Here is a 57,187-nt window from a genome sequence, read left to right on the forward strand (position 1 = left end):
TCTCGCGCATGTGCTGCTGGGTCTCGGGATCCTCTTGCTCATGCGCAAGGTGTCACAGCCGCCCGCTTCGACGCAACACCTGCTTCTGATCGAGAGTGGCGGCCTTTTCTGGCATCTGGTCGACCTTCTCTGGATCGTGCTCTTCGCTCTGTTCTACGTGTTGGGAGGCTAGCATGGATAAGACGGAACGACGGCTAGTCCTCTGGTGGGTCGCGCTCGTTTTGGCCACTTTGGCATCCTGGGAGACCGGGCATGCCGGAGCGGTATTTTCGACTGCCTCCCCGATCATTATCGTTGCACTAGCATTTGCCAAGGTCGCAGCGGTGATGATGCAGTACATGGACGCACGCACCGCTCCGTGGCAATTGAAAATCGGCCTCGGCGCCTGGATCGTGGCCGTTGGCATCGCAATCGTCGTGCTCTGGCTCTCCGGAGGCCAAGGGCCATTTGAAAAATGAGCTGAAGGAAACACACATGCGTACAATCATGATCACGGGCGCAGGAAGTGGCATGGGACAAGAACTGGCCCGCCGCGCGCTCGCTCGCGGAGACCGGGTAATCGCAACCGTTCGGAACCGTCGCGACGCAAGCGCGCTGGGTGAGCATCACGACAAGCTGATCGTCGTCGAGATGAACGTCGGGTCCAGTGCCTCCGTAGAAGCGGCATTCATCCAGGTTGACCGCGAACTCGCAGGTAAGCCGCTCGATCTCGTCATGCATTGCGCGGCGATCGCCCCGTCAGGCGCCCTCGAAGTCGAAGGAGTCGAGCAGCTCGAGCAGACCCTGAACGTGAATGCCGTGGGCGTTGCTCGTATGCTTTGTCACGCCCTTCCACGCCTGCGCGGGCATCGTGGCCGAATTCTTCTCTTTTCTTCACTCTGGGGCAAAGTCGCCGGCCCGATGCTTTCGGCCTATTGCGCCTCCAAGCACGCAATTGAAGCGATTACGGATTCTGTCCGGCGCGAAACCGAAGGGCAGGATGTCGATATCGTGCTGATCGAGCCGGGAGTCGTGCGCACGAAAATGGTATCTGGTTCGGTAAGCGGCTCTCGCGCCGGATCTGAGCAACTGCCTGCCTCCTTCCGTTCGCTCTACGGCTCGATATACGAGCGCTACGCGCGCTTGATCGAGCGGGAGTCGACTGGAGGACTAAGTGTTGACCAAGCCGCCGCCCTCATCGAACGAACCGCGTTTACTGCGGCACCGCGAACACGATACTCGGTCGGCCGGGACGCCGTCCTCGTGAAGACCCTTGCCCGAGTGCTCCCGGACAAAGCGCTGGATGCCGTGTTTCGAAAAATGCTGAATCGCCGCTAAATGCGGCGACTGTCTACATACGTTTAGTTAAATCATCCAGGCAACCCTGAACATTGTCAGGAAAGGAAATCGGGCGATGGTAACCACTGTTTCCAAAGTTTCCAAAAGCGCGCGTCTGTCGCCCCGAACATTGGCGATTGTCGTCGGTGTCGGTCTCGCCTTCGTCGTCCTATCGCTCGTGCTCACGGCCCTGCAGCCGCATCACGTGGTCGGCATCGATCCCACGTTCGGACTTCCCTCGCTGCCCCGCGGGGTGCCGTTTCAGAGGACGAACCATCTCATCGCAACCGTCGCCATGGGTGTCTTCGGCCTGGTCGGCGTTGCTTACGGTCTTTGCGACCTCGTCCGGGCGAGAACAGTCCTGCCGTTGATGATCGCGATCAGCGGCGTGTTCGTCGATTTTCCCGAAGTGTTCGTCGACATCATGGGCGCCGCTTACTACCCATGGGCCCCGGACGTCGTCGCGTACAAGATCTTCGGACGCGAGATGCCGTTTTTTATCGTGGCCGGTTGGTTCGGATACGGCGCTTTCACCTATTTGATCTTTAGAATCATTGCATCGAACCCGACCACCAGATCCCTCTGGCTGACGTGGTTTGGCGCAGCGCTCAGCGGCGTCATCTTCGAGGAAATCCTGCTGGCGATGGGCGTTTGGCATTACTACGGCAATCAGCCACTCGTGCTCATCAGGCTTCACCCGTGGTGGTGGACGCCATGCAATTCGGTTGGCGTTTTTCTTGCCGCCGCGTTCGCCTGGCGTTTCCGCGATACCTTGCAGGGCTGGAAGGCATTGGCGATGGCATTCATCACCCCGATGTCGGTGGCAGGCATTTACGCTTTCATCGCGATGCCGGCCTGGATCGTCGCTAATGCGAACTATGGCTGGCTCGTTACGCAACTAGGCGGCCTACTGACTTTTGGGCTCGGCTTCGTCGCCTTTTATTTGGTACTTCGACTGGTGCTCCGACGAGACCCGTTCGAATTTGCCGATCGCAACGCAGTCGAGTGAATCCATTGCGCGGCTGAAGCTTGCGGTGATTTTGGAATTTGATCGGTGTGTCGTTCGATCCGCTGCATGATGACTCGCGCACACGGCCGCGCGGTCGCCTGGGATTCCTGTCGCCGCGCTTGCTGATCCCCAGCAGCGTCGGCTTGCCGCCGGTGTCGTATTGGCGCGGTACCAGCCCGATCAACGCTGCGAACTGGCGTGCCGAAGTGAACTGCCGGGCATCGCCCAATTCCGTCTCCAGCACGCTGACCGTGACCGGGCCGATCCCCGGGATCTCCAACGGTCGCTGTTGTCGAGCGTCCAGCTTGGACAGTTCAGCGCGTCATAGATGAGCAAGTCGAACTCGGCCGACGTGGCGTCGCGATGGAAGACTTGCCCGCCTGTCACGCCCCATTTGGGCGGCAGGCGCTCGCGCAGGAATCGCCGCACATGCGCCTCGCGAGGCCCTCGTTTATGGTCCGGACGAGAGCTAGCGGCGCTTTCCTGAAACGTCGCTCAAAGGCTGGTCGCGGTGGCGCTTAGCAGTCGGCGCACATCGACGAGTGGTTGTCGCATTGATTGCCTCTAAGAGCACGGCTTGGCCTCAATCTTACAGGGCTCAAAGTGCCCGGCCCCAATTAATTTTCCCCGTGCTGAAACGTACCCTTCTTTACTTGTCCATCAGGCCGACAAGAGGATGCGCTTCGCTCGGCCATGACGAGGCGAAGAACCACTGAATGCGTTCAGGCGTCATCTCGGCAAGCGTTCCGGGCACCCAACGCGGATGACGATCCTTATCAATCAGATGTGCGCGAACGCCCTCATGGAAATCGCCGTCCTCCAGCGCATGCGAAACGATGTCCAACTCCATACGGAAACATTCCGCTAGTGACATTTCGCGACCGCGCAGCAGTGCCTCGCGAGTTACCACCAGCATCGTCGGTGAATATAAGGTCAGCGCCGTCAGCGTGTCCCGTAGCCAGGCTTGCTCAGCTTGCGGTCCGTCGTGGCGAAGATCCACTTGCAAAGCATCGACGATGCTTTCGACGCTAACGCGCGATGCAAAGTACTTGCGGATCAACTGCATAAACGGCAACAAGCTGCTTTCGGCCGGACTCTCGGCACCGGCCGGCACAAAGACGGCATGTAATTCTGCCTGCACGTCGCCGTCGAAGGCCATCGCCTCCAATCGCGTCTCGATCCCATCGAGCGATTCGTGACACACGCACACATCGGCAAGCTTGCAGGCGACTGTATCCGCACCGGACAGCGTCGGGCCCTGTCAAATCGATAAAGCGGCGCAGGTGTATCGACCATCACCTGCCGGTAGCCGGCTTCGTCGGGCAACTGTAGGGTCTCAGCGAATCCGCTTTTTTGTGCCTATATAAATCAATGGGTAAGGCACATTCATGAGAATTTTGTGGTCCCTGAATTCTCATGATTCGGTACCGCAGCCTACAAGCTTCTCATGAATATGACCGTACACTGCGCCGCAACCGATGTTTCGGGGCGACATGCGCAACGCTCTTCTGGTACCGATTTGAAGGAAGCGCCGCTGTGACAGCGGTCGCGGCTCAAAGCAATATGGGCAGCAGAAAAGGAGGAGTTGTCGATGAGCCGTGACTACGACGCCCCGGTTTCATGCACAGGTTCTTCAGGGAATTGGGGAAGCCGATGCCCCGGACGCCCAGTGGGTTCATCATGACCAAGTAAAAGCGGATGTAGCGCAGCAACGACGGGAACTGCTATGCCTGATCAACAGTTCAGGCCATCGTGTTGTGTGCCGCCAAAGCATCTCCGCTTCTTCCCCCTTGTCCTCCAAGTAGGTGCATTTGCTGCTCGTAGCCTCCTCGGCTCAGCAAACGGACCTCACATTCACTTTCCGGTATCTTAAAACCGGTATCCGACAGACACGAAGGTGATGATCGGATTGATCTTTACCTTCGTTGTACTGGTCACTGCACCGACGGCTGATCGAGTCGTCAGTGTTGCCTTGGTCGAGAGCCATACGTATGCGGCAGAAACTCCGACCGACCAGTGCGAATCGATGTTGTAGTTCAGGCCCGCATTGATGATCGGCGCAAACGACTTGCTCAACGTTACAGAGGTTGGCCCTTCCAGCCGCGTCCCAAACGTCGGCGAATAAAGGAACTCTCCGGTCGCCACCTTGTTGCTGAGCTCGGCGTTCTTGAACCACACGTAGGAGACACCAGCACCGACGTACGGCCGAAAGCGCGCCGACGGCTCGCCGAAGTGGTACTGCGCGAGAATGGCCGGACTCCAGGCGCGCGCCGTTCCCAGTTCTCCGAGCCCCGCAAGCGTTCCGGTCCCGCTGAGATGCAGTTTCGGCGGAACACCCAGAATCGTCTCCAGCGCCACATGGTCCGTTACGAAATAGGTTGTGGTAAGTGCGAACGTGTCAGTATCGGCGACGCTCGCGCCACTTCCCGCAACCGTATTGGAATGCCCGAGCGCGTTGACCGTCAGAGGTTGGCTGGAGTCCTGCGGCGCCATGTGCAGCCATCCAGCGTTGACCATCCACTGCCCCGCCGATTGTGCGTGGGCAGCCGAGATCGTCGCGATGGACAAGAGAATTGCCGCGCTCGTATGTTTCATGTTGTCTCCGATTTTTGTGATATCTGGGTACTACTCTGCTGGGGAATTACCGCCATACGGCGCCGGACAGAAGTCGCCCGCCAGGCGCACGCACCTGACCTTCGGAACGGAACGGGATTCAGCGATCTCTGAGCCGATCGATCAACCGAACGCTCGCGCCGGCCGCAGCGCGCTTCAGCGACGTCAAAGGTCCATCGTCGTGTGCTGGTACACCCGCGACACGCTCTCCGGCGCCTGCAAAGCGCGGGAACAGGCACAGCGCGTTGTCACGCTCGATCCCAGCGCGCGCTTCCGTGTTCCAGACGGGCGATCGTTCGAGGGCGTCACGCTGCATGGCGGTCACGGGTGCCGGCGCGAACGGGAAATCGCTACCGAAGAGAATCTGCGATGGCTCGACCAGTTCGCGCAGCGCGGCCTGCGGATAGGCCGCAGGCGACAGCGCGGTATCGAAGTGAAATCGTCGGATATACGTCAGCACGCCGGCAGGCACCATCGACACGTATTCCGGCATGAGGTTAGCAAGCGACAGCCGCCACGCGACGTAAGGCAGAAATCCGCCCGCATGAGCGAGAATCCAGCGAATGTTCGGGTAACGCTCCAGCGTCCCTGTCAGCATCAGGTTAAGCGCGGCGCGCGTCGTATCGCACAGGAATTCGATCAAAAAACCGGGTGCACCGAGCCCGAGTTCCTCGCTCGTCCGATGCAGATTCGGATGAACGAAAACGACTGCGTGGCGGCGATCGAGCTCGGCCATCAGTTCATCGAATTCCGGCGCACCGAGAAACTTCCCTTCCGTGCTACCGAGCAGCACGACACCGTCTGCCTTCAGTACATCGAGTGCATGGACAGTTTCCGAACATGCATGCTCGGTGAAGGGCATCGGCAGAACGGCGAACGAGCCGAAGCGCCCAGGATACGTATCGCACAAGCCCGCCGTATATTCATTGCATTGGCGTGCGAGTTTGCGTGCTTCTTCCACATCGTCGAAATACACACCCGGCGCCGAAATCGACAGCAAGGCTGTCTGGATCGCATTCGCGTTCATGACGTCAAGTGACGCATCCGCGCTCCATTCCGGAAGTGGCGCACCTGCAACTTTGTGCAGGCCGTGCCTCGACATCGCGTCCCGGTATGCAGGAGGAATGAAATGGTGATGGACGTCTATGCGGTGCACGGCACGCTCCAATACGCAATCATCAATATGGATTACGAAATTTTTATGTGTGATCAAATTCACGATGAATCGCCACGCTGGTCAGAAACCGGGACGGCGACGGCGAGACGTCGTGAGGTTGCCTACGATGCGATGCCTGAATCGGCGCGCGCGTGCAACAAGTCCAGCGCGACGTCGACGATCATGTCTTCCTGACCGCCCACCATTCTCCGTCGTCCCAGTTCGACCAGGATATCGACCGTGCCGAGCCCGTATTTCCCTGCGGCCAGTTCAGCGTGGCGCAGAAAGCTCGAGTACACGCCGGCGTAACCGAGCGCGAGAGTTTCCCGGTCGACCCGTACTGGGCGATCCTGGAGCGGTCGCACGATGTCGTCCGCTGCATCCATCAACCGGTACAGATCCGTGCCGTGACGCCAGCCGAGGCGATCGGCCGCCGCAATGAACACTTCGAGCGGTGCATTGCCCGCGCCGGCCCCCATCCCCGCCAGACTCGCGTCGACCCGATCGCAGCCCTCTTCGATCGCAACGATCGAGTTCGCCACGCCGAGGCTCAGGTTGTGGTGCGCATGAATACCCGTGTGGGTCTCCGGTTTCAACACGTCCTTGAACGCTCGCACGCGATCGCGGACGTCGTTCATGTTCATCGCGCCACCAGAATCCACAACGTAGCAGCAGGTCGCACCATAGCTTTCCATCAGCTTTGCCTGCTCGGCCAGCCCCTCTGGCGTCTGCATATGACTCATCATCAGGAAGCCCACCGCCTCCATGCCCAGCTCGCGTGCGTATTCGATGTGCTGGCGTGAGATGTCGGCTTCCGTGCAGTGCGTGGCAACGCGCACGATTCGCGCGCCCGCATCGTACGCTGCCCGAAGATCGCGCACGGTACCGATGCCGGGCAACAACAACGTGGCGACCTTCGCATGCTTGACTACGCTGGCAACGGCTTCGATCCATTCGACATCGGTATGCGCGCCGAAGCCGTAGTTGAAGCTTCCTCCCTGCAGGCCGTCCCCATGTGCCACTTCAATTGAATCGACCCGGGCCTCGTCGAGCGCAAGCGCAATCTTCTGTGCTTGTGCGACGCTGTACTGGTGACGAATCGCATGACTGCCATCGCGCAGCGTCACGTCGGAGATATAGATCTTCTTGTCCATAGGAGCGAAACTCACGTTGCGTTGGCCAGCAGGCGGGCGGCGACTTTCTCTGCCGTGATCTTGGCGGCGCTCGTCATGATGTCGAGGTTGCCGGCGTATGCCGGCAGATAGTGGGCTGCGCCTTCGACTTCGAGAAAGATCGAAGTCTTGAGGCCCGCCATGCGCTCACCGACGCCCGGAATCCGGATCGGCCGATCGGCTTCGATGCGATCGAATTGCACACGCTGTTTCAGGCGATAGCCAGGCACATAGGACTGAACCGCCTCGGCCATTCGGGCGACAGACTCCTCGATCCGACCTTCGTCGGCGAAATCGCTGAGCGTATACACCGTATCGCGCATGATGAGCGGCGGCTCGGCAGGGTTAAGCACGATGATGGCTTTCCCCTTGGCCGCTCCGCCGACCGCCTCGATTGCCCGCGACGTCGTTTCGGTGAATTCGTCGATGTTGGCGCGCGTACCGGGTCCCGCGCTCTTGCTGGAAATCGATGCCACGATCTCGCCGTAGTGGACATTCGCGACCCCCGACACGGCCGCTACCATCGGGATTGTCGCTTGCCCTCCGCAAGTCACCATGTTGACGTTGAGCGCATCGAGATGGCGCTCGCCGTTCACCACCGGAATGCAATACGGGCCGATTGCCGCCGGCGTGAGATCCACAAAGCGGATGCCAGGCTTGATCGCTCGCAAGAATGCGTCGTTGCGGGTGTGTGCCGACGCAGACGTTGCATCGAACACGATGTCGATGTCCTCGAACAGCGGCATCCGACTGAGTCCTTCGACGCCTTCGTGCGTCGTGGCGACGCCCATGCGGGCAGCACGCTGCAGTCCGTCCGATGCAGCGTCGATTCCGACCATCGCACCCATCTCGATGTGTTCGCCGTGCCGCAGGATCTTGATCATCAGATCCGTACCGATGTTCCCGCTACCGATGATGCCGACCTTGAGTTTCTTGCTCATCGATACGCTCCTTAAACGAGGCGACAGCGCACGCTGCCGAGTGCGCCGATCTGCGCATGAATCGCGTCGCCCCCCGTCACCGGCACCATCGGTCCCAGTGCGCCGGACAGGATCACGTCGCCTTCGCGCAGCATCTGACCGCAGCGCGCCATCGTGCAGGCCAGCCAATAGACCGCACGCAACGGATGGCCAAGACAGGCTGCACCGACGCCAGTCGACACGGTCTTGCCCTGCTTCGTCATCGACATGCCCAGTTCGCCGAGCGAGAGCTGGCCAACTGCGATCGGCTGATGGCCCAGCACATACAGACCGCATGAGGCATTGTCCGCGACGGTGTCCTCGAGCGAGATCCGCCAGTCCGTAATCGCGCTGTCCACGATCTCGAGGGCCGGCAGCGCATAGGCCAGCGAAGACAGAACACGGCTGTAGCTCGGTGCTTCGTCGTCGATATCTCGCCCGACGACAAATGCGACCTCCGCTTCGATCTTCGGCTGCAGCAGTCGATTCATCGGAACATCGTCGCCGTCGAGATACTCCATGTCGTCGAACAGCACGCCGAAGTCGGGCTGGTCGACACCCAGTTGCTGCTGTACCGCGATCGAAGTCAATCCGACTTTTTTCCCCACGATGCGCTGTCCAGCGGCAATTCGTTCTGCCGTATTCGCTTCGGCGACGGCGTAAGCGGCCTCCAACCCGGAAATGCCGAACCGCGGAGCAATCGGTTCGACCGCGGTACGCGTTGCGCGCGCACTGTGCAGCGCTTCGGCTGCGGCTTGAATGCAAGTGTGATCAGGCGATTGAGACATGATTGATGGTATGGAAATCGAAATTCAGGCTGCTTTGGCCATGGAAGGCGCGCTTGCCGAAGCAGAGGTGCGAGGGCTCCTTCCGGCGATGGGCATGCCAAGTTGGTCGCGCAGTCGCATTACCGTGCGATTGAGTTCGGTCACGGGAACGACGGCGAACACGAATCGGTCCGGCCTCAGGATCGCCACTGCCTTATCGCTGAACCCCGCCTTCACGAACCAGGAGACCATGTCGCCGTTGATATCCTCGACTTCCGTCACCCCACCATTCCGGTTATCGCGGTCAACGCCGTTGAGGCCCTGCGGACGTCCACCGTACGGATACAACGTGACGCACTGCACCGACAACGTCTGCATCGCTTTCGCCGACACTTCGTCCAGGTACCGGGTCGGATCGACGTTCAATCCGACGAGCGAAAATCCACGCCCGAGCAGATCGTCCATCCGCTGTCGTGAACCATCAAACCGGCGCACTTCGGGTTGCGGCGCCAAAGCACCCTCCGGTCCGTTCCGACGACGTCGCGGCATACCGAGATAGGCATTCTTTCTGTAGACGGGAGCGGGCTTGAATCCTCCCTCTTGGAACCAGCGCTTCAGCGGTGGAATCGTTCTGATGATCGCGAGGGAGGTATCGCGCACGAGCGTCGCGAGCGGATTTCTCGCCGACACGACGTTCTTCAGCAACACGGATATGTCGATCATTGCCTTTGCATGCGCGTGACGCTCCGACTGATAGGTATCCAGCATCGCGTCACCGGCGACGCCACGTAACACAAGGTCCAGTTTCCAGCCGAGGTTGTATGCGTCGCGCACACCGGAACTGGCGCCTTGCCCCATGAACTGTGGCGTCATGTGCGCAGCGTCGCCGGCCAGCAGCACACGGCCGACCCGCCATTTGGCCGCGATCAGCGCATTGAATGTATAGACGAGCTTGCGTTTGACGACGAACTGGTCCGGATCGACGAATTTGGACAGGTACCTGCGCACCGTCTCGGGCCGCTCCATGTTCTCTTTCGTTTCCCCGGGCATCAGCATGAATTCAAACCGGTGAAACTTGTCAGGCTGCACACAGCTCACGACCGGCAACTTCGGGTCGACGACGAAATTGAAGTAAGGAAGATGACGCAGCGCGTCCGTACCCGGCTTGCGCTCGATGTCCACGACGAGCCACGGCTCCGGGAAACTCTTGCCGGCCATTTCAATGCCGAGCCGCGTACGCACGATGCTGCGACCACCGTCCGCGCCGATCATGTAGCGTGCCCGCATCGACCGGGCGTCGGGATCGGTGTTCACGCTCGTCCGCGCATCCGTGCTGTCGCTGAATCGAGCTTCTCGCGTAGCCTGATGCACGATGCTGACACCTTCGCCGTCTTGCGAAAATTCGACGACTTCACGTCCACGGCGGATATCCACGTTCGGATACCGCGACAGCGCGTCGGACAGCGTCGTTTCCAGATACGGTTGATAGAAGAAGTTGATGACCGGCCAGCCAAGCGGGCGCTTGCGCGGCATGTACTGCGTGATCGGCGTGCCGTCCGGGCGAACGAGTTGCACCGGCGTCTCCATCATCATCCGCGCCTGAAGTTCATCGGCCACAGCGAGATGCTGGAAAATGCGCATGCACTCGTCGTCGGTGTACACCGCCCGTGCGTTGCCGTAAAAAACCGGCTCGCGCTCGAGTACGACGACGTGATGGCCCGCCTGCCCGAGCATGTGCGCCAGCACGAGACCGGTCGGCCCGAGCCCTACGATCGCGACGTCGCACGCATCGTCCTGATGCACTGCGTTCATGACTGGTCTCCTTGTATAGTGAATTCGGGGTGCATCAGCGAGGCGAGCGCACGACGGGCACGGCCCAGCCTGACGCGCAGACTCAGGTTCTCGGGGCGATGGCCCCACAGGCTGATGCCCTGATAGGTCGTCGTGCGCCACGCGTGCTCGTCCACCACGATCGGATTCCAGCCCAGTTCGATCTCGAACCCGGACGGAGTCTCGACGTAGAAGGAAAGCTCGCGGTCATTCGGGTGCTGGCCGATCGCATTGGCAATCGGATAGCCCATTGCCCGACACCGCAGATAGGCTTGGGTCACATCGTCCAGCGACGCGCACTGGAGATTCATGTGATGGATCTGCGTGCGCAACGGATTCACGCGAATGCCGCGTGTCGATGCAGTCGCAAGCGAATGGTGGCGCTCATTCAATCGAAGGAAGGCGAAGTCGAGACTCAGGCCGTCGATCTTGTCTTCGATTTCGTCGGAAAGCCGGGCGTCGAACACCATTTTCCAGAACGCCTGCATGGCCTCCGGTTGACGAGTCGTAATCGCAACGTGCCCCATGCCAGAGGCGCCGGTGACGAATCCGCTCGCTTTCATGTTCAACGGCAAATCGGTCAGCACCGGGTCGGTAAAGAGTTCGGTGCGCAGCATTTTCGGGCCCGCGAAGAACCAGAAGCGCTTCACACCTCGCAGCTCGGCCTCTTCGGCACTTCCTTCCTTCACGCTGACGCCAAACGCGGCAAGGCGTTTAAATGCGAGCTTCAGCGCCGCGTCATCGGCCAGTTGCCAGCCGATTGCATCGACGTCTTCCGCACGCCCCTCACGGACGATCAACCGCCGTTGGTGCGAGTCGATGCGGCACGCAAGCACACCGGATCGAGGACGATCCACATGCAGCCCGAGCCCTTCCGCGACGAATTTCCTCCATTCGTCCAATCGGGTGGATTCGGCCAGCAAATAACCCATACGGATCCGACCGAACAAACTGTTCGGCGCGGACGACGAACTCGCAATGGCTGGCATGGCAACAAGCTCCGAGTCAGCGAGTACGGGCAGCATGAGCGTCAGCTCTGTCCTGCGCCAGGAACGCCAATACCATGGCATTGAATTCGTCGGCACGTTCCCACTGCACCCAGTGACCGGTCTTGCTGAACAGGTGTACGTCACAGTTCGGCATGCGCCGCTGAAGCGAATGCGCGCCGCTGGGACGATTGACCTTATCCTCCGTGCCCCACAGCACGAGCGTCGGATTCTGCACCGACGCCAATCGCGGGTCCCGCGTGAAATCCACCTTCTTGAACTGCGGGATGCCCTTGGGACCGAGCAACGGCGGGCTGGCCACGACCTCCGGATCGATGCTGGACTGAAAGCGCTCCTGAATCGTCGAATCGGGAACCAAGCTGCCGTCGTACACGAGGTCGCCCCGGATGAACGTCGTTAGCTTTTGTAACGAAGGACCTTCGCCCTTGTAGTAGTTCAGCAAACGCTTGAGGCCGGGAGTGGGCAACCCGCGCGTCGTATCCACACCGCCCGGGCCCATCAACACGAGGCGCCCGATTGCGGCAGGGCGTTCCAGCGTCATGCGGAGCGCACATGCGCCACCCAGCGAGTTGCCGATCACATGCGCGCGCCGAATATTCAGTGCATCCAGCATCCCGAGCAGGTTCGTGGCCAGATCGCCAAAGGGGTCTGCGCGGTCAAGTCCCTTCGTCGATTTACCGTAGCCGGGCATGTCAGGTACGACGACACGATAGTGACAAGCGAGGGCTTCGACGTTGCGCGAGTAATTCGACATCCCGGAAGCACCAGGACCGCCCCCGTGGAGCATGAGGACAACAGGCCCCTCTCCCAGTTCGGTAAAAAAGATGTTCCGCGCACCGACTCGAACGGTGCGTTGGTTCATTGCGCGAGTCACGGACGGTGCATTCACGGCGTCGTCGCTCCAGGAAGGTGATTGAACTTGCTTGATCTAATAATGAGATCTTTGTCATCATGACAACATACTCGTTTTCACCTAGGCTGCAGGAGCGCGTGTTGTGGCGCCGTATAATTCCGTCATGAGTGAAACTACCGTTGATCATCGGACCCGCGTTGCCGCAGAGCGGCGTGAACGGATGCGCGCTCGACTGATCGAAAGCGCGATGCTGGTGTTTGCAGACAAGGGGGTCGGGGCAAGCATCATCCAGGACGTCATTGCCGCGGCGGAGGTTTCGCAGGGGACGTTCTACAAGTACTTCCGAACGAACGAGGATCTGCTCGCTGCGGTCACTCAGGAACTCAACGATGAGTTGCTGCGCTTGATTGAAGCGGAAGTGCATGAATACGAGGATCCGGCGCGACGCATCGCATGCGGCGTGCGAATGTTCCTGCACACGGCGCGCACCTATCCGCTACTGGCCCGTTTCATTTGTGCGGCTGGCCTGCACTCCGCCGGGCCAAGCAGTCTCATTTACGTCTTCCTGCCTGTTCACATCCAGCAGGGTTTGTCACTGGGCCGCTTCAATGACGTCGGTGTTGGAACAGCGCTCGACGTGATCGCCGGAACCGTGCTGGCCACCATCCTCAGAATCACGACCGAAGGCCCCGAAAATATCCCTCCGGAGCCCGTCGTTGCCGCGATCCTCCGTGCACTTGGCGTCGATCGACAGGAGACCAAGGCGCTTGTCGACACTGCGTTACCTCGGATCGAGGTGCCCACCACGTCACTGCTCGAACGAGGGCATGCGAGACTGCAGGCTCAAATGCTATCCGCGGTTTGACGGCATCGACCTTCACGCCCGTCGGGAATGATCTCGCTGGTTCGCTGCTGCACGCGTCGTTTGCGGAAACAGAGATCTGAACGGGATCTCCGTTGCCGAAATCGAAATAGCAGGGGCCTTCGGCATACGGTGGTCAATGCAGGGATCAACGCACTAGCGAATCACCGGAGTGGTACCCGACGCAGTACGTTGCGTCCCGCTCTCTTCCAGCTCACGGCCAAGTTCGGCAATGCGGCGTTCGCCTGCAATGAGCGCTTCCGCCGACGTGTGAACCGAGTACCGACCGAGATGCAACGCATGCGGATGCGGCACGGCGGATCCCAGTACGAAAACGGCATCCTCGTTTCCTGATGCACGCAATACGATAGCGGCCTCGTTCTGCTCGAAGAGCACCATCTCACCTGCGGCGATCGATTCACCCGTTTGAAGTGCTCCCTTTGCGAGGGCCAGCCAACCTACAGAGTGATGGACTGGCGGCCAGTAGGTCCAGCTTTCGCCAGGCTTGAGCGTGACCAACAGATAGTTGATGCCTGCCGGCGCCGGAACAGGGCTCGAGACGCCCCCATACTCGCCAACGATAATGTAGGCAGGACCTGCCCGCCGCATGTCTTTTTCAATGACGTAACAGCACTCCGGCTCTCCATTCTCGAGCTCGGGTGGTAACGCAATCCAAAGCTGAAAGCCGAGGACGCGGGACACGTTCACATACGGCGACATTTCCTTGCCGTGCCACACACCGCTACCGGAACGCATCCATTCAACACCTCCGTACTCGATCGTGCCGGAACCAGCCGTCGGGTCGTCATAATGCAGTCGGCCCTCGACCAGCACCGTGACGGTTGCCACGCCCGAGTGCGGATGGAGCGGCATTCCCCCACCCATGGCCATAGCCTGAAGAGCCAGTCGCCCCAGGTCGAAGATGTCGAGAAACACGAACGGTTTCAGAATCTCTCCCAGATCGGACGGACTCATCAGCCGGACGATCGGTCCGTGGCCATGGCCACGAGTGCGATGCACGATTTGCCTGTTCACCAGCATCGGGATTCTCCCCAAAGAAAGCGGCGCGCATCGTCGCCCATGTAGTCGGGATCGAGATAGACGTGCATGCGATTGATGAGGCCCTCGCCATTGAATTCGAACACGCTGCAGAACCGGCCACCCGACGTCTTTCCGCCGGACCACGATCTGTCATCGTAGTAGGTACCATTCGTGACGCCTTCGACAACAACAATGCCGCCGGCTTCGATGATTCTCATAGCTGCAACATCATGCGAGATCGACTTGACTGCCGTCATGAACCCCGTGATGAACTCGGCAAACGTCGCCTTTCCGGCTCCGATCCCGAACTTCGGGAAATAGAACTTGAGATCGTCGGAAAACAGATCGAAGAGATCTGTCCGACCAGCGTCGCCGCGTGCGTAATACTCCTTTACTGTTGCAACATTCCTGGAATCCTTAGAGACGGTTTCAAAAAGGCTGTTTCGGGGTGCTAACTTCTGTGGCTAATTGTTAGCCTCTGGCCTCGGAACAACCGAGGCCGAGGAGAAGGGAAAGCCGATCATCGACGACGAATTGTGGACACTGATCGAGCCGTTACTACCGCCAGCGTAGCCGTGGCGCGAGAAGAACCCGGGCCCGTCTGCCTGTTTCGAATCGTGCTACGCTGACCGGCATCCTGTTCGTTCTCAAGACGGGAGTGCGATGGCGCGAGCTGCCTGTCGAGATGGGATGCGGCTCGGGTGTGACATGTTGGCGACGGCTACGCGACTGGCAGGCCGGCGGCGTGTGGAACCGCTTGCACGAACTGCTGCTCGCGAAGCTGCGCTCAGCAGACCAGATCGACTTCTCGCGAGCCGCTGTCGATTCATCACATCATCGATCCGCGCCGTTGGGGCTGGCCAAAAACTGGCCCAATCCGACCGATCGCGCGCGACCCGGTTCCAAGTACCACATCGTCACCGACGCCAACGGCACGCCGCTCCCCGCGATCCTGACTGGCGCAAACGTCCACGACGTCACGCAATTGCTGCCTTTGATCGACGCGATTGCGCCGATTCGTGGCTTGCGCAGCCACCCGCTGCAGCGACCACTCGTGGTCTACGCCGATCGCGGTTACGACTCGGAGCGCGTTGCGCAAGCGCGGTATCGAGCCGGTGATCGCCAAGCGCCGCACCGAACACGGCAGCGACCTGAGGAAATATCGCTGGGTCGTTGAACGCACGCATGCCTGGCTGCATCACTTCCGTCGCCTCCGTATTCGTTTCGAGAGCCGTGCCGACATTCACCGCGCATTCCTCAAACTCGGTTGCTGCCTGATCTACTGGAATACCCTCCGGCGTGCAGAGCACGCCTTTATGAAATCGTCTCTTAGCGTTTGACATCGCCCTTCTCCGAAAAAGCATCAACATTTAAGTTGATCGCATACCCCGCGCGCTAGCAGTGTAGCTATCCAATGCTGCCTAGTTCGGCAACATGTAGCGTCACACTTGCCGCTTGCTCCGCCCTCTCCACATCCACAAGATATCGACGCCTAGAATTTGTAGCCGATCGAAACGAAACTGACGATCGGATTAATCTTCACCTTGGTCGTCGTGGTGACCACCCCCATCGGAGAGTGCGTCGTGAGCGTCGCTTTGGCCGTCGACCACATATACGACACAGACGCGCCGAGTGACCAACGTGCGTTGATGTTGTATGTCAGACCAGCGTTGAGGACCGGCGCAAATGACTTGTTCATCGTCACCGACGTCGGACCCTCGAGCTGCGTCCCGAAAGTCGGCGAATAGAGCATCTGACCGGTTGCAACCGGTTGACTCAACTGAATAGACCGATACCAGACGTATGCGACCCCCGCCCCGAGATACGGCCGAAAGTGCGAGGTCGACTCGCCGAAATGGTATTGGAGTTGTAGTGCAGGGCTCCATGCTCGCGCCGTCCCCAAGTCACCGAGTTGAGAGATCGTCCCGGTACCGGTCATGTGCAACTTCGGAGGAACGCCGAGAATCGTCTCGAGCGCGAAATGATCCGTCACGTAGTACCGCGCGGTAAGTGCAAAGGTGTCCGCGTTCCCTACGGATATCCCGCTCCCGGGGACTTCGCTCGCTTGCCCGAATGCATGGATGCTTAACGGCTGACTCGAATCTTGTGGCGCGAGATGCAACCACCCAGCATTCACCACAACTTGCCCAGCAGACTGTGCGTTGGCAAACGAGGTTGTCGCGATCATCAAAAGGACTGCTTTACTTACGTGTTTCATTTCGTCTCCAAATATTTTTGATGTGTGACTGCTACAACAAGAAACACTGCGGAACAGCGCCAAAACTCCGCTCCGGACGGGAATGAATCAGTCGCGAAACAAACGGAGTATTTGGTTTTTATCGATAATTTATGTAATCCTAAATTAAAGGATCGAATACTCATCCGATATCCGACCCCCAACATACGATCAGTGTTTTTTCAGACGCCTCGTCAGTCGACGTCGAACTGGAACGGGAAGCGGCCGAGGATCTGACGCGCGATCTGTTCCGATTCGGCATCTTTGAGGGTCACGCTCACCATCATCCCCCGCGACTTGTCATCGACGACTGCAAGACTCTGGAACACAACACCTCCGTCACGCAGCGCCCCTTCCAATGCGTCCTTTGTCTCGCGTCGCTTGAGCTCCGGTTTGAAAATCTTTCCGACCGCGGTCAGCGGCATCGATTCGACGATATGAACCTGGCGAGGCATTGCGGCCCTCTCCCGAATTTCCGCTTTGAGGAAGGTAAGCAGTTCCGCTTCAGTAGCAACTACGCCTGCACGCAACTGAACGTAGGCAACAGGCAATTCCCCCGCGTGTGGATCGGGCCTGCCAAGCGCAGCAGCAATCTCAACTGCGGGGTGACGGTGCAGCGGTTGCTCGATCGTGAGCGGATCGATGTTGTGCCCGCCGCGGATAATGAGTTCCTTCTTTCGACCAGTCAGCCAGAAATATCCTTCAGCGTCCTGACGCGCCAAGTCGCCGGTGTTCAGCCAACGTCCATCAGCCTCGCAATCGACCCACAGCCCTTTGTTCTGTTCCGGTAAGCGGTAGCCAGCGAAGACATTGGGGCCCGACACGAGCAGCACACCAACCTCGCCAACCGCACAATCACGGATATGCGCACCTCGTTCGTCGAGCACGGCAGCTTTCATTCTTTGGAACGGGACACGCAAGCCGATTGAGCCGAGCCGGCGGTCACCCAAAGGCGGGTTTACGCTGCTAACACAGGTGGCTTCGGTCAGACCATAACCTTCCAGAATCTTGATTCCAGTTTGCTCCTGAAAGTTGCGGAACACTTCGACAGGCATCGGCGCTGCGCCGCACAGGCCGTATTCGAGCGACTGGATGTCGTGCGTTCCAACCGGTACCTGCAGCAGGGATGCGTAAAGCGTCGGAACGGCGCTGAAGAAATTGATCCGATGATGCTCGACAATTTCCCAGAACCGGGCCACAACGCCGTCGCCACGGTAACCTTGCGGCGTCCCCAGAACCACGTGCGCCCCTCTGGAGAAGGGCAGCAGGCCAGTGACCAGCACGCCGTTGACGTGAAACAACGGTAGGCCACAGAAGACAACCTTTCCTGGCCCGATTCCGTCGCCCAGGACTTGTGCGGTACTCCAAGCGTTAGCGACTTCGTTGCCGTGCCGACGCATCGCTATCTTCGGGAGACCGGTAGTTCCGCCCGTACAGAAGAAAGAGGAGACATCGTCGGCCGAGAAGCAACGGTCACTGTTCAGGCGGTCCCCTCGATGATCGGCTACAGCACTGTTCAAACTATGAATCCGAATATCGTCCGGTACCGCGCCACGCAGCGCAGCCGAACCATGCAACCGCTCGACCTCGTTCTCGTGCATCAATTGCGCCGCATAGTGCTTCGCACCGCGCACGCGATCTGCGAGATTCACGAGAACCAGATGCCGAAGCGAACCGATCGACTCCAGGTGGGGCTGCAGTTTCGTCCAGATGTCGGTACCCGGGAACGGCGCCAGCGTCACCAGCACGGTTGCCTGAGTCGCATTGAGCAGTTCGGCAAGCGCCGCGCCTTCCAGCATCGGATTCAACGCACAAACGATGCCCGCGGCCTGACCGCCCCAAATCACGAAATGCGTTTCGGGCAGGTTGGGCAGCACGAATGCAATCACACTGTCTTTCTCGACACCGATGCTTTCGAAGAAGTTGGCCGTCTGCGTAATGCGTGCGAGCAACTCGCGATACGTCCATGTCTGCGGCACGCGATGCTCGTCGACCGTCATGAAGAAACTCAAGGCCGGAGCATCCGGATACTGCTTTGCACTCCGGCAGAACATCTCGTAGGTGCTTGCCGGCAAGTCGGTCGGCAAGCCGCGTGCCTCAATGGACTCGACATCGTGAAGCGTGGAGATTCCCGACATGGCGCTCACCCCTCCGCGACGATTCGATTGCGCTGCATACCGAGATCCACTCGACCATCTGTTGATCGGATACTCGCTTCCACGAGATCGCCTGCCTTCAGGTACTGTGATCTAGCCGACTGAACCTTCAGGAAGATGTCCCACTTTTTCTTTTCGGGCAGCAGCGCGGCAATCTTTTGCTTCCTGGGTGACGGCACGGACAGGGCGCATCCGGCAGGCGTACCGGTTGCCAGGAGATCACCGGCTTCGAAGTCGTGCACACGCGAGAGTTCGGTCAGCGTCTCCGCCGGGCCATAGACCAGGTTCGCCGTCGTGTCGTTTTGTCGGACCTCACCATTGACGGTCAGTCTCAACCGCAAATCTCTCAGTATCGGGAAATCCTGCGGCTCGAGCAGCGTCAGCCAGGGGCCGACTGGACCGAAGGTCCTGAAGGATTTGCCTTTGTAGAACTGCATCTGCGGAATCTGGATGTCTCGCGCAGAGTAGTCGTTAACGATCACGGCACCAGCGACGTACTCATGCAGGGTGCCATTCGTGATCTCTACGGCACCTCGAATGGCCTTGCGAATGACGAGCCCGAGTTCGATCTCGTAATCGAGGAACTGCACGATGCGCGGCTTCACCACTTGGCTGTCGGCCGACACTATGCAGTTCGAAGCCTTTGTGAAGACCATGTTATAGGTCTTCACGTCGGGATCCATTCCCGACTCGATCATGTGCTGCCGGTAGTTTGCCCCCTGACACACAAACTGCTGGTTTTGCGTGACTGGCGACAACAGTGTCACGTCGGACAGTTCCAGCATGTCGCCGCCAAGCGCGGCGAGCTCAGACACGGAAGCGTGCCGGACGAAGTCGCCGGTGGTCGCAAACGTGCCGGGAACTGGCGTAATGCGGGTACCGCGAATCACGCCCCATTGGGCAAGATCTCGATGCTCAAAGCGAACGATATTGACTGACATGACTTAAACTCATTTGAAAAATATGGGTGGCTACGCTGGTACCGAGACGGGCATCCCACATCGGAACAGGTCGCCCCTTTCGATACGCCCGAGTACTCGACGCGAATTCATCATGCGAAGATCCGCGCCAGCGTGACCAGCTTGCGCAGCGTCAGATCCGGTGTGTGTCGCACGTTGCGAATCAATGCCGCAATTGCCGACAGCGTCAGCGTCGGTTTGGTAAAACTCGACGGCATGGGCTGCCCCCACTGCGACATCGCCTCGCGGCTCACTTCATGCACACCGGTTGGGCGATCGGCGGTAAACATGTCGCCGTCGCAGTAATGTTCGTGTTTGTCGCCCCACGGGTCCTGCCAGTAGTCGAAGATCTGGCTGCCGAGTATGTGCCGCCCGATCCCCCACGCGTGCTTCCAGCCCCGCTCGCGCAACACGCGCTGCCCCATTCCAACCGCGTCGGCGTCGACCACTTCGTAGGCGCTATGGCTGTACAGCGGCATGAAGCTCTGCGCCAGCGCAAGGGTGTGATGGTCCGCCGGCGTCTCTCCGAGATCGAGCCGAAAGAACGCCACTGCAGGCGACCCGTCTGGCAATACCTGCACATCGCTCGGGATCAGGCCGAGATGTTCGGTATACCACGCGCTTGTCGCTTGGTAGTTGGCCACCTCAAGAACGCAGTGACCCAACCGGACAATTTCAGGCGGCTGCGCAGGCGGACGTTGCGTATCGTTGATGCGACGCAGATCCGAGGCCGAGTTGAAGTGAAGCGGCTCGCGATGCGGAAGCTCTGCGACACGATTCTGACCGCATGCAATCTCCACCGTAAAACCGGCCGGATCATGCAACACGACCCGCTCGCCCTCTCCGGGATGCGTGGCACTGGTAATGGCACCGGCACCTGGCAAGCTCGAGAGTTTCTCCAGGTCCCGTCGATCGCCAACGGTGAATCCGAGGCCGACAAACCGGGAATTTTCAGCTCGATGTACGCGGTAGCAGTACGGCGCGCCAGAAGTGCCCCGCATGTACAACATGTCGTCGGAGCGGTGGACCGTGGACAGCCCGAAGTCGACGAGGAAGCGCTCCGCCTGATCGAGATCTGGGCGCTCGAAGATCAAATAGGCCAGCGACGTGGCCTTGACCGTCGGATTCGGGTGGCGAGCCGGTTGGGTGGTGAGCAGCGTAGTCATGGCAATGGATGAGGAGATGGGTAGCGTGTCCCCAAAAAACACCTCTAAGCAGAACACTTGAGGACTATTATGAACACTGATGTTCAAAAACGAGTATCAGTGTAAATCACTAGGCTCTGAGGTTGACCAACGTTGAACAATCGTGTTCAATAGTAGACATCGAACGAAGGATTCAGCCATGGAGCCAAATCTCCCGATCATTTCCCGTATCCATCGGGCCGCATTCGAACTTTTCGCCGAGAAAGGCGAGACCCAGGTGAGCATCAGCGAACTGGCTCAAGCTGCCGGAATCGCTCGCGGAACGGTCTACAACCACGTCCCCTCCCCCGAGGCGCTGTTTGAGACGGTGGCTGCCCGGATGGCGGAAGAAATGCACGAGCGCGTCGTTGCAAGCTTCGTAAATATTTCCGACCCCGCACAACGGCTGGCAAACGGTATTCGCTACTTCATCCGCCGAGCTCACGAAGAACCCCACTGGGGGCGCTTTCTCAGCCGTTTCGCCTTCAGTCATGACGCGCTGCAGGGTATGTGGGCGGGTCCGACGATGCGCGACGTGGTCGATGGACTGGAGCAGCAACGCTACGACTTCCGGCCCGAGCAACTTCACTCGGCCATTGCGGTCATCGCAGGTTCAGTATTGGCCTCTATCGTTCTGGTTCTCGATGGGCATCGCACTTGGCGCGATGCAGGTTCGGACACGGCTGAACTGGTTTTGCGGAGCCTGGGGGTCGACGGCGACACGGCTCGACGTTACGCCACTGCAGAACTGCCGCCCTTGGCAGAGCGACCCTAACGAATTTCTCTCGACTCGTTCTTAGTAGTCGAGTAAGTCGGTCAGCCGAAGGCTGCGGATTAAAAACAACGACAAACGTCGCGGATCGCAGGATCCATCGAGCTAATCGATGCCCGCGATCCTGGTGATAGTTGATTCTTAGGAGACCTTGATGACTACCACGCCCGTCTTGATTGTTGGGGCTGGCCCTGTTGGTATGACCCTCGCCTTGAGCCTTAGTCAGCAAGGCATTGCTTCCGTCGTTCTCAACGATCGAACAACGACGACTCGTCATCCCAAGCTTGATGTCGTTAATTGCCGCTCAATGGAGATATTTCGCCAGTTGGGTCTTGCAGACAAGATCCGAGCAGCTGGCAATCCGGTGGAGGCAAACCAATACGCGGCATATGCCGCAACGGCGAATGGTCCGTGGTACGGCGTGCTGCATGATCGTCACCTGTTCTATCCCCCTGTCGCAGAGGGCCGAAAGCAGATCGCGGCCTGCACCAATGGCAGCTTGCCGCTGGAATCCATGCAACGTATCTCGCAAATGTACCTCGAGCCGATCCTGCTCGAGGCAACTGTTGCCGATCCAAACATCGATATTCGACTTGGCTGGAAAGTTGAAGAGTTCCAGCAGAACGCTGATGGTGTCGTGGCAATCGCTAGGCGCACAGAGGACAGGCGGGTCGAACAATTCCGCGCTCAGTACCTGGTCGGTTGCGATGGCCCCAACAGTCTGATCAGACGGACGCTGGGAATCGAGTATGACGGCACGCGAGACCTGATCGGCGAGTTGTACATCATTCACTTTCGGTCTGACGCCGTCAAATCGCTTTACCCCAACAATCAGCCCTACTGGCACACCTGGCTTTCGCGTCCCGGTTTCACGGGACTGCTTGTATCTCCGGATGCGAGCAAGAGCGATTGGGTACTGCATCTCGCCTATCCGCCACGAGAAGGCGAATCACTGGAGGCGATCGTCACGAGCGCCCTGGGCGTGACATTGCCGTTCGAAATCGTGCAGAGCGGGCCGTGGCGACCGCAGTTCCTGGTGGCGCAACGGTTCGGTGACGACCGTGTGTGGATGGCCGGGGATGCAACTCACCAGTACATGCCCACGGGTGGGCTCGGGATGAACACTGGCGTAACCGAAGCACATAACCTTGCCTGGAAACTGGCAGCCATGCTCAAAGGCTGGGGTGGCGACCGTCTGTTGCCAAGCTACGAGACCGAGCGCATCGCCATCGCTCGTCGCAATCGCGATCACGTGATGAAATGTGCCGCCGCTTGCTTTGAAGCTCAGTTTCCTGACAAGGATGCGGTATTCGACGCTTCGTCCAAGGGCGACGGCCAGCGCCGTGAACTCGGTCGCATGCTGGAGACCCGAATTTCCCGGATGTATGAAGCACTGGGGATTGAAATCGGGTATCGCTATGCCGGATCGCCGGCGATTTGCTCCGATGGCTCGCCTGCACCTGCCTATCCGGAAATCGAGTATCTCCCGACCACCTGGCCTGGTGCACGCCTGCCCAGCGGCTTCCTGTCTAACGGCGCGGCGCTCTTCGATCATCTTGACCCGACGGGATTTACGCTCCTGGCCGCCGACAACGCAGATTGCGATGCGAGCCCCATGAAGACGGCAGCAGAAGCTGCAGGGTTACCGCTCACCGTCGTGCATATCGAAGAACCGCATCTGATCCGCATGCTGGAGCGCAAATGGGTACTCGTGCGTCCTGACCAACATGTCTGTTGGCGCGGTGATGCGCTGCCGACCGATTGTCGATCCATTATCGAGACCGTACGTGGAGCTCAATCATGAACCAGTCTACTCAACGTGCACCGCGTGCCGTCCACCATCGCCCCCCGTCACCGCGTGCCGAGAATCTGCGCAACGCAGTGATCAGCTACATGCCGTCGACGCTCGCTGGTCTCGCCGTCCGTCTGCTGTTGTCGATGATGCCGTCCCTTGTCCATCGGTCCGCGACACGTCTGCCGCGTCTGCGGGAAATGCTGGCGTCCGGATCGTTCGTCGTGACTGTTACCACGATGCAAGGTGGTGGTGGCCAGCTGATTCTGCGCGATGGCCGCCTTTCCTTTTCTCGCCGTCATTCCGCGGTTCCCGATCTGACACAGACCTGGTCGTCGGCAAAGGAAGCGCTGCGCGCATTGACGAGCAGCGACGAAACCGACTTGCAACGCGCGTTCGTTGCCGGTCATCTCAAGATGAGCGGCAGCTTTCTCCCGGTGCTTTGGCTCAACGAGGCGATGAAGCTCGCGCGCGGCAGAGACAGCAAACAAGTCACGCGCTTTCTTTCACGCGACGCAGCCTAAACCAAAGGCGCCTTCGAGCCACCACGACTATTCCCGGATCGAATCATGTCCAAACTTCTTCCCGACTCTCAGATCGTCATCTACGGCGGCGGCATTGCAGGCGCCTCCCTTGCCAAAGCCCTGTCGCGTTCGTTTCAAGTTACGCTGGTCGATCCGAACGACTATTTCGAGGTCCCAATGGCTGCTCCGCGAAATCTTGTGAAACCCGAGTTCGCAGAACGGGCCATCATCCCGTTCGCCGAGGCATTGCCCCGCGTGAAGCACATCCGGGGCTCACTAGTTGAACTGCGCCGAGAAGGAGGACTCGTCGAGCTTCTGGACGGACAACGCCAGGTAGTCAGGGGGCAAGTAACCGTATTGGCGACCGGGAGCGCGTTCTCGAACTCGCTGATGCGCGCGATCGATGGCGCCACCGCCAGTGAACGGAAAGCTTTCTATAGCGGTTACCAGCAACGGATCCACGTATCGAAACGGATTCTCATCGTGGGAGGTGGTCCGATCGGCGTCGAGGTCGCCGGCGAGATCAGTGAAGTTTACTCTGACAAATCCATCACCATTCTCGAAGGGGGTCCCCGCCTTCTCGCCGGAACGTCAAAGACGGCGGCTGACCATGCGGCGAAAGTTTTGCAAAAGAATGGCGTGCAGATTCTGCTCAACGAACGCCTGCAACGAGCCGACGGTGCCAGCTCGGATGTATTCGCACCCGCCGGCGAAGCGTTGACCGAGAAAGGGCGGCGAATTCCGTATGACTTGCTGATCTGGTGCGTCGGCGGGAAACCCAATACGGGGTATATGAAACCTCGCTTCGCCTCGACCCTGAACTCGGCCGGGCGCATCCGTGTCGGATCGGATCTACGCGTCATCGGCATGGATCGCGTGTTCGCACTCGGCGACATCACCGATCTCGACGAGAACAAGATGGCGTGGCATATCGCTGCTCAAGTCAAGAATGCGAGTCACAACATTCGGGCAGTACTGGCGAACTCCCGTAAACCGCGTCGGCTCAAGGCCCATAAACCACAAACCGGAAATCCGATGATGGCGATCACACTCGGCAGCCGAAATGGCGTACTCCACCTTCCGGTCGTAGGCGTGGTGCGCTCCCCGGCATTCAGCCGCATGGCGAAGGCTGGCCACATGCTCGTTCCGAAATATCGAAAGATTCTGGGCGTTTAAGTTTTCACTCAGGTAGAGGATGCAACTTGCCGAGTGCGGTTGGATGCATCATGTACAAGCCAAATCAAATAAGGAATGCAAATGACTAGTTCGCGCAGCATGGTTTTTCATCTTCTTGGTGGATTTGCAATCGCTCTCGCCGCGAGCAGTTCGTTCGCCCAGACCTCTCCCACCGGCACCTGGAGAACGATCGACGATGCCACTGGTCAGCCACGAGGCGAAGTCAAGATCATCGACCAGGACGGTGTGTTCTCCGGCAAGCTCACCAACGTTCTGAAGGATGACGAGCGCACCAAGATCTGCTCGAAATGTACCGACGACCGCAAGGACAAACCGATTGTCGGCATGACGATTCTGAGAGGCCTGAAAAAGACTGGCGACAACGAGTGGTCGGGGGGCAACATTCTCGATCCCGAAAATGGCAAGGTGTATAGCGCAAAAATGACGCTCTCGGATGACGGGAAAAAGCTGAACGTACGGGGATACATCGGAATCAGCCTGCTCGGGCGCACACAGACCTGGGTTCGCGAGTAATGTCCCGTGACCTCGCCGGCTAATTCCACTCGCGAACAGTACAAAGCCCGGACTCGAGAGCGTTTGCTCATTGCGGCACGCAGTGTATTCCTCGAGAAGGGATTTGTATCGTCGAGCGTACGGGACATTGCCGAAGCGGCTGGGTACACACGCGGCGCGTTCTACTCGAGCATCGGTGTCGGCGCCAAGGCGGCGCTGTTGCTCGAGTTACTTCGCCGCGATCAACAAAGCTTAAGTCTTCCTGAACTATCCGATTGTCATATCCATCGAGCAAACATCGAATCGCTGATCGCGGCTTGCTGTCGTCACCTTATTCGCTATAGCGACTGCTTCCCGCTGTGGGCAGAAGCCGCGCTTGTTGCGAGACATGAGCCAGAATTCAGGAAGCACTTCGCCGCACTGCAGTTCGAAAAAGCAAGTCGAATTCATTCGTGCATCGCCCGACTACTCCAACGGGCAGACCCAAGATGCGGCATACCGGTAGAACACGTCACGATGGTCGTGCTCGGCCTATGTGAAGGATTGCAACTCTTCAGGTTGTCGGATCGGATTCTTGACGACGACGTAGTAAGCGTAGTGATCGCCCGGTACCTTGCGCAAATTCCACCGCGACGTCCGTAGACCACAATAAACTTGTCACTAGGCGGACATTTGAGAATCGCTTTGACACGGGATCGAGCGCATCCCGAGATAGGCCTGTCGCCAGTGTTCCATCACCGTCTGCTCCGCAGCCGAAAGAAGGACCAGTAAGACTATGCCAACAATATTCCCATGACAATTGGGGAGCGGCAGCGCCGCCGCTCTCGGATGCAGGCAAACAGCAGGCTCGTGATTTTACGACGATTTTATATGGGGGCCGACCGCTAAGCCTTGTCGCGCCATGACACCACTAACCCGGTAAACGGCACGGACATCACGGGGACCCCTTATAGTGATAAAAATCCGGCCACGCGGTCCAGCCGATTACTGCTATCTCCGCTGACTGATCGCCGGTGCGAGAACAAAATCACGTCTCATAGCCGGGACGGCAACTTCCACGTCCGCGCCATAAGGCGTTTTTCCTGGCCCTACTTCGACGACCGGTTCGATGAGTGAGTCCTTCACGCCGAAAACCACGTCCGAATCCAGATAGTCACTCGATGCCAGGAACAAGTGCGTCACAAGCGTCTCGCATCCTTCGGCAGCAATCATGAAGTGGACATGTGCAGGTCGGTACGGATGGCGCCCCTGCAACGCGAGCATTTCGCCCACAGGACCATCGGCGGGAATTGGATAGGCGGCCGGCACTGTTCCCCAAAGCCAGAAATTGCCTTGCGAGTCCGTTCGGACGCGACCTCGCCCGCTATACGATTTCGCGTCCTTCTGAACGTCGTAATAGCCGTCGGCGTCTGCGTGCCAGACATCGACGGTCGCCCCAACGATGGGCTCGCCCGCTCTGTCGAGCACTCGCCCTTCAATCAACATCGTCGGCCCGTCTTCCGGCCTGGCGATGTTCGCCCCGGCCGAAACTTCCGGTGCGTCGGAGACGTAGAAAGGTCCCAGCACGGTGGTTTCAGTCGCACCACCTGGGAACTCATGATTGATCGCATCGACAAGCATCGACACACCCAATGCGTCGGAGAGCAGGATGTATTCCTGCCTCGTATCCGAGCAGATCTGGCCAGTCCGCGTGAGGAAGTTAATTGCCTGTTGCCACTCTTCCTGGGACGGTCGAACCTCCCGGACGAACGCGTGCAGGTGCCTGACCAGCGCGGCGCTGATCTCCTTGACGCGTGGCGTGCCGGTCCCTTCCAACCGGGCGAGCACGGCTTCCGTGATGTTGTGTTTGTTGAAGTTGCGCATGGTGGTTGTACCTTTACATCGACAGATCAAGCGAAGGCGGTGCGCCATCGTAGGCAGCTTCGAGCATCCGCAGCAGGGATTGCCGCTCAACCTGCCGTGGATTCCAGTAGGCCTGCTGCAGAACGAGGTCCGCCACGACATCCAGTTCCCCGGCGGGCATGCCAAGCGCGCCCAACGAGGCGGGCAGACCTAGCTGTTCCAGCATTCCGTGAAGGTAGGTCCACGCATCTTGTTGTGGGTTCAGCGCACGACGAATCCGGCTTACGGCATCGCTTGCAGCCGCAGCGTTGTACGCAAGGACATACGGCAAGACGACAGCATGCGTAGGCGCATGGGGTAAATCGAACGTCCCACCAAGCACATGGCAGATCTTGTGATGCAAGGCCATCCCGACCGCACCAAGACAGGTGCCGCACAGCCAGGCGCCGTATTGTGCTTGCGCGCGGGCCTCAACGTTCGTCGGGTTAGTCGCGATCTCGCCAAGGCTCGCACCGAGGGCCCGAATGCCCTCTTCGGCGATCAGTGACGTAATGGGGTTGCTGTCCTTCGCGTAGAGCGCCTCCGCCGCATGGGCTATTGCGTTGAGGCCGCTGCTTGCCGACAGCGACGGCGGCAACGAAAGTGTGAGATCGACGTCGTAGATCACGACGCGCGGAAGTATCTCCGGAGCGCGGCGTGTGGTCTTTCGTCCTTCCTCGGTTTCGCCGAGAATCGGCGTGACTTCGGAGCCGGCGTAGGTGGTCGGAATCGCAATCTGGGGCAAGCCGGTTCTTACGGCCAGTGCTTTCGAAAGGCCTATCGCAGAGCCTCCGCCACCCGCTACAAGGCAATCGACATCGCTGCTTCGAAGCTTGTCCATCGCACGCCCGGTGACGTCGGTTGGCGTGTGCATCGCCGCACCATCGAAATGGCCGGCGCCAAGTCCGCCTAACAGCCTGACCAGGGAGGTGCCGAGTTCGCGCTGCTCGGGCGTCGTGATGACAAGCGCACGCCGGCAGCCCAGTTGGCGCACCTCATCGGCAAGATCGGCCATCCGGCCCGCCCCGAAGAGAATGCGCGCGGGAGCACTCGAGTATGTGAATGTTCGCATGGCTGCCCCGCTTTACAGCTTCTCGCCGGCGAGCCAGCGCGCGCCACGTGCATAAAGGGCTTCGACTTCGGCACCCGTGAGTTGCGGCATGTCGCGCTTCACGGTGTAGCCGATCTGCGTCTGGATATATGCGAGATGGCGATAGCCCATCGGGAATTCGACAAGCGCCTGCTGGTCCAGCTCGAGCCGTGCCGCAGGGTCGACCGGGTCAACGCGATCCTTTTCGTAGATCGGTTGGCGAAGCACCACACCCCAACGCCCATCACGCTTTTCCACGAAGTCGTAGAACCGGCCAGTGCAGACGACATCGCAGAGCACCCCCTGGACATCGCCGCGCTGCGAGATGGTCATCTTGGTCTGCACAATGGCACGGTCGCCCGCGAGGTCGATCGATGAGCCGCCAAGGAAGTGCAGAATGCTCACCCCCTTCTTCCACCCTTCCTGCGTCACGCGAATGAATTCTCGGGCGGGTCCCTGGAACCACGTCGCCATCATGACGCCGTCGTCGTGCCAGACAGTGGCGAAGCGCTCCCAGTCACCCGCGTCGCGCCATACGGCCCAGTTTTCGATGAGATCGCGAATTGCGAGTCGTTCGACGAGTTCCCTTTCCATGCTTCCTTCCTGAAAAATTGATTGCTTCATCGCGAGCGGCAGACCGCTCGCTTCCTGTTACGAAATGCCCGAGGCGGTCGATGGCGCCGGCCCATCGCCTGCGGGCGGTGTAGCGCCAATACGGGCGACATGCCGCGGTGCGGTCTCGCGGAGTGCGGCCACAAAGAGTGCGGCAAGCAGCGCCGACACGACACCGATGACAAACGGCGCACGGGCTCCCAGGTGGTCGGCGGCAGCCCCGCACAACACCGGCGAGACGCAGCCGCCTACGATTTCACTGATTCCGATGACCCAACCTATTGCGCGGTTCACGTAGAGAAGATACGGACGTGCCTTCCCGTAGCGGCTCGAAGTCCGGTCAACAGCGATGCCCACCAACGGATCGAAAATCGCATCGAGCACACGCGTCACGAGCATAAGACCGCCAAGCGCCGCCACCGGCAGCAAAGCGACATCGCTGTAATAGAACAGCAAAAAGCCCGTGACCATGTTCCAGGCAAGATTTGACGCGATTTCGCCGGAACCGTAGCTCAGCTTCTCCCCCATGGAGAGGGTTGGCTTCTCGGCCGTCGTATTAGTGAGGGACAGATCCATGATCAAAAAGCGCGGCGTGGGAACGCGAATCGCGCCATGTCTCCTTAGTGTTGTTGGGTATGGCAGGAGTCTACGGGCGGGGGCTTTCGGCAATCAACGGACCCGGGGATATGACTGTCATCACGCCGCGTGATAACCCTTCGATTATGCCGATCGAAGCACGACAAATTTTGGCCGCTCTCTATGGAATGGGGCGGCACTATCTGGGATCAAATTTCCGCCGCGAAAAGCCGACTGTGGTGACTTCTCGCCCGCAGAGGGACACTGCGCGATCTTTCCCCTGATGCAAGCGATGGCAGCCGGGGCGGTACGAAACTCGGCGGGAGCGTGACGCTCGGTCTTTAGCGACGTCCGGATTCGCCCACCTTGCCGCCGCTCAAAAGGAGGCTCGGGTAGTCGAAGTCAGTTTTCACCAGAGGTGGCCGCGCAAATTCGGACAGTCGGGTAAGTGGAATGCCCGGGGCCTGAGCCAGCGATAATGCAGGCAAAGGAACCGGAAAGATGACGAAGAGAACCCAACGGACGCACTCAGCGGCGTTCAAAGCGAAAGTGGCCCTGGCGGCGGTCAAGGGTGCGAGCGCACGCTGGCCGAACTGGCGCATCAGTTCGATGAGCACCCGAACCAGATCACGGAGTGGAAGCGGCAACTGCAGGAGCGTGCGGCGGATGTGTTCGGCGCGGCCGGTCCACCGTCGAACGAGCCGCCGGTGGACGTGAAAACGCTGCACGCGAAGATCGGACAGTTGACGCTGGAGAACGATTTTTTGTCAGGAGCGCTCGGCAAAGCCGGACTGCTGAGCGCAAAGCGATGATTGACCGTACGCATGCGCTGCCGGTTTCGCGACAGACGCGACTGGTTGGCATCGCGAGATCGAGCGCGTATTACCGGGCGCAGCCAGTGAGCGAGGCGGATCAGTTGTTGATGCGGCGAATCGACGAGCTCCACATGGAGTTTCAATTTGCCGGGGCACGGATGCTGGCGCGCCTGCTGCGCCGGGAAGGTCATGGGGTGGGTCGCCGTTGCGTACGCACACTGATGAAGCGCATGGGTGTCGAGGCGCTGTACTGCAAGCCGAACACGAGCCGGCGCAACGCACAGCACAAGACCTGGCCGTACCTGCTGCGCGGCATGAAGATCGACCGTGCCAATCAGGTGTTCGCCCTCGACACGACGTACATTCCAATGGCGCGCGGCTTCGTGTACCTGACGGCGGTGGTGGACTGGGCGAGCCGCAAGATTCTCGCGCACCGGGTTGCCATCACGCTGGAAGCCACGCATGCCGTCGAGGCACTGGAAGAAGCGTTCGCCCGCTACGGGCTGCCGGACATCGTGAACACCGATCAGGGCAGCCAGTTCACGGCGGGCGCGTTCACCGAGGCCGTACTGGGTCGAGGCGTGCGGCTGTCGATGGACGATAAAGGGGCCTGGCGCGACAACGTGTTCGTCGAACGCGTGTGGCGCAGCGTCAAGTACGAAGAGATTTACCTGCGAGCTTACGAGTCGGTCAGCCATGCCCGGCGCTCCATCGGCGACTACATCGAGCTGTACAACCGAAAACGGCCCCATTCGAGCCTGGCGGATCGGACGCCGGATGAGGCATACTTCGCAACGCTGCCTGCGATCAAATCGGCAGCATGATTGCCTCGGACGTTCCACTTAAAAATCTCAGCAAACTGTCCGAACGAGTGAGGCCACCTCTGACCTCAGACCTCGTTGGAGGCGAAGTTCTCAGTGAAGCCCGGCAGGTAGCCTTCGGGCCAGATGATGGCATTCACTTCAATGGGAATAGTCCTCATGTTCGGTGACATTACGGACATGATGGGGATCTGCATGAAATAAATCCAATCCTCGTTTTTTATTGCCACCATCAGAACTTGATATATCTCGGTAGCTGCCGAACCTGCGCATCCAACCAGTGGCTCCATGGCCGAAGCAGGCAAGATTCACAGCCATGTGCGAGATTGAGTCCTGATACAGGATACAGTGAGATCCTCAACGTTGACTGAGCTGATGAAATCGGCAAATACCTCGTCGCCGGAACCCTCAGCCAGAAAGGGCTAATCCTCGCGCGCACATATATCGTAGGCGTATATCGCGATGATACGTTCATCGAAGCTAGGGAAGCGACGCTCGTGCTTAGAAATCAGGACCGGTTCGAAGGCACCGTTGCACTCGTTGGCCTGGCCGAGCGGCTTGGGCTGACCCGGTGGTAGCCGAGATATAGGTTCACCTCAGCACCCAACGCGTGCTGAATAGCCGCCGTGTTGAACGCCAAGGCCTTGCACACGTCGTCTGATCGCGTTCAGCGCACGCTATACGACGGTCGGCTCGCAGGCATGGCTGGACAAACAGGCGCCGTCCTCGAGCAGCGCTCTCAAGTCCGCCGCATGGGCCTCTGCGGCCGTGGCCAGCTCAGGAAAGCCGAAAAAGTCGAGATACAGCGACGCCTGTTGCACCAGCATGTCGAAACCCGGCGACGCACGCAGGCCGCGCGCACGGGCCGCGGTGACTAGCGGTGTCGGCTGGCCTTTCATTAGGATGTCGTACACGAACGCATGCGCGCCTAGCCGTTCGACCGGCACCGGCAACGGGTCGCCCGCGCGCAGGCCGAGCGGCGACGCATTGACGACGAGATCGTAGGCGGCCGGATCATTCGACAGCACACTGTCGACCTGACATTCGGGAAATGCGTGCGCGACCGTTTCAGCAAGCTTTGCAGCCCTCAACGTATCCGGATCGAAGAGCCCAATGCGTGCAGCGCGTTGTTCGGCGATCGCTGTAGCCAGTACGGACGCCGCACCGCCCGCACCGATCAGGAGCACGTTGCGGCCAGCGACATCGAAGGCCATTCGCTCGAGCGAGCGGACAAAGCCGAGGCCGTCGAACAGCGCACCCTCGACACCGGCTGGCCCGCGACGGATCGCATTGACCGCATTCGCGATCCGCGCCTGGGAAGTCCATTGCGCCACGAGGCCGGCGGCCATGGTCTTGTGCGGGATCGACAGCGAAATGCCGCCGACCGTCGGCGATGGGAGCAGCGCGCCCAAGGTCGGAGTGAGCTGGCCGGGCGTCACCTGTAGCGGCACCATGACGGCGTCGACGTCGTAAGCGCCGAACAGGTGGTTAAACAATTCGGGCGCACGCACCTGCTCGATTGGATCAGCAATGCAGTAGAACACCCGGGTGGCTCCGTTGATCTTCATGATCGATTCCGCGTAACGTTGAAACGCGCAGCCCGGCAGTCCGCCAGTTCCGCGCCGAATCCGATGTACCGTGCGTTCAGGCCGCGCTCAGACCCAGAATGGCGCGGGCCTGGGCGGGCGTCGCAACAGGGCGTCCGTACTCGGCACAAAGCGCAACCACTCGCTCCACCAGTTGCGCATTGCTGGACGCGAGCGTGTCCTTGTCCCAGCGCACGTTGTCCTCCAAGCCCGTACGGCAATGTCCCCCCATCTGCAACGTCCAGTGATTCACCTCGAGCTGGTGTCGCCCGATGCCGGCCGCGGTCCAGGTCGCGTCGGGCAACAACGCGCGAAGCTGTTCGACTTCGAACTCGAGGATTTCGCGCCGCGCGGGCAGCGCGTGCTTGACGCCGAACACGAACTGGACATGCACGGGCGATTTCAGCAGGCCTTGCTGCACGAGATCGACGGTGTTGTACAGCATCGCGAGATCGAAAATCTCGATCTCCGGTTTGACGTCGTACTGCAGCATCGTCGATGCCAACGAGCGGATGAAATCCGGCGGGTTCTCGTAGACGATGGTCGGGAAGTTGACCGACCCGGTCGCGAGCGATGCCATGTCCGGACGCAGGTCGAGCATGGCACCACGCTGCTCGAACGAGCGGCCGCGGCCGCCCGTCGAGAATTGCACGATCATGCCCGGGCAATGCTTGCGGATACCGTCCTGGAGTTCGGCGAATCGCGAGCGGTCGGAGCTGGACTTCTCCTGCTCGTCCCGCACGTGCAGATGCACGAGCGTGGCGCCAGCCTCGTAGGCTTCGTGCGTGCTTTCGATCTGTTCCGCGACCGAAATCGGTATGGCCTGGTTGTCCAGCTTGCGCGGCACGGACCCGGTGATCGCGACGGTGATGATGCAGGGTGAGCTCATTTCAAATCCTCATGATGAGTAGTCGGGAGGGGGCGCCACGCTTATCCGAGCGGCGCCGTGCGTGTGTGGCACGGCCGGCCGCCGCCGCGGCGCCCATGCTCCGGACGAGGCGTCAGTGCTGCACGGCCCGCATCCGTGCGGCGACCACCAGCGAGATCAGACAGCCCACCGCGAGATAACCTGCGACGAGATGCCAGGAACCGCCGGCCAGACTGACCAGCGCCACCGCGATGAACGGCGTGAACCCGCCGCCGACGACGCTCGCGAACTGATAACCGACGCCCGCGCCGCTGTAGCGGTATTCCGCACCGAACAACTCGGTGAAGAGCGGTTGCTGGACGCTCACGATCATGTCGTGCGCGGCATTGGCCAGCAGGATCGAAAAGACCACGATCCACGCGATCGAGCGCGATTCCAGCGCGACGAAGAACGGCACCGCCGACGCAAGGCCGATCAGCGCGCCGACCAGGTAGATGCGGCGCAGGCCGAAGCGGTCCGCCAGCCACGCGAAGCATGGGATCGTCACGCAGCTGACCGCGCCGACCAGCAGGCCGATGTTCAGGAACAGGTCGCGCGACATGCCGAGATTCGACGTCGAATAGCTGAGCGCGAACGCGGTGACGATATACATCGTGAACAGTTCGGCGAGCCGCAGCGCGACGATCAGCAGGAACGCCTTCGGATGGCGCGTCAGCGCCTCCAGCACCGGCAGGCGCAGCTTGCGATTGCCGTGCTCGACCTTCTCGACGAATTCCTGCGACTCGTCCATGCTCTTGCGGACCCACAGCCCGATCAGCACCAGCACGATGCTGAACACGAACGGCAGGCGCCAGCCCCACGACTTGAACGCGGCCTCTCCGAGCGTATGGCTCAGGATCGACACGATCCCCGTGGCCAGCACGAGCCCGACGCCGTAGCCGACCTGCACGCCGCTGCTGTAGAACGCCTTTTTCTGCTTCGGTGCGCTCTCGACGGCCATCAGCGCCGCGCCGCCCCATTCGCCGCCGACCGCGAAGCCCTGGATCGCACGCATCAGCACCAGCAGCACGGGCGCCCACCAGCCGATCGTCGCGAAGCCCGGCAGCAGGCCGATCGCGACGGTCGACAGCCCCATCAGCATCACGGTCAGCACGAGCATCCGCTTGCGGCCGAGCCGGTCGCCGTAATGGCCGAACACGACGCCGCCGAGCGGACGGAACAGGAAGCCGACGCCGAAGGTCGCGAACGCCGCGAGCGTGCCCATGGTCGGGCTGACCTTCGGGAAGAATTCGGAATTGAAGACGAGTGCGGCGACGATCCCGTACAGCAGGAAGTCGTACCAGTCGACGACGGCGCCGACAAAGCTGCCGATCGCGGCCTTGCGGGCCTGGCTGCGCGCGCGGGCGCCGGCGGCGGCGTCGAGGGTGTCAAATGCTGGGGTCATGGTGGTGTCTCCTGGCAGCGCATCGTGGAATCGTGGCGGCGCCGCGTCCGATGCTGCATTGAAGTCGATGGGTGAACGGAGAATAGGGCGCAGGCTGCTTGGCGGCAATCGCCCAGCTGCATCTCATGCGCGGCTATCGCTCAGTTGCGTGCGATTATCGAACGCATTCCGGGTTTGCACTGAGCCGATCTTGAACTGTCCGCTTGCGCATCCTCATGCGTGATCGCCACGGTCCCGTCTAGGAACAGGTTGCCACCCAGTGGATTCTCCTCAAGCGCTGTCTGTGTCCCCTGAGACCCGCAGCGTAGACCAAAATAAACTTGTCACCGTTTGCGAAGCAAAGATGTCACTCCGCAGGTCAGGTCGCCGTGGACAAAATAATGCAAAATTCTCGGGAATTCATGAGGTTGCACATCGCGAATTAAAGTTGTCACTGGCCGCGGCCACGCGAAGACCAGTGTCAACTTCCGTTGGGTACCGATGCAGCGACCGCAGCCCGTGTCACACGTTGTGCGAATCCGAGTTTCAGCCGGCAATCATGCCGAAGTGATAACGACCTATCTCGTTATCATGCCGTTCGGCGATGTCTGCAAACAGCCACGCGCGACACCGAGTGGCCGTTGTGGAGCCACGCGAAGGACTCTTTGCGACCGATAGTGTTGAAAAACTCTTTCGTCGGGTGCCTGGGTAAGTTTTCGGGGGTCCCCTTAACCCTAACCGATGCTCACGAGCGGCTTGTGGAGCGATCTGAGAGGCCAATTTTTCGCGGCGCGGTGCGCCCGCGGGCACAAGTGAGTTTTTCACCACTATCGATAGCTGCCGTCTGCAATCTGCTTAAACGTCGAAACGCATCGCCAACTCTTGAAAGCTCTCGGCGATGTGCGTCGCGTACTGTGGCTCCATGCCAATCATCGGCAACATGAACACAGCCCCGGCGACGTCAAATACCAACAGCTCGCCACCACCCTCGCCGCCGAACGCTACGAATCCCGGGGCGTAGGTTTCGATTTCGAAATCGGAGTTGTAATCCGCAATTTTGTCGACCGGCCACAGCACAACGTAGCGAGGTGGCGCCTCATCGAGAGTGAGCCCCTCGAAGACTCCGTGAGAGCTTAGGTAGTCAACATACGCTTGGGGGACGGGCAGCAGCATGCGTTTGACCTCGCTTGATTTTGCAGCCAATGCTAATGGCCGGTTCCGCTGAGAGCAGTCGGACGCAGTCGGCCACGGACGTCCCGCAACACTGCTTTTCCAGCATAGGTGAACTGAGCGTGACGCAGAGAGCGTCCCGTCTGAACTCAGCGTTCCGACCACCCGTGCGGTGCGTCGAGAATCGATCTAGAAATCAGGACTTTACAGCCGGAACGCTCCGTCCACTATGCGAGTGGACAAATTTATTGCGGACGTAGGCGAGTTGACGACATTATTTTGATGGGATCGTCAATGAAGTTGTCAACCCGCGGGCCGGAAGCCTTGATCCACGCGGATTCTGGAGTGACAGAATTTATTTGCTCTACGGCAGATTCGATCTCGACGAAAAGGATCGCGATTTCGGTCATCGGTTTCTGGCGTCCGGTCAATACTTTTGCATCGCTGATCGGATTGGCCAGCGGCAGAAACGTCGACGCGACGCGCACTCATTTGATCCGATCGGTCGATGCGCTGGAGACGAGGGAGGAAGAGGTATTGAAGTATATGTTCCGTCTCGCACAAACCGTTGCAACCTTGCAGTCTGAAGCCTGAAGTCACACTCAGCCCGTCGATGTATTCAGCCAACAGCCGATCGAGAAGGATGGCGCCGTTCAAGCCGCAGCAGCGCCTGCGATTCGCCGGTTGCAGAACCGGCTGTTGTCGCCATTTACTTTATGAGCTGCACCCGACCACACCTCATCATCAGCCGGATGCCCGTCCTATCAGGTCGCGTCAGAACCGATGAATGATCCCCGCACCGAACGCGAACTGGTTCGCGGTCGACGACGGCGCGGAGTTGAACCCGTCACCCAGCGTCGCGGTCGCGTCGACGATGCTGCCCGCGCCGCTCGTGCCGAGCGTCCTGCCCTTCGCGTGCTGATACGCCTCGAGCAGGTACAGCCCAGTGCGCTTCGACAGCGAGTAGTACTGCGACAGGTTGAACTGGTGATACTGCGCGCTGTCGGTGATGCCGTTCGCCTCGGTTGCACGCGTGTACGCATAACCTGCGCCGAAATCCCACACCGCCGACGGCTTCCAGTGCAGCACCGCGCCTGCCGTGTTGAAGATCGCGGTGTTGACAAACTTCGACGCCGCGCCCGGGATGTATTCGGTGTTGGTGTACGTGGCCGTCGCATCCCACGCGTCGCTGAACCGGTAGCTCAGGCCCACCGCGAACCGCTGCTGCGCCTTGGCGGTCTGGTAGCCGTTCGTGAGCGCCGACACGCCCACCTGCGCGCCGCCGTTCGACGTCGTCGAATTGGCACCCCACGTGCCGCCGGCCGTAGTCGAATTGTTCACGCGCTCGAACGCGACGCCGACGCCGAGCGGCCCGGCCGCGTACTGGATGCCGGTTGCCCATGTCGAGCCCGCATTGGTGCTGCCGGCCACGCCGCCGAGCGAATACGAGCCGCTGAGCGTCAGCCCGTACCATTTCGGCGACGTGTATTCGAGCGTGTTGTTCGCGCGGTAGATCGTGTCGAGCCCGTCGACGTCGCCCGGGTGCGCGCCGTAGTAGCCGGTGATCCACGTCGTCGGGCTGAATGCGGACATCGTCTGGTAGTACGACGCGTACTGGCGCCCCGCGCTCAGAGTGCCGTAGGTCGCATTGGTCAGCCCGACCCACGCCTGCCGCCCGAACATCGCATCGGTGTACTGCGTCGCGCCAGTGCCCGAGTTGAAACCCGATTCGAGCGTGAAGATCGCCTTCGTGCCGCCGCCGAGATCCTCGGCACCCTTCAAGCCGAAACGGCTGCCGGCCCACACGCCCTGGTTCATCCTGACCACCGACTTCCCGCCGCTCGTCGAGCCGAGCGTCGTCGCGTTGCTCTGGTAGCCGACCCCGTTGTCGACGATCCCGTACAGCGTGACGCTGCTCTGCGCGAACGCCGGTGCGGCCGCCGCCACCGCGATGGCGATCAGCGCGACCCGTGATGCCTGCTTCTTCATCGATCCGTCTCCTTCCTTGCCTTGTTGAATGCGTGAGTTGTTGTAATCGGCACGTGCCGCCGTCGGGTCACGGACGATACGCATGCCAGCCGTTGCCGCCCTTGCAGACGAGTTGCGAACCCTGGACCTGGCATTGCGCTTCGTAACCCGGCGAGTACAGCCATTCGCCGGCCCAGTGCAGATCGACGAACGGATCGGTCTTCGGCGTATCGGCGACGAAGTTGGCCGCATCGTCGGTGCTACCGGTGCCCGTGTAGCGCGCTGTGGCCGGATACGGGAACACCGGACGCGTGCGCGTCGTGTTGCCGTTCGCGTCGACGATCGATGCGACGATCCGGCCCGGCGTCGCGCCCGTCTCGGTCCATGCCATCAGCGGCGACAGGATGTCGAACACGTTCGGCCCCTGCCCGCCGCCGCAGTGCGCGACGCCCGGGAACAGGTAGAAGCGCGCGAAGCGGTCGACTCTCGCGTCGCCCATGTAGTGCTTCATCGCTTCGTAGTACTCGATGCTCGAACGCGGCGAAATGTGCTGGTCTTCCAGACCGTGCCACAGCAGCAGCTTGCCGCCGCGCCCGGCGAACCGGCTCAGATCGGGATCGATCGCGGCCAGGTAGTTCGACACCGGCACCGTCTTCGCGAACCCGTCGAGCGTGAACTTCAGATCGCCGATGGCTGCGGACGGATACGATGCGTTGTAGTAGTCGAGATAGCGCAGGAACGGCAGCACGAAGCCGATCGTGCCGCTCTGTGCAGTGGCAGTCGCCGGCACGAACAGCGTCCAGTTCAGCTCGGAGCCCCATTCGCGCGAGACGAGCGGCTCGAGGCGCGTGCCGTCCGCGGTGGTCGCGCCGTCGTGGATCCAGCGGACGACGTCGGCTTCCTGCGGCGTCAGGCAGGTCGCGGTGGACTGGCCTTGCGCGCAGACGATCGTCGCGGGATCGAAGCGACACGCGCGCGGGTTGTCGATCACGCCGTCGACCACGCCATCCAGCCCGTCGCACGCCTTCAGCACGGCCGCGTGCAGCATCGGCAGCTTGCCGGCGAGCAGGATCGCGTTGCCCGTCTTCGGGTCGGTGTTGACCGCGTTCGGCCATGCATGGTGGAACGTGTTCTGCACGATCAGGTCGTTCGCGGGCGCACCGGCGGCGATGCCGTCGAAGTCGTCGGGGAAGCGCTGCGCCTCCATCAGCGCTTCGCGGCCGCCGTCCGAGCAGCCGTCGAAGTACGCGTAGCGCGCGGGCCGTGCATAGAACTTGCCGATGATCGCCTTCGCTACCTGAACCGTTGCGTGTTCGGCGCGGTATGCGAAGTCGAGCTTCGCCTTCGGGTCGAGCGCCCACGAACCGTCGTTGCCGCCTTCGTGGCCCATGTCGGTCGCAGCCATCGCGATCGTCCCGTTCGTCACCGGTACGCACGTCGATGCCATCGGCGCGTTGACGGACAGGTTGCCGCACAGGCCGCCGCAACCCGTCTGCAGGTAACGCTGCGTCCAGCCCTGCGTCGGCAGCTGCAGTTCGAACAGCGACGCGCCCGGGCCGATCGTACCCTTCACGTCGCACACCGGCGCCGGCAACGTGTTGTTGCCGACGACCGTGCCGGCCGGCAGCAGCACCGCCGACGTGATCGCGACGGTGCCGTCGGTCACGCCGCTCAGGTCGAGCGCCGCGACCGACGGGCACGACATCGCGGGCATCACCGCGGGAAGATTCGCGAGTCCGGCGGTGCCCGCCGCATTCGCTGCATTCGGCCAGCCCGTCAGCGCCGCACACAGCCACACGATGCCGATCGCCAGCGCCCTGGTCAACGAATCGCACCTTACGCGTGCCACGCGACGCCATGCGCGCACCATCCACCCTGCCCTGCAGTTCGTCTGCATGCCTGTCTCCTGTCTTTCTTCTGGATATGCCGCTCGCCCGGACCGAGCGACGCGGCGACGTTGTATTGATTCTTCGATAGGTCGTGTGAGCTGGATCGCCACTCACTTCTTCATCAGCATAACTAAGCTTGATGCGAGAACCCGTTGCGAAGAACGGCGAATCCCATCCGATTCGTTTATCGACCCGGTCGCATCGGCTTTATGCGGGCCCCATCCCGTGTTCGCGCTTGATGTGTGTGGCTTCCTGCGACGCCAGATACGCGAGGAACCGCGCCGCGGCCACGCGATCGTGCGCGACGGCCAAGACCGCGGCAGCGAACACCGTCACCGCCTGTACCGCGGCGGGCAGCGTGCCGACGATTGCGACGCCCGGCACGTGCATCAGCTCGCTCATCTGCTGAAAGCCGAGCTCGACGTCGCCGGATGCGATCAACGCGCCGACCGGCACGCCCGGCGGGGCCTGCATGATACGCGGCGCGATCGCATCGGCAATACCCCAGCGGGCGAACAGGTGCGTCAGGTGCGTGCCGCTCGGCCCGGTCGAATAGCCGATCCGGCCGGCGCCCAGGATCGCATCGCGCAACGCAGCTTCGGTACCGATGTCCGGCCGCGGCGCGCCGCTCGCGACCGCGACCGCGATGCCCGAGCGCGCGACGTCCACGCGGCTGCCCGGCTCGAGGTGACCATCCGCCGCGAGCCGCTGGATCGCATCGGACGCGAGCACGACGACATCGAACGGTTCGCCGTCGCGCACCCGCCGCGCGGCGTCGACGCCGCCGACCGACGTGATCGCGACGCGCGTGCCCGTGTCGCGCTCGTAAGCGGCGGCGAGCCGCGCAAGCACCGGCCGCGTCGCCATCGACGAAATGCCCGTGAGGGCCACTGCCGCTTCCGGTGCCTGCATCATCTCGTCCGCCCGCATCAGTCGATGTAGCGCAGGCCGGCCTGCCGCAGCGGCTCGCGCATGTCGTACATGTCGAGGCCGAGCACGCCGGACGCGAGCTTCGCGCGCTTCGCCGCTTCGTTCGCTTCACGGGCCGCCGCCTTCTCGAGCACCTGCGCCGCGCGCGCGGCCGGCACCACGGCCACGCCATCGTCGTCCGCGACGATCACGTCGCCGGGGTGGACGAGCGCGCCCGCACATACGACGGGCACGTTCACCGAACCGAGCGTCGCCTTGATCGTGCCTTTCGCCGAAATCGCCTTGCTCCAGACAGGGAACTGCATCGTCTCGAGCACCGCGACGTCGCGCACGCCGGCATCGATGATCAGCGCGTGCGCGCCGCGGGCCTTGAAGCTCGTCGCGAGCAGGTCGCCGAAATAGCCGTCGGTGCAATCGGCGGTCACCGCCGCGACGACCACGTCGCCAGGCCGAATCTGTTCGGCCGCGACATGCATCATCCAGTTGTCGCCCGGATGCAGCAACACCGTGACGGCCGTGCCGGACGCATGCGCGCGCGGATAGATCGGCCGCATGTACGGCTTGAGCAAGCCCGTGCGGCCCATCGCCTCGTGCACCGTCGCCGAGCCGAGCGCGCCGAGGCGCGCGGCGACGTCCCGGTCCGCCCGATGGATCGTGCGGTACACCACGCCGAGTTCAGTCATGATCACAGCCCCTTAGCTTTCAGTTGCGCATCCAGGCGCGGATACACGCGCCGGGCATTGCCTTCGTAGATCTTGTGACGCGCCGCCGCATCGAGCGACGATGCCTCGATGTAGCGCTTCGTGTCGTCGTAGTAGTGACCGGTTTCGGGATCGATGCCGCGCACCGCGCCGATCATCTCGCTCGCGAACAGGATGTTGTCGACCGGAATCACGCCGGTCAGCAAGTCGATGCCGGGCTGGTGATAGACGCACGTATCGAAGAACACGTTGTTCAGCATGTGGTCCTGCAGAAGCGGCTTCTTCAGCTCCTGCGCGAGCCCGCGAAAGCGTCCCCAGTGATACGGCACCGCGCCGCCGCCGTGCGGGATCACGAAGCGCAGCGTCGGGAAATCGCGGAACAGGTCGGAGGTCAGGCACTGCATGAAGGCCGTGGTGTCGGCGTTCAGGTAGTGCGCGCCCGTCGTGTGGAAGCACGCGTTGCAGCTCGTGCTCACGTGGAGCATCGCGGGAATGTCGTACTCGACCATCTTCTCGTAGATCGGGTACCAGTAGCGGTCCGACAGTGGCGGGCTCGTCCAGTGGCCGCCCGAAGGGTCGGGATTCAGGTTGATCGCGACGCAGCCGTATTCCTCGACGCAGCGCACGAGCTCCGGAATGCAGGAAGTGACATCGACGCCCGGGCTCTGCGGCAGCATCGCGGCCGGCACGAAATGATCGGGAAAGAGGCGCTGCACGCGATGGCACAGCGCGTTGCACACGGCCGCCCACGTGCTCGATACCGAGAAATCGCCGATGTGATGCGCCATGAAGCTCGCACGCGGGCTGAAGATCGTCAGGTCGAGGCCGCGTTCGCGCATCAGCCGCAGCTGGTTGTGCTCGATCGATTCGCGCAGTTCGTCGTCGCCGATGTCCAGCTCGGCCACCTTCGGCTGTTCGGACGGGCTGCCGATCGCCGCGACCTGGCGATTGCGCCACGCTTCCAGCGCCTTCGGCGCGGTGGTGTAGTGGCCGTGAATGTCGATGATCATTGATGCTCCTGCGTTTGATGATGTGTCCGGCACCCTGCCGACGACCGCGCCGGACGGCGAGGTGCGACGTGCGTCAGTGCGCCGGGTTTTCGAGTTCCCGCGGTTCGGGCGCGGCCGCCCGCTGCGTCGTCATGATCGCGATCGCGGCCAGCGTCGCAGGCACCGCGAGCATCGACAGGATCGCGTCGAACTTCCAGCCGACGCCGAGCAGCGCGCCGCCGATCGCCGAGCCGAAGATGCTGCCGAAGCGGCCCATCCCGAGCATCCAGCTCACGCCGGTTGCGCGTGCAACGGTCGGATAGCGTCCCGGCGCGTACGCGTTCAGCCCCGTCTGCGCGCCGCTCATGCAGAAGCCGGCCGCGAACACCAGCAACGCGAGCGACGACGACAGCGCACCGGCCCAGGCGAGCACGGCCACGCACAGCCCGCCGCCGAGATACGCGGCGCCGATCACCGGCGCCGGCCGCACGCGGTCCATCAGCCAGCCCACGCCGATCGCGCCGATCGTGCCGCCGATCTGGAACATCGCGGTCACGTTCGCCGCCGTGCTGACGGACAGGCCCGCATCCTTGATCAGCGTCGGCAGCCAGCCGGTCAGCAGATAGATCACCAGCAGCCCCATGAAGTAGGTGATCCACAGCGACAGCGTCACGCGGCCATAGCCTTGCGAAAACAGCACGCCGATCGGCTTGCGCGTCGGCAGCGGCGGCTCGTTCGACACGAACGTCTCGTTGCCCCTGAACTGCCCGCCGCACACGCGGTTCAGCAGCGCGCCGATGCGTTGCGACGGCGCGCCGCGTACGGCCAGCAGCCGCGCCGATTCGGGCAGCAGCCACAGCTGCAGCGGGATCAGCAGAAGCGGCAGCGTGCCGCCGAACAGCAGCACCGAGCGCCAGCCGTGCAGCGGAATCAGCCAGCCGGCGACGAAACCGATCAGTGCCGAACCGAGGTTGAAGCCGGTAAACATCACCGTGATCATCAGCGCGCGCATCCGCTGCGGTGCGTACTCCGACAGCAGCGTCGTCGTGTTCGGCATCGCTGCGCCGAGACCGATACCGGTCAGCAGCCGCAGCATCGCCATCTCGAACGGCGAGTGCGCGTGCGCGGTCGCGATCGTGAACACGCCGAACAGGAACACCGACGCGATCAGCACACGCTTGCGCCCGAACCGGTCGGCGCTCGGGCCGGCCAGCAGCGCGCCGATCACGAGACCGATCGGCGCCGCGCTCATCACGAGACCGAACTCCGGCCGCGAGATCGCCCAGTCGCGAATCACCGACGGCGCGACGAACCCCATGATCGCGACGTCCATCCCGTCGGCGATCACGACGAGGCAGCACAGCACGACCAGCAGCCACTGGTAGCGCGACACCGGCCGCTCGTCGATGAACGCCTTGATGTCGATTGTCTTTTCACTTGCCATCATGACTCTCCTGTCTCCTTGGCGACGATCGACCAATCGATTCGTCATCCTATTTATATGGCTTGATGCGATACCGAGTTTCCGGTCACGAAGGCGCCGCGATCCCGCGCGCGCCTGCGTCACGCGTTACGTGTTGCGCAGCTTGCCCGCGTCATCCCAGCCCAACGGCCCGGCGCTCTTGCCGGCCACCGAGTACAGCGCCCCCGGCGCGTTGCGCGTGCGCTGGAAATCCTCCAGCGATTCGCCGCGCATCGCCGCATAGATATGCAGGTTCGATACGCCCGTCACCGCGCCGAGCTTCTCCAGCAGGAAGAAGATCACGCCGTAGCGCAGCAGGCCGAGCCAGTCGCGCCGGCCGATCAGGTCGCGCTCCTCCGTGCTGAGGCCCGCGGCGTCGAAACTCGCTGCGGGGTCGCTCAGGAACTGCGCGCGATGCGCGGGCTCGATCATCCGGTGCAGGTAGTCGTTGATCCGGTACGCGCGAACGGCCCGCTCGATCGTGAACGGATAGGTGCCCGGCAGTTGCTCGACGCCGGCGAGCTCGGCCGCCATCCGCTGCCGATGGCGTTCGGCCGCCGCCTCGTCGACGTCGGTGTCGGCCGGCTCGTAGACGGCCGTCGCGATGCCCGTCATCGACGGCAGGTAGTAGCTGCGGTGGCGGCACGCGACGCCCGCGGGCAGCGCGCCGCGCATCGTGAGCCACATCACGACCTCGGCCCCTTCGAAGCCGCCGAGCGTTGCGTATTCGGCGAGCGGCATGCCGGCCAGGCGCTCGGGGTCGCGCTCGAGCAGGTCAAGAAAGCGCGCGTCCCATTCGGGATTGTTGAAGCCCGAGCGTTCGCCGTGCACCTGGTGCGACAGCCCGCCGGTCGCGACGATCGCGACGCGCAGGTCCTCCGGATAGCTCTCGATCGCGCGTCGCAGCGCCTGACCGAGCCGGTAGAAGCGGCGCGCGGACGGTACCGGCAACTGCAGCACGCCCATCTGCAGCGGCACGAGCTGCACCGGCCAGTCGGGCCGGTGCGGGCACAGCACTGACAACGGCGAGAAGCAGCCGTGATCGAGCGGCTTGTTCTGGAAGAACGACATGTCGAACTCGTCGGCCATCAGCGACTGGCCGATATGCGCGGCGAGCGCCGGATGGCCGGCGACCGGCGGCAGGTCGCGCGCGCCGCCGCCTTCGTCCGCCGGATGCCACTGCGGCCCGACGCCGAGCGAGAACGCCGAGTAGTGGTCGAAGAAGAACGACGTCACGTGGTCGTTGTAGATGAACAGCAGCACGTCGGGACGCTTGTCGGCGAGCCACGCGGCCAGCGGCGCGAAGTTTTCGAAGATCGGCGCCCAGACCGGATCGTCGTGCTTGTTCTTGTCGAACGCGAACCCGATCGTGGGCGTGTGGGAGGCCGCGATGCCTCCGATAATCCATGCCATGCCAATGCTCCTTCGTGATGCTCTGATGCGGACCGGCCATGCCGTCCGTTGCGGATTGAATGCGTGCGCGTTCGCTCGCTACGCGCGCCCGTGCGGCTGCGGCGCAAGGCTGCGCTTGACGACAAGCGCGAGCGGAACGGCGAATACGAAATGCGACATGAACCCGCCGATGATCACGTTCGGGTCGAAATAGTTCGGATGATTGCTCGACGCGATCATGATCAGCGCGTGCATCACGATCCATGCGACGATCGCGAAGAACAGCGCGACAAACGTCGCCTCGAAGCCGCGCCGGCGGAACCACGGCCAGATCGCCGCGAACAAGATGCCCCACGACAGCGCGAACGCGAAATGGATCGCTGTGCCGATGAAGTATGCGCCGATGCCGAGCGCATCCTGTGCGGCCTTGCCGAACACGAGCCCCGTCGCGTTGCGCGGGATGCCGGCGAGCGGCATCAGGTGCTGCGCGCCGACCCACACGAGCGCCTCGTAGACCCAGATCAGCACCGCGCCCGCGAACCCGCCGCGAATACCGGCGCGCACCGTGTCGGAAAGCGGTGTGCCGCCCGCCGATGCGTCCGTCGATTCGCCCGCTCCGATGATGTGCTGTCGTCCCATTACGCTGCCTCGCTCGTAGTTGCAGGTGCCGCGCCGCGCGCAGCCCCTTTCGTGATCGGACGAACAATGAATCAGATGGCGGCCCGATGCGCCGGCAACCGCGTGCTCGCGGCTCCCGGGATCGAAATTACTCAGTCGCAGGCGCTGCAACACAGTCAGTGTAAACCCTTATATTTTGGCGAAACTGCATATCCGGCTAGCTTTCAACCGGCATGCGAACCGCGTCTCCGATGCCCCGGAAGCCCGCCGGATATGGCGCTCGCGCGTCGGCGTCCGCCAGCGCGCGAGCCGCAACCGGTCGCCCGGCGATTCGCAGCCGATAAATAAAATAGATGGACCGATAAGCACGACGCAAGCTGCGCGGCCACCGTTCCGGTAAAGTCGTTCAACCCGCTTCGCCGCCGGCGCAGGCCGCACGGATGCACGCACGTCGTATGCTCGGCCGCCGCGACGCACACCGCCCGAACACCCATGGACAACACCGACCTTCCGAACCTCGCCTGCCTGTACGCGGTGCAGCGCGTTGCCGAAACGGGCAGCGTGAGCCGCGCCGCCGCGACGCTGTTTCGCGCGCAGTCGGCCGTCACGCGCGCGGTGCAGGAACTCGAAACGGCCGTCGGCGAAGCGTTGTTCGATCGCAAGCCGTCCGGCATGCTCGCAACGCCGGTCGGTCGTGCGGTGCTCAAGCGCGGCGAGCGCGTGATCGCCGAACTCGGCGCGCTCGCGAACTGGTGTGCGCTGCGCCAGTCGCGCCGCCGCGCATCGGCCGACGGCGGCCTGCCCGCGTACCTGCTCAACACGCGACGGCTCCAGCTGTTCTCGACGCTCGCGCGGCACCGGCACATGCCGAGCGCCGCGCGTGCGCTCGGCGTCACGCAGCCGGCCGTCAGCAGCGCGATCCGGATTCTCGAGAGCGGCGCGGGTTTAGCGCTGTTCCATCGGCATCCGCGCGGCCTGCTGCTGACGGCCGACGGCGAGACGTTCCTGCTGCACGTGCGGCGCGCGCTGAACGAACTGCGGCACGTCGCCGACGACGTCGCCGCGCTGCACGGCAGCATCCAGGGCGTCGTGACCGTCGGCGCGCTGCCGCTCGGCCGCACGCTAATGCTGCCCGAAGCGGTCGCGCGCGTCCTCACGCGATTTCCGAAGGTGCGTGTGATCACCGATGAAAGCGCATACGAGGCGCTCGTTGCCGGCGTGCGCGCGGGCGACATCGACTTCATCCTCGGCGCGCTGCGCGCGAGCGATCCGGCGAGCGACCTCGAGAACGAACGGCTGATGTCAGAGAACCTCGTCGTGCTCGCACGGCGCGATCACCCGCTCGCCGACGTGCGCAACCTCGGGCTCGCAAGCCTCGCCGGCGCGCAATGGATCCTGCCGCGCAGCCACTCGCCCGCGCGCGGGCTGTTCGAATCGCTGTTCCGGCGCATGAAACTCAAGCCGCCGCTGCCGACGGTCGAGAGCGCCGACCTCGCGGTAATACGCGGGCTGCTGCTGCACACCGACATGCTCGCGGTGCTGTCCGCGCAGCAACTGCATTACGAATGCGAAGCGGGGCTGCTGGCCGTGCTCGACGTGCCGATGCGCGAAACGACCCGCGATGTCGGCCTGATGACGCGCGCCGGCAGTCCGCCGTCGCCGGCGGCACGCGCGTTGATCGATGCGATCCGAGTGGTCGCGACCGAAGTCGCGCGCACGCCGCACGCTACGGCCGCTACGCGATAACGAAAGCGCATGGCTACCGCGCCGGATTCGCATCGCGCCCGTCGTATGCGTTGCCGCACAATCCGGTCGATATACCGCGCGGTTGCTGGCCGAAGCGCGACGCTGCCATCACGCGTCGCGATACCGGCCGGCCAGCCCGCGCATCACCTTCATCAGGAGCGACACGCATGATCGACCCGGCGATTGCGTTCATCGGTTTCGGCGAAGCCGGTAGCCTGCTCGGTGGCGCGCTCGCCGCGCGCAACGTCCGCGTGACGATGTACGACCGGCAACTCGACGACGCACGGACGGCAAGCGCGATGCGCGCCAAGGCTGCGCGCGTGCATGTCGAAGCCGCGTTGACGGTCGCCGCCGCGATCCGCGACGCGCACTGGATCGTGTCGGCCGTGACGGCATCGTCCGACGCGGAAGTCGCCGCGGCGGTCGCCGCGCAGATCCGGGCGGACCAGACCTTCATCGACATCAACTCGGTATCGCCGGCGCTGAAGCAGCACGGCCAGCAGCTGATCGAAGCCGCCGGCGGCCGTTACGTCGAAGCGGCGGTGATGGCGCCCGTGCCGCCGCACGGCCTCGCGGTGCCGGTGCTGCTGGCCGGTCCGTCGGCCGATGCGGTCGCGCGCGAGCTGAATGCGCTCGGCTTCGCTGCGCAGGCCGTGTCGCCGCGCGTCGGCGCCGCGTCGGCCGCGAAGATGTGCCGCAGCGTGATGATCAAGGGGATCGAGGCGCTCACCGTCGAATGCCTGAGCGCGGCCCGCGCGTATGGCGCCGACGCGCTGGTGCTCGCGTCGCTGCGGCAGACCTTCGACACGTTCGCGACGCGACCCGACCTGCCCGGCTATCTGATCAGCCGCGTCGCCGAGCACGGCCGCCGGCGCGCGGCGGAGATGCGGGAGGTGTGCGATACGCTGCGCGAAGGCGGCGTCGAGCCGGAGATGAGCGATGCGTGTGCACGCGTGCAGGATCGGTTCGTCGACAGGATGGCCGCGCGCGGGCTCCACTACGAAGCGCTGCTGCCGTTCGATTGGCCCCGGCTGCTTGACATGCTGAGCAACCGGCGGCGATAAAATTCGAGCGCGCGGACGACTATCGAGCCGGAAGACAAAGGAGAGTTCGCGATCGTCAAAGTCGATGTTGAAATTTGTAGATTCTGCTAATGGTGTCCGTTCGAGCGCTAATCGTGTCCGTTTATTCTGCTAACGTAGCCGCCGATACGCGCGCCGCGTGCCCGGGTTGCGGATCGTCGACGTGAAGAACTCGAGAAAGCGCATGCCGGCGCGCTCGCCGGCCGACACGACCAGCGCCGGCACCGTGATTTCGCTGGGACGGGCGAGGGCCGCGCTAACCACCGATCACCCCCTTGATCTTGCCTTCGAGGTACGTCTTCGCGGCAAACATCAGCAACTCGACCGTGAAGCCGCCAGCAGCCGTCGCGGCGCGCGTGGTCCGGTCCCACACGTCGGGGCTGCGTATAGCATCGAGGAAGTCATGGCCGGCCCAGCTCAGTCGAGAAAAGGCGATTCCTGGACCTGCGCCTTCGCCATAGCCCCCTGTGTCAATCAGTCCCGCCTGTTCCAGCAGCTGCAGATGGTAGTCAATCTGACGCTCGTCATAACCGTCGACCGGTACCAGATCCGAATAGATATAAGCGACGTCCCTCGGCTGCAGCGGCAATGCCTCGAGCTTGAGCAGCAGCTCGCGGATCAGGTCCATGTCGCGTTTCATGCTTAACCCCCGCCGCGTTTGATGAGTTCATCGCGATACCTGGCCTTGAGTTGCTTGACGACCGGATCCACCAGCGGATTACCCCGGTACGGGGCGGCCTTCCGGTCGATCGCCGCTTCCATCTGCCGAATCGCGGCCTGCATGCTGGCGGGGTCGCCCGGCACGACGTGGACGGTCGCTATCTCACCATCGAGAGACTGGAAGGCCCGGGAGGCCTCGTTGAGCTGCTTGGTCAGTTGGTCCAGCCCCTTCAACATGGTCACCTCCATATATAAGATAAAGGACATTTTCGAATATAGATCGACCCGCAACGGCCCCTGCCGACGTAGAGCAAAATAGAGATGTCATCGAGTTCAGCGTCTCGAAGTACCGTGTCAGCTCCCTCACGCTGTGGTCGCAGCGACAACTTTCAGGTCACGCGTTGTGCGAAACCCAAGTTTGAGCGGACACTCGCACCGTGGTGATAAGGTTCCTTACCGTGCAAGCGAATTCATCCGGACGACAGGATCGGCACGTAACAGCGAATGGCGGTTCTGAGGCGACGCGAACAACTCTGAACGACCCACCTAAGACATTCGCTTTACCGATTCGAACGCCCAAAGCAGTCAAGCGATCACACTGCGCGGACTCTGAAGCTAAGGCGCCTGCACTTCATGTTGGGTGGTGCCCTCTGCCTCGGGAACTGAAGTGGCGGGGAAGATTTGCCCATCGTCGCGTTTTCAACTTGGAGATAGGCATGTAGTCGCCGACCAGTTCATCTTGTTGCCGGGCCGCTTTATGCGGTCGGCACATAGAGCTATGCCCAGCCGGTCAGACCCGAGGCACGCTCTGTACCAGCGCCCTGGCCAACGTCCGCAAATGTGCCACCAATGTTCGCACATCAACGTCGGTGATCGCGACCTTTCGGCCAAGCAGAGACCGGGAGCTGCCAGTCTTGCTGATGTACTCAGCATCGATGATGCCTAGCTTGTGCGCCAGCAGGTGCCGCTTCTGGAACTGCATGGTTACAAAATTCCAGGCAGTCGCGTCGAGCAAGGCGGCCAGGTCGAAGCCGGTTTCGCGGAGCAGCTTGTCCTTGGCAGCGTCGATGCTTTGAAACGAGATCTTGAAGGGCTGCGCAGCGCAATGTTCGCGGCCGAAACCATCGAAGCAGGAGATTGCGTCTTCCAAAGCGTTGTCGATCAGTTTTGTCGCGAGATCCGCCGGGGCGACCTGCGCGAGGTCGAGCGCCTTTAGCACCAAATCAAAGTTCGCATTGGCGATTTGCAGGGAGTTATGGACCCCGCAGTCGGGACAGAAGCCGAATGCGCCATAGATCGTGTACTCCATTGTGCAGGCGCAGCAGGTCACCCGTTCTTCCAACTCTTCTTCCCGGTAATACGCAATCGGCGTGGGGCTGCCCTTGATCGAGATGCCAATCGACACGATGGCGCGCGGATCGGGACGGCGCTCAAGTTTCTTTAGCTCCGTCAGGAGTTGCCCGGACAGCTGATTCATGGCCACCGACTGCGCGTATTCGATCTGCTGCGTAGTCCAGAATTCCTTCTGCGGACCGGTGTGATTGCAGTACGGGCAATGGCAGTCAGGGTCGCCCGGCAGGCCAGTGCCGAACTTGATTTTGAAGTACTTCTCGCACGCTGGACACTCGCGTCCAGTGTAACCGTCAGCGTCGGGGGCGATCTTCACAGAGATTTCCATGTCGGCATCTCGGATGTGGGCTTAGATAAAAACCAGTTCGTCGGCCTTGGTTTCAAAGTGGCCGGCGATTTCGAGCTAAGGTCGCCATCGCAGTCGTCCCAAGCCCGTTGTTCAATCAGGAAACGCTCGAAAGCACAAGTGTCCACCTGTTCACCGGGGGCAGTTGCGCCGCTGTTGTCGCAAGAGCTGGGACGCCGCCATTGCTACCTCGGATGCCGCCATTAGAGACCTTTCGTTGCGTTGTCGATTCGGCGGTCGATGATCGCCGGGGGACGGTGGCGTCACGCTTGAGCTGCAGATGCCGGTGGTGTCCGTGCCCGAGCAAGTGTTCGAAGAACGGAGGCAAAACGCCACACATGCACATGCGTTACCGCATCTGCACGCGATATCCATCGAGTCTTTCCGCTTCGAAGTGCCCGCCAAACCTCCAAACATCCGGCTTTTCAAGCACCGTGCGATGGACGGGAAATCACATCACGTCCGCAATGGCTGAACGCTTGAAAGAACCACTGCGCGTCAGGTAGCCTCTTCAGGCCCCTTGGGCAACACAGAGTGTGGCGGCATTTCATCCCAACGGCCGACCATCGGTACATGGCAACTCCCGCTCCTCTCTACGCCCAAGCGGTCAACGTGTTTGCTGGATTTCGTGACTTCCTGGGCATGGCTCACCTCGGAACGACAGCGCAAGAAGGACAAAACAGCAATCCCACGGCCGCTGTCCCGGCCGGTGACGGTCGATAACGCCTACACGTCGATAACGCGTACGTTTGGGCGCATCGATGCCGCCTTCGCCGATAATATTCATCTGAAAACGGGTGTCAACCCCGATCTTGTGAGAAAATGGCGAAAATCGGGGATGGCACCCGATCTGTACCTTTGACGACTCTCCTGAAATGCACCTGATCACAACGCGCGACGCGACACGGCTAACCGGTCTCTCGACGGAACAGCTCCGCGAGTGGACGAGCCGCCGCGCGTTAATTCTTCCCGACGTGAAACCGAAAGGACACGGTTCTCCGGCACGCTTTTCGTGGCAAACGATACTGCTATTGCGGGTCGCGGTCGTGCTAAGGGATCGCTTCAAGCTCGAACTTCATGCCCATCGGGACGTATTTTCCGCGCTCGCAGTGAGCTTGTCGCGCATGTCGTTCCTGTCGCTTTGGGGAAAATCGTTGGTTCTTTATGGAGACAATCAGTGGGCCATTGTCGATCCGCGCGAGGAAGACTCGATTGTTGAAGATTGCATCATGCTGCGCATGGATCCCCACCTGCAGCAGTTATCAGACTGTTTTTCTCTTCCCAAACCTGCAGCATCTGGACAGTTCCAACTGTTTCCAGCCGTGGGCGTGATGGCAGACGCTACAGTAAATGGCACAACTGGACGGCGCAGGCATGGGTAGCATCGCATTCACGAAGGCGCTCATTGAGACGGGCTACATCCTGCCGGATGGCACACCGGCGCCGGGACTCGCGCGTGCCGGCGCGAATGTCGACTCTCGGGTTCGAGCCCTTCTTTCGACGAGCCGTGCGGGACTGAAAGCCGACGCAGTGTTTTGTGCGCAGCGTGTCCCGACTGCTGTGTTCAAGGATGCCGGCGATACTGTTCCGTCGGAAGAGCAAATCGCCCGTTGGCACGAAGCGGCATGGAACGTCGGCGTGGCGCCGTTGCTTTGGATTATCACGCCCACGGACGTGCGTTTGTACGATTGCTATGCTTCACCGGTTAAGGAAAACTCGCAGCAGATTGCGACCGAACCGTTGGAGGTTTTTTCCCTGCAGGCAGAAGGCCGCCTACGGTCCTTGGATGCCATGTGTGGCCGCTTCGCGACTGAAACAGGCGCGTTCTGGTCCAGTGCCATCGGTCGACGGATTGATCGTCGTAATCGGGTTGATCGCCAGCTATTGGAAGAGATCAATGCGCTAGAGGACCAGCTAACGGTGCTGATGCCTGCCAGTGGCCAGCCGCACCTCGACGCCAAGGAGGAAATGCAGGCGTCCCGTGAATTCGCTCAGCGCCTAATTGGTCGCTGCATCTTCACGTCCTACCTCGTCGATCGAGGCATCGCGCAGCCATTTCTGCCCCCGGCGCTCCCTCCCGACGTGGCAAAGATGTTTGAGACCATCGATTCGGCGTTCACGCTGTTTCGATGGTTGCGCAACACCTTCAACGGCGACCTGTTTCCGATGGACGATCCCGGCGCTGAGCACCAGCGGCTCAGCGATCGGCATCTGGCGCTGCTACGCGACTTTATTGAAGGGCGCAGCCTGCTATCGGGCCAGGGAAGACTGTTCCGTTTCCGGTTCGATGCCATTCCCATTGACCTCATCAGTTCGATTTATCAGCAGTTTGCGCGCCTGAGCGCCGCGGACGAAGCACACAGCCACGGGCTGCACTATACACCCGTCGAACTGGTTCATCTGACGCTTGATCCAGTGTTCGAGGCACTGCCCGAGAACGCACGCGTGATTGATCCGACATGCGGCTCGGGCGCCTTTCTAGTCGAGGCGTTTCGGCGCTTGGTCTGGAAACGGGCCCGAGGCAAGACCGCGACCCGGGCAGTAGTACGGGACGTGCTCTATCAACAACTCTATGGTATCGACATCAACAGATCGGCTTTGGGAATCGCGGCTTTCAGTCTGTATCTCGCTGCCTTGGAGCTTGATGAGGAGCAGGTACAGGACATTCAGGACTTAAAGTTCCATCGCCTGATCGGCGTCACACTCTTTGAGGCCGATACGGTGCATGACGATCTGCCACAGCCGATCAAACAGCGGTCATTCGATGCAGTCGTGGGCAATCCCCCGTGGACTTTCGTGAGGAAAGGTCCCACAGTACGCAAGCTCAAAATCGGCGACGCTAAAGGGATTGGCCCACGGCGCAGTCCTGACCAGGAATTCTTGTGGGTCGCTGCACGTCTGGCGGGTGATCACGGCCGCGTCGGTATGATCATGAAGGCTTCACCGCTCTTCTCGAAGGATGATCAGGCCATCCAATCACGAGAGGCGCTTTTGCGCGCCTTCCACCCTGCCGCACTTGTCAATCTCTCAGCGTTGCGAAAAGAGGGACTCTTTCCGGACGCAACCGGACCCGCATTGCTCTTCTTCGGCCGTTGTGCATTGGTAGATCAGGACGAGCGTATCCTGATCGGCTCAATTCCGTGGACGCCAGACTTTAAGCGTAACGGCGTTTTCCATATCGGTCCAGGAGAGCTAAAGAGCGTGCCGCTGGAGCGGGTATTGCGCGCGCCCGCGATGCTCAAGGCCGCCGCCTTTGGAACCGCGCGAGATGGTTGGCTGGTAGAAAAGCTGGAGCGCGGGTTCCCAACGCTCGAGCAGCTGTTAGATGACCATGGACTAACGGCACGCGGGCAGGGAATAAAGCTCAAGGGGGATGGCGTCGAGCACCCTCCCGAGCACTACTATCGGCTCGATCTTTTGACGACGTCTGCCTACTCGGCATTTCGTTTGATGCCAGGTGCGCTCGAAAGATTTACACACGAATGGCTGCATCGCTCAAGGCAGCAGCGCGCGGAGATCTTCAAGGGGCCGTTGTTGCTTTGCCCGAAAGGCAGTCAGGCGCATGCAATTGAGTTGGGCCGATATAGCGCAACCGTGACCGAGCGAGACATATTATTCAACGAAAGTTTCTTTGGCATCTCGTTTGCGGGCAAGGACCTCGCGGCAGCACGAGTTCTTTCTGCAATTCTCAACAGCAGCCTTACTGCGTTCCAACTTGCTTTCGCTGGAGGTGCCTGGGGACTGGAGCGGCCTACTGTTGAACCTAACGATTTGCTTAGCATTCGTGTGCCGGATCTGAGCAAGGTCGATCCGGTATTGTTGCAATCTGTTTTGTCCGCCGAGGCTGAGCTCGCTAGCACCCCTAAAGATGCAAAGTTGATCGCGGCACTGGACCATGCTGTGTGTGAATTATATGGCCTTGAGCGAGACGAGGCAGTTCTCGCACGCGATGGCGTGGAGCGTGCCCGCGCAATGTTGTTCGAGGGCTACGCGCACCGAATGGCGCTTGTTGCCCGTCCCTCGCTCGACGATTTGACCGCGTATGCGGGTGAAGTGATTCGCACTGTCAACGCCTACTTGCGAGCTCGAGGCAAGCGGCATCTCGAAGCAGTCATTTACCCTCGCCACGTTGCAGCCGGAAGCGCTGTTGATGGAACGCCGGGCGTGGAGGCAGTTAGATTTGCCATGGTGGCTGGCGCGCCAACGAGCGCCCCATGCATTCACCATGGGAGCGATGAGGAAATTGCACGACTTGCGTCGATTCTTCGCGGGCAAGCCAATTCGGCGGTTCCTCCCTATCTCAACGAGCGCAGGGTCCTTCGGATCTACGACGAGAATGCACTTTTCATTTTAAAGCCTTCGGAAGTGCGCTACTGGACACGGACAGCAGGTCTCAACGATGGAGATGCTGTCTTGGCAGACCACTGGATCAAGGGGCTACATGCGACTGGCACCTGACTTGCCCATAGGGCGGCCTTCCTTTGACCTGTCCGAAGATCAAATCGCCACGGTGGTTGACCTTCTGTGCAGTGGCGTTGCCGCGGCTCGTCCGTTGCTGCGGCCTGGGATGCTAGAAGTTCCGATCACAATCCATGTGAAGAAGGCAATGCGGCGGCTCAAGAAGGAACTGGGTCTATCCAACCTGGAGATCGTGGGCGAGTTCGAAGTGCTGGATTTGAGCAATGATGCGCCCGAAGTCCTCGGTCGGATCGATATCATTCTTCGCTTTCTGCATCAGTTCGGAGACGAGGAAGCTTATCTTGCAGTGGAGTGCAAACGAGTCGGCCATGGTGACTCCGGGTTGAATCAGCGCTACGTGACGCAGGGGGTCAATCGCTTCGTCACGGGGCAGTATGCGACCGGACACCATTGGGGCATGATGCTCGGCTACGTCCTTAGATTACCAACTGCAGCATTGGTGAACGGCATTGATGCACGCATTCGGGAGACATATGGTGAAGTTGCAAAGTTGTCCGACCTGGAGGCACACACCGAAGCTCTTTCGATACATCAAGGGGACCTAGCTCAAGGATCTGCGGGACACGTTATCCGCTTGATACATATTTTCGTGGACACAACATTGGCAGCTGACGTAACGCCCTCGATCCCGAAGTAAGCATCGGATCGCCGCCATTACGGGTATTCACGCCATCGCCGGCAGCGCACCATCTGTCTCAAATAATTCCGCCCAATCTCAACCGTACGCAATGCGTAGGACGGCGCTGGCCACTGGTCCACTTGACCAAGCAGTCAGACGAACTACAGAAACACATTGCCGAATTTATGAGCACCGACAACCCCAACCCTTTGTAAA

The 57,187-nt window shown here is 61.2% G+C and carries 52 protein-coding genes and 7 pseudogenes (1 of these 59 running past the window's edge); 19 read left to right on the forward strand and 40 right to left on the reverse strand.

Annotation, left to right across the window (positions count from 1 at the left end; genetic code table 11):
- From U5798_RS23450 to U5798_RS23465, 4 genes are all read left to right on the forward strand, one after another.
- Positions 1–172 carry the final stretch of a cytochrome c oxidase subunit 3 gene (locus U5798_RS23450; RefSeq protein WP_322083347.1) on the forward strand. The gene continues 446 nt to the left of window position 1, outside the view, so the window shows 172 of its 618 coding nt (coding positions 447–618); its start codon lies off the left edge, out of view; the stop codon is at positions 170–172.
- Position 173: 1 nt separating this feature from the next.
- Positions 174–458, forward strand: a complete 285-nt coding sequence (locus tag U5798_RS23455) for a cytochrome C oxidase subunit IV family protein (RefSeq protein WP_322083348.1) — start codon at positions 174–176, stop codon at positions 456–458.
- Between the two features lie 28 nt (positions 459–486).
- Positions 487–1,317 (forward strand): SDR family NAD(P)-dependent oxidoreductase, encoded by an 831-nt coding sequence (locus tag U5798_RS23460; RefSeq protein WP_322083394.1) that lies wholly within the window; start codon positions 487–489, stop codon positions 1,315–1,317.
- Positions 1,318–1,393: 76 nt separating this feature from the next.
- The gene (locus U5798_RS23465; protein WP_322083349.1) at positions 1,394–2,326 is read left to right on the forward strand and encodes a hypothetical protein; all 933 of its coding nucleotides are present in this window, start codon (positions 1,394–1,396) and stop codon (positions 2,324–2,326) included.
- A 35-nt stretch (positions 2,327–2,361) separates the two neighbouring features.
- On the opposite strand, the pseudogene U5798_RS23470 reads toward U5798_RS23465, so the two are convergent.
- The 11 genes and pseudogenes from U5798_RS23470 to U5798_RS23515 form a co-directional block, all read right to left on the reverse strand.
- Positions 2,362–2,627 (reverse strand): annotated as a pseudogene (locus U5798_RS23470) (transposase); the annotation flags it as partial.
- A 59-nt stretch (positions 2,628–2,686) separates the two neighbouring features.
- Positions 2,687–2,755, reverse strand: a pseudogene (locus tag U5798_RS37150) (hypothetical protein); the annotation flags it as partial.
- 220 nt (positions 2,756–2,975) lie between these two features.
- Positions 2,976–3,575: an enoyl-CoA hydratase/isomerase family protein gene (locus U5798_RS23475; protein WP_322083395.1), complete on the reverse strand. Its 600-nt coding sequence runs from the start codon at positions 3,573–3,575 to the stop codon at positions 2,976–2,978.
- A 620-nt stretch (positions 3,576–4,195) separates the two neighbouring features.
- On the reverse strand, positions 4,196–4,921 hold the full coding sequence (locus U5798_RS23480; protein ID WP_322083350.1) for an OmpW/AlkL family protein: 726 nt from the start codon (positions 4,919–4,921) through the stop codon (positions 4,196–4,198).
- Between the two features lie 118 nt (positions 4,922–5,039).
- Positions 5,040–6,158: an amidohydrolase family protein gene (locus U5798_RS23485; RefSeq protein WP_321853257.1), complete on the reverse strand. Its 1,119-nt coding sequence runs from the start codon at positions 6,156–6,158 to the stop codon at positions 5,040–5,042.
- Between the two features lie 59 nt (positions 6,159–6,217).
- Entirely contained in the window at positions 6,218–7,249 is a 1,032-nt protein-coding gene (gene dmpG, locus U5798_RS23490; RefSeq protein ID WP_322083351.1) for a 4-hydroxy-2-oxovalerate aldolase, read from the reverse strand.
- An 11-nt stretch (positions 7,250–7,260) separates the two neighbouring features.
- Positions 7,261–8,208, reverse strand: a complete 948-nt coding sequence (locus U5798_RS23495) for an acetaldehyde dehydrogenase (acetylating) (RefSeq protein ID WP_322083352.1) — start codon at positions 8,206–8,208, stop codon at positions 7,261–7,263.
- A gap of 11 nt (positions 8,209–8,219) precedes the next feature.
- Positions 8,220–9,014, reverse strand: coding sequence for a 2-keto-4-pentenoate hydratase (locus U5798_RS23500; protein ID WP_321853262.1), 795 nt, complete (start codon positions 9,012–9,014; stop codon positions 8,220–8,222).
- Between the two features lie 24 nt (positions 9,015–9,038).
- On the reverse strand, positions 9,039–10,805 hold the full coding sequence (locus tag U5798_RS23505; protein WP_321853264.1) for a bifunctional 3-(3-hydroxy-phenyl)propionate/3-hydroxycinnamic acid hydroxylase: 1,767 nt from the start codon (positions 10,803–10,805) through the stop codon (positions 9,039–9,041).
- The gene (locus U5798_RS23510) at positions 10,802–11,848 is read right to left on the reverse strand and encodes a VOC family protein (protein ID WP_321853266.1); all 1,047 of its coding nucleotides are present in this window, start codon (positions 11,846–11,848) and stop codon (positions 10,802–10,804) included. The genes U5798_RS23505 and U5798_RS23510 overlap by 4 nt, the downstream gene beginning before the upstream one ends.
- Entirely contained in the window at positions 11,829–12,692 is an 864-nt protein-coding gene (locus tag U5798_RS23515) for an alpha/beta fold hydrolase (protein ID WP_321853268.1), read from the reverse strand. Before U5798_RS23515 ends, U5798_RS23510 begins: the two co-directional genes overlap by 20 nt.
- Before the next feature lie 154 nt (positions 12,693–12,846).
- Between U5798_RS23515 and U5798_RS23520 the strand changes: the two genes are divergently transcribed.
- Entirely contained in the window at positions 12,847–13,548 is a 702-nt protein-coding gene (locus tag U5798_RS23520) for a helix-turn-helix domain-containing protein (RefSeq protein WP_322083353.1), read from the forward strand.
- A gap of 153 nt (positions 13,549–13,701) precedes the next feature.
- Here U5798_RS23520 and U5798_RS23525 read toward each other — a convergent pair whose 3' ends face one another.
- On the reverse strand, positions 13,702–14,586 hold the full coding sequence (locus U5798_RS23525) for a pirin family protein (RefSeq protein WP_322083354.1): 885 nt from the start codon (positions 14,584–14,586) through the stop codon (positions 13,702–13,704).
- Positions 14,577–14,969, reverse strand: a pseudogene (locus U5798_RS23530) (nuclear transport factor 2 family protein); the annotation flags it as partial. The pseudogene U5798_RS23530 and the gene U5798_RS23525, both read right to left, overlap by 10 nt.
- 85 nt (positions 14,970–15,054) lie before the next feature.
- Here U5798_RS23530 and U5798_RS23535 point away from each other — a divergent pair.
- A pseudogene (locus tag U5798_RS23535) lies at positions 15,055–15,926 on the forward strand (IS5 family transposase).
- Between the two features lie 152 nt (positions 15,927–16,078).
- Here the strand turns inward: U5798_RS23535 and U5798_RS23540 are convergent.
- The 4 genes from U5798_RS23540 to U5798_RS23555 form a co-directional block, all read right to left on the reverse strand.
- Positions 16,079–16,804, reverse strand: coding sequence for an OmpW/AlkL family protein (locus U5798_RS23540; protein ID WP_321853275.1), 726 nt, complete (start codon positions 16,802–16,804; stop codon positions 16,079–16,081).
- Positions 16,805–17,016: 212 nt separating this feature from the next.
- Complete coding sequence (locus tag U5798_RS23545; RefSeq protein ID WP_322083355.1) at positions 17,017–18,960, reverse strand: acyl-CoA synthetase; 1,944 nt, start codon at positions 18,958–18,960, stop codon at positions 17,017–17,019.
- 5 nt (positions 18,961–18,965) lie between these two features.
- Positions 18,966–19,919, reverse strand: a complete 954-nt coding sequence (locus tag U5798_RS23550; RefSeq protein WP_322083356.1) for a fumarylacetoacetate hydrolase family protein — start codon at positions 19,917–19,919, stop codon at positions 18,966–18,968.
- Between the two features lie 110 nt (positions 19,920–20,029).
- Complete coding sequence (locus U5798_RS23555) at positions 20,030–21,103, reverse strand: VOC family protein (RefSeq protein WP_322083357.1); 1,074 nt, start codon at positions 21,101–21,103, stop codon at positions 20,030–20,032.
- A 178-nt stretch (positions 21,104–21,281) separates the two neighbouring features.
- On the opposite strand from U5798_RS23555, the gene U5798_RS23560 reads away from it, so the two are divergent.
- The 6 genes from U5798_RS23560 to U5798_RS37155 all read left to right on the forward strand — a co-directional run bounded on the left by U5798_RS23560 (position 21,282) and on the right by U5798_RS37155 (position 26,540).
- Positions 21,282–21,896, forward strand: coding sequence for a TetR/AcrR family transcriptional regulator (locus U5798_RS23560; protein ID WP_321853282.1), 615 nt, complete (start codon positions 21,282–21,284; stop codon positions 21,894–21,896).
- Between the two features lie 151 nt (positions 21,897–22,047).
- Positions 22,048–23,697, forward strand: a complete 1,650-nt coding sequence (locus U5798_RS23565; RefSeq protein ID WP_321853284.1) for an FAD-dependent monooxygenase — start codon at positions 22,048–22,050, stop codon at positions 23,695–23,697.
- Positions 23,694–24,209, forward strand: coding sequence for a hypothetical protein (locus tag U5798_RS23570; RefSeq protein ID WP_322083358.1), 516 nt, complete (start codon positions 23,694–23,696; stop codon positions 24,207–24,209). The genes U5798_RS23565 and U5798_RS23570 overlap by 4 nt, the downstream gene beginning before the upstream one ends.
- A 45-nt stretch (positions 24,210–24,254) precedes the next feature.
- Positions 24,255–25,385, forward strand: coding sequence for an NAD(P)/FAD-dependent oxidoreductase (locus tag U5798_RS23575; protein ID WP_322083359.1), 1,131 nt, complete (start codon positions 24,255–24,257; stop codon positions 25,383–25,385).
- Positions 25,386–25,466: 81 nt separating this feature from the next.
- A complete protein-coding gene (locus tag U5798_RS23580) occupies positions 25,467–25,919 on the forward strand; it encodes a DUF2147 domain-containing protein (protein ID WP_322083360.1) in 453 nt (150 codons plus the stop codon).
- 6 nt (positions 25,920–25,925) lie between these two features.
- Positions 25,926–26,540 (forward strand): TetR/AcrR family transcriptional regulator, encoded by a 615-nt coding sequence (locus U5798_RS37155; protein WP_415859513.1) that lies wholly within the window; start codon positions 25,926–25,928, stop codon positions 26,538–26,540.
- A 348-nt stretch (positions 26,541–26,888) separates the two neighbouring features.
- Here the strand turns inward: U5798_RS37155 and U5798_RS23585 are convergent, their stop codons facing one another.
- The 4 genes from U5798_RS23585 to U5798_RS23600 are packed head-to-tail and all read right to left on the reverse strand — an operon-like array spanning position 26,889 to position 30,057.
- The gene (locus tag U5798_RS23585; RefSeq protein ID WP_322083361.1) at positions 26,889–27,761 is read right to left on the reverse strand and encodes an intradiol ring-cleavage dioxygenase; all 873 of its coding nucleotides are present in this window, start codon (positions 27,759–27,761) and stop codon (positions 26,889–26,891) included.
- 13 nt (positions 27,762–27,774) lie between these two features.
- The gene (locus tag U5798_RS23590; RefSeq protein ID WP_322083362.1) at positions 27,775–28,851 is read right to left on the reverse strand and encodes a maleylacetate reductase; all 1,077 of its coding nucleotides are present in this window, start codon (positions 28,849–28,851) and stop codon (positions 27,775–27,777) included.
- A gap of 12 nt (positions 28,852–28,863) precedes the next feature.
- The gene (locus U5798_RS23595) at positions 28,864–29,463 is read right to left on the reverse strand and encodes a nuclear transport factor 2 family protein (RefSeq protein ID WP_322083363.1); all 600 of its coding nucleotides are present in this window, start codon (positions 29,461–29,463) and stop codon (positions 28,864–28,866) included.
- Positions 29,464–29,520: 57 nt separating this feature from the next.
- Positions 29,521–30,057: an MFS transporter gene (locus tag U5798_RS23600; RefSeq protein WP_322083364.1), complete on the reverse strand. Its 537-nt coding sequence runs from the start codon at positions 30,055–30,057 to the stop codon at positions 29,521–29,523.
- 501 nt (positions 30,058–30,558) lie between these two features.
- On the opposite strand from U5798_RS23600, the pseudogene U5798_RS23605 reads away from it, so the two are divergent.
- A pseudogene (locus U5798_RS23605) lies at positions 30,559–31,696 on the forward strand (IS3 family transposase).
- A 65-nt stretch (positions 31,697–31,761) separates the two neighbouring features.
- On the opposite strand, the gene U5798_RS23610 reads toward U5798_RS23605, so the two are convergent.
- The 15 genes and pseudogenes from U5798_RS23610 to U5798_RS23680 form a co-directional block, all read right to left on the reverse strand.
- Positions 31,762–31,890 (reverse strand): hypothetical protein, encoded by a 129-nt coding sequence (locus U5798_RS23610; protein WP_322083365.1) that lies wholly within the window; start codon positions 31,888–31,890, stop codon positions 31,762–31,764.
- A 123-nt stretch (positions 31,891–32,013) separates the two neighbouring features.
- Positions 32,014–32,333 (reverse strand): annotated as a pseudogene (locus U5798_RS23615) (transposase); the annotation flags it as partial.
- A gap of 37 nt (positions 32,334–32,370) precedes the next feature.
- Positions 32,371–33,261 carry a shikimate dehydrogenase gene (locus U5798_RS23620; protein WP_322083366.1) on the reverse strand — a complete coding sequence of 297 codons (891 nt, stop codon included), beginning with the start codon at positions 33,259–33,261 and terminating at the stop codon, positions 32,371–32,373.
- Positions 33,262–33,337: 76 nt separating this feature from the next.
- Complete coding sequence (locus tag U5798_RS23625) at positions 33,338–34,168, reverse strand: 3-keto-5-aminohexanoate cleavage protein (protein ID WP_322083367.1); 831 nt, start codon at positions 34,166–34,168, stop codon at positions 33,338–33,340.
- A 112-nt stretch (positions 34,169–34,280) separates the two neighbouring features.
- On the reverse strand, positions 34,281–35,591 hold the full coding sequence (gene shiA / locus U5798_RS23630; protein ID WP_322083368.1) for a shikimate transporter: 1,311 nt from the start codon (positions 35,589–35,591) through the stop codon (positions 34,281–34,283).
- An 834-nt stretch (positions 35,592–36,425) separates the two neighbouring features.
- The gene (locus U5798_RS23635; protein ID WP_322083369.1) at positions 36,426–36,743 is read right to left on the reverse strand and encodes an SMI1/KNR4 family protein; all 318 of its coding nucleotides are present in this window, start codon (positions 36,741–36,743) and stop codon (positions 36,426–36,428) included.
- A 368-nt stretch (positions 36,744–37,111) separates the two neighbouring features.
- Positions 37,112–37,228: pseudogene (locus U5798_RS23640) on the reverse strand (enolase); the annotation flags it as partial.
- Positions 37,229–37,514: 286 nt separating this feature from the next.
- Positions 37,515–38,729 (reverse strand): porin, encoded by a 1,215-nt coding sequence (locus U5798_RS23645; RefSeq protein WP_322083370.1) that lies wholly within the window; start codon positions 38,727–38,729, stop codon positions 37,515–37,517.
- A gap of 67 nt (positions 38,730–38,796) precedes the next feature.
- Entirely contained in the window at positions 38,797–40,578 is a 1,782-nt protein-coding gene (locus U5798_RS23650) for a tannase/feruloyl esterase family alpha/beta hydrolase (protein WP_322083396.1), read from the reverse strand.
- Positions 40,579–40,804: 226 nt separating this feature from the next.
- Positions 40,805–41,512, reverse strand: a complete 708-nt coding sequence (locus U5798_RS23655) for a substrate-binding domain-containing protein (protein ID WP_322083371.1) — start codon at positions 41,510–41,512, stop codon at positions 40,805–40,807.
- A gap of 14 nt (positions 41,513–41,526) precedes the next feature.
- Complete coding sequence (gene ligK / locus U5798_RS23660) at positions 41,527–42,210, reverse strand: 4-carboxy-4-hydroxy-2-oxoadipate aldolase/oxaloacetate decarboxylase (RefSeq protein WP_322083372.1); 684 nt, start codon at positions 42,208–42,210, stop codon at positions 41,527–41,529.
- A 2-nt stretch (positions 42,211–42,212) separates the two neighbouring features.
- On the reverse strand, positions 42,213–43,238 hold the full coding sequence (locus tag U5798_RS23665) for an amidohydrolase family protein (protein WP_322083373.1): 1,026 nt from the start codon (positions 43,236–43,238) through the stop codon (positions 42,213–42,215).
- 73 nt (positions 43,239–43,311) lie between these two features.
- On the reverse strand, positions 43,312–44,661 hold the full coding sequence (locus U5798_RS23670) for an aromatic acid/H+ symport family MFS transporter (protein ID WP_322083397.1): 1,350 nt from the start codon (positions 44,659–44,661) through the stop codon (positions 43,312–43,314).
- A 126-nt stretch (positions 44,662–44,787) separates the two neighbouring features.
- On the reverse strand, positions 44,788–46,092 hold the full coding sequence (locus U5798_RS23675; RefSeq protein WP_322083374.1) for a gallate dioxygenase: 1,305 nt from the start codon (positions 46,090–46,092) through the stop codon (positions 44,788–44,790).
- A gap of 78 nt (positions 46,093–46,170) precedes the next feature.
- The gene (locus U5798_RS23680) at positions 46,171–46,710 is read right to left on the reverse strand and encodes a hypothetical protein (protein WP_322083375.1); all 540 of its coding nucleotides are present in this window, start codon (positions 46,708–46,710) and stop codon (positions 46,171–46,173) included.
- A 471-nt stretch (positions 46,711–47,181) separates the two neighbouring features.
- Between U5798_RS23680 and U5798_RS23685 the strand changes: the two genes are divergently transcribed.
- Positions 47,182–48,435: a LysR family transcriptional regulator gene (locus U5798_RS23685; RefSeq protein ID WP_322083376.1), complete on the forward strand. Its 1,254-nt coding sequence runs from the start codon at positions 47,182–47,184 to the stop codon at positions 48,433–48,435.
- A 167-nt stretch (positions 48,436–48,602) separates the two neighbouring features.
- Positions 48,603–49,499, forward strand: a complete 897-nt coding sequence (locus U5798_RS23690; RefSeq protein WP_322083377.1) for an NAD(P)-dependent oxidoreductase — start codon at positions 48,603–48,605, stop codon at positions 49,497–49,499.
- Between the two features lie 129 nt (positions 49,500–49,628).
- Here U5798_RS23690 and U5798_RS23695 read toward each other — a convergent pair whose 3' ends face one another.
- From U5798_RS23695 to U5798_RS23710, 4 genes are all read right to left on the reverse strand, one after another.
- Entirely contained in the window at positions 49,629–49,781 is a 153-nt protein-coding gene (locus tag U5798_RS23695) for a hypothetical protein (protein WP_322083378.1), read from the reverse strand.
- Positions 49,774–50,145, reverse strand: coding sequence for a DUF2513 domain-containing protein (locus U5798_RS23700; protein WP_322083379.1), 372 nt, complete (start codon positions 50,143–50,145; stop codon positions 49,774–49,776). Before U5798_RS23700 ends, U5798_RS23695 begins: the two co-directional genes overlap by 8 nt.
- 14 nt (positions 50,146–50,159) lie before the next feature.
- Positions 50,160–50,414, reverse strand: a complete 255-nt coding sequence (locus U5798_RS23705) for a hypothetical protein (RefSeq protein ID WP_322083380.1) — start codon at positions 50,412–50,414, stop codon at positions 50,160–50,162.
- Positions 50,415–50,967: 553 nt separating this feature from the next.
- The gene (locus tag U5798_RS23710; protein WP_322083381.1) at positions 50,968–51,855 is read right to left on the reverse strand and encodes a hypothetical protein; all 888 of its coding nucleotides are present in this window, start codon (positions 51,853–51,855) and stop codon (positions 50,968–50,970) included.
- Positions 51,856–52,489: 634 nt separating this feature from the next.
- On the opposite strand from U5798_RS23710, the gene U5798_RS23715 reads away from it, so the two are divergent.
- Genes U5798_RS23715 through U5798_RS23730 form a run of 4 tightly spaced genes read left to right on the forward strand, consistent with a single transcriptional unit; the run spans position 52,490 to position 56,989 of the window.
- Complete coding sequence (locus U5798_RS23715; protein WP_322083382.1) at positions 52,490–52,735, forward strand: hypothetical protein; 246 nt, start codon at positions 52,490–52,492, stop codon at positions 52,733–52,735.
- Between the two features lie 13 nt (positions 52,736–52,748).
- Entirely contained in the window at positions 52,749–53,255 is a 507-nt protein-coding gene (locus tag U5798_RS23720; RefSeq protein ID WP_322083383.1) for a hypothetical protein, read from the forward strand.
- Positions 53,224–56,331, forward strand: coding sequence for an N-6 DNA methylase (locus U5798_RS23725; RefSeq protein ID WP_322083384.1), 3,108 nt, complete (start codon positions 53,224–53,226; stop codon positions 56,329–56,331). The genes U5798_RS23720 and U5798_RS23725 overlap by 32 nt, the downstream gene beginning before the upstream one ends.
- Positions 56,315–56,989: a hypothetical protein gene (locus U5798_RS23730; RefSeq protein WP_322083385.1), complete on the forward strand. Its 675-nt coding sequence runs from the start codon at positions 56,315–56,317 to the stop codon at positions 56,987–56,989. The genes U5798_RS23725 and U5798_RS23730 overlap by 17 nt, the downstream gene beginning before the upstream one ends.
- The last annotated feature ends 198 nt before the right edge of the window (positions 56,990–57,187 follow it).

Source organism: Burkholderia sp. BCC1972, assembly GCF_905339605.1.
Classification (GTDB): domain Bacteria; phylum Pseudomonadota; class Gammaproteobacteria; order Burkholderiales; family Burkholderiaceae; genus Burkholderia.

Coding starts and splice junctions, on each gene's coding strand:
- U5798_RS23455 (WP_322083348.1), top strand. CDS start 174: ATGGATAAGACGGAACGACGGCTAGTCCTCTGGTGGGTCGCGCTCGTT.
- U5798_RS23460 (WP_322083394.1), top strand. CDS start 487: ATGATCACGGGCGCAGGAAGTGGCATGGGACAAGAACTGGCCCGCCGC.
- U5798_RS23465 (WP_322083349.1), top strand. CDS start 1,394: ATGGTAACCACTGTTTCCAAAGTTTCCAAAAGCGCGCGTCTGTCGCCC.
- U5798_RS23480 (WP_322083350.1), bottom strand. CDS start 4,921: ATGAAACATACGAGCGCGGCAATTCTCTTGTCCATCGCGACGATCTCG.
- dmpG (WP_322083351.1), bottom strand. CDS start 7,249: ATGGACAAGAAGATCTATATCTCCGACGTGACGCTGCGCGATGGCAGT.
- U5798_RS23495 (WP_322083352.1), bottom strand. CDS start 8,208: ATGAGCAAGAAACTCAAGGTCGGCATCATCGGTAGCGGGAACATCGGT.
- U5798_RS23500 (WP_321853262.1), bottom strand. CDS start 9,014: ATGTCTCAATCGCCTGATCACACTTGCATTCAAGCCGCAGCCGAAGCG.
- U5798_RS23505 (WP_321853264.1), bottom strand. CDS start 10,805: ATGAACGCAGTGCATCAGGACGATGCGTGCGACGTCGCGATCGTAGGG.
- U5798_RS23510 (WP_321853266.1), bottom strand. CDS start 11,848: ATGCTGCCCGTACTCGCTGACTCGGAGCTTGTTGCCATGCCAGCCATT.
- U5798_RS23515 (WP_321853268.1), bottom strand. CDS start 12,692: ATGAACCAACGCACCGTTCGAGTCGGTGCGCGGAACATCTTTTTTACC.
- U5798_RS23520 (WP_322083353.1), top strand. CDS start 12,847: ATGAGTGAAACTACCGTTGATCATCGGACCCGCGTTGCCGCAGAGCGG.
- U5798_RS23525 (WP_322083354.1), bottom strand. CDS start 14,586: ATGCTGGTGAACAGGCAAATCGTGCATCGCACTCGTGGCCATGGCCAC.
- U5798_RS23540 (WP_321853275.1), bottom strand. CDS start 16,804: ATGAAACACGTAAGTAAAGCAGTCCTTTTGATGATCGCGACAACCTCG.
- U5798_RS23545 (WP_322083355.1), bottom strand. CDS start 18,960: ATGTCGGGAATCTCCACGCTTCACGATGTCGAGTCCATTGAGGCACGC.
- U5798_RS23550 (WP_322083356.1), bottom strand. CDS start 19,919: ATGTCAGTCAATATCGTTCGCTTTGAGCATCGAGATCTTGCCCAATGG.
- U5798_RS23555 (WP_322083357.1), bottom strand. CDS start 21,103: ATGACTACGCTGCTCACCACCCAACCGGCTCGCCACCCGAATCCGACG.
- U5798_RS23560 (WP_321853282.1), top strand. CDS start 21,282: ATGGAGCCAAATCTCCCGATCATTTCCCGTATCCATCGGGCCGCATTC.
- U5798_RS23565 (WP_321853284.1), top strand. CDS start 22,048: ATGACTACCACGCCCGTCTTGATTGTTGGGGCTGGCCCTGTTGGTATG.
- U5798_RS23570 (WP_322083358.1), top strand. CDS start 23,694: ATGAACCAGTCTACTCAACGTGCACCGCGTGCCGTCCACCATCGCCCC.
- U5798_RS23575 (WP_322083359.1), top strand. CDS start 24,255: ATGTCCAAACTTCTTCCCGACTCTCAGATCGTCATCTACGGCGGCGGC.
- U5798_RS23580 (WP_322083360.1), top strand. CDS start 25,467: ATGACTAGTTCGCGCAGCATGGTTTTTCATCTTCTTGGTGGATTTGCA.
- U5798_RS23585 (WP_322083361.1), bottom strand. CDS start 27,761: ATGCGCAACTTCAACAAACACAACATCACGGAAGCCGTGCTCGCCCGG.
- U5798_RS23590 (WP_322083362.1), bottom strand. CDS start 28,851: ATGCGAACATTCACATACTCGAGTGCTCCCGCGCGCATTCTCTTCGGG.
- U5798_RS23595 (WP_322083363.1), bottom strand. CDS start 29,463: ATGGAAAGGGAACTCGTCGAACGACTCGCAATTCGCGATCTCATCGAA.
- U5798_RS23600 (WP_322083364.1), bottom strand. CDS start 30,057: ATGGATCTGTCCCTCACTAATACGACGGCCGAGAAGCCAACCCTCTCC.
- U5798_RS23610 (WP_322083365.1), bottom strand. CDS start 31,890: ATGCAGATCCCCATCATGTCCGTAATGTCACCGAACATGAGGACTATT.
- U5798_RS23620 (WP_322083366.1), bottom strand. CDS start 33,261: ATGAAGATCAACGGAGCCACCCGGGTGTTCTACTGCATTGCTGATCCA.
- U5798_RS23625 (WP_322083367.1), bottom strand. CDS start 34,168: ATGAGCTCACCCTGCATCATCACCGTCGCGATCACCGGGTCCGTGCCG.
- shiA (WP_322083368.1), bottom strand. CDS start 35,591: ATGACCCCAGCATTTGACACCCTCGACGCCGCCGCCGGCGCCCGCGCG.
- U5798_RS23635 (WP_322083369.1), bottom strand. CDS start 36,743: ATGCTGCTGCCCGTCCCCCAAGCGTATGTTGACTACCTAAGCTCTCAC.
- U5798_RS23645 (WP_322083370.1), bottom strand. CDS start 38,729: ATGAAGAAGCAGGCATCACGGGTCGCGCTGATCGCCATCGCGGTGGCG.
- U5798_RS23650 (WP_322083396.1), bottom strand. CDS start 40,578: ATGGTGCGCGCATGGCGTCGCGTGGCACGCGTAAGGTGCGATTCGTTG.
- U5798_RS23655 (WP_322083371.1), bottom strand. CDS start 41,512: ATGATGCAGGCACCGGAAGCGGCAGTGGCCCTCACGGGCATTTCGTCG.
- ligK (WP_322083372.1), bottom strand. CDS start 42,210: ATGACTGAACTCGGCGTGGTGTACCGCACGATCCATCGGGCGGACCGG.
- U5798_RS23665 (WP_322083373.1), bottom strand. CDS start 43,238: ATGATCATCGACATTCACGGCCACTACACCACCGCGCCGAAGGCGCTG.
- U5798_RS23670 (WP_322083397.1), bottom strand. CDS start 44,661: ATGGCAAGTGAAAAGACAATCGACATCAAGGCGTTCATCGACGAGCGG.
- U5798_RS23675 (WP_322083374.1), bottom strand. CDS start 46,092: ATGGCATGGATTATCGGAGGCATCGCGGCCTCCCACACGCCCACGATC.
- U5798_RS23680 (WP_322083375.1), bottom strand. CDS start 46,710: ATGGGACGACAGCACATCATCGGAGCGGGCGAATCGACGGACGCATCG.
- U5798_RS23685 (WP_322083376.1), top strand. CDS start 47,182: ATGGACAACACCGACCTTCCGAACCTCGCCTGCCTGTACGCGGTGCAG.
- U5798_RS23690 (WP_322083377.1), top strand. CDS start 48,603: ATGATCGACCCGGCGATTGCGTTCATCGGTTTCGGCGAAGCCGGTAGC.
- U5798_RS23700 (WP_322083379.1), bottom strand. CDS start 50,145: ATGGACCTGATCCGCGAGCTGCTGCTCAAGCTCGAGGCATTGCCGCTG.
- U5798_RS23705 (WP_322083380.1), bottom strand. CDS start 50,414: ATGTTGAAGGGGCTGGACCAACTGACCAAGCAGCTCAACGAGGCCTCC.
- U5798_RS23710 (WP_322083381.1), bottom strand. CDS start 51,855: ATGGAAATCTCTGTGAAGATCGCCCCCGACGCTGACGGTTACACTGGA.
- U5798_RS23720 (WP_322083383.1), top strand. CDS start 52,749: ATGCACCTGATCACAACGCGCGACGCGACACGGCTAACCGGTCTCTCG.
- U5798_RS23725 (WP_322083384.1), top strand. CDS start 53,224: ATGGCACAACTGGACGGCGCAGGCATGGGTAGCATCGCATTCACGAAG.
- U5798_RS23730 (WP_322083385.1), top strand. CDS start 56,315: ATGCGACTGGCACCTGACTTGCCCATAGGGCGGCCTTCCTTTGACCTG.